This window comes from Nostocoides sp. (assembly GCF_037045025.1).
Classification (GTDB): Bacteria; Actinomycetota; Actinomycetes; order Actinomycetales; family Dermatophilaceae; genus Nostocoides_A.
In genome coordinates, this window is sequence record NZ_JBAOHM010000007.1 from 743463 (window position 1) to 800396 (window position 56934).

Genomic DNA, 56934 nt, shown 5'->3' on the forward strand with positions numbered 1-56934 from the left:
GAGGACCGCCGTCATCGCCGCGTCGAGGCGGTCGAGGTCGCGGCCGTCCGGGACGACGACGAGGGCCCCCCTCCCGCCGGTCTGGGTCGCCGCCGCGGCCTCGGCCAGTGCGCGCGGCCAATCCCGCGCGAGGTCGCCGCCCGCGGGAAGCGCCATCCACACCGCGATCGGCGCCTGGCCGGCCGCGAGGCGGCGCAGCAGGGCCGGCCCGGCCGGGTAGGCCGCCCACGCCTCCCCGCTCGACGCCGCTGCCCTCCGACTCCAGCAGCTCGCGAGCCCCGGCCCGCTCGCCGTCGCCGCAGGGCCTTCAGCGATGGCGGCGACGGGCTCATCCGCAGCGTGCGTCGCCTGGCCGTCTGCCGTGCCGTCCTCGGCATCGCTGCCGTTGTCGGCGCTCGGTCCAGGGGCCAACGCGCGTTCGGCGCGGGCGTGGCGGGGAGGGATCGCGAGCCGGAGCACATCGGCGACGGTTCCGGCATACGCGACGGCCAACTCCTGCGCCAACCGCAGGATCGGTGGCGTCAACACCGGCTCCGGCGAGACCACGGTGCGCAGCGGCGTCAGCCGGCCCTCATGCTCGGCGGCGGCACACCGCTCCATGACATAGCCGGCGACATCGCGGCCGGCGAACCGGACCTTGACCCGCACGCCGGGCACCGCGCTCTGCGCGAGCGCGGGCGGAACGGCATACTCAAACGGCCGGTCCAGGTGGGGCAACCCCGTATCGACGAGCACCCGCGCCACCGGATCGGCAACCGCCTCCTGCTCATCATCCACGGGCAGCGAATCTAGCGCCCGCCACCGACACCGCCCACCGACGTCGCCTCCCCCAACGAAGTTCTGCTAGCAGAACTTCCTTGCCCCCCAACAGGTTGCAAGCTATGGGGAGGTCGACTACGTGCTGCTAGCAGAACTTACTCGCGCACCCGCGCAGACGAACCACTCCTCGCGCCTGCTCAGCCGGCGACGGCGCGGCGCAGCTCTTCGACGCGGTCGGTTTGCTCCCAGGTGAAGGCGCGCTCGACGCCGGCAGCCGAGGTGCGGCCGAAGTGGCCGTAGGCCGCGGTCGGGACATAGATCGGACGCAGCAGGTCGAGGTCGTGGACGATCGCGGCGGGCCGCAGGTCGAAGACCGTCGTGATCGCCTGCTGGATGGCATCGACGGGCGCGGTCTCGGTGCCGAAGGTCTCGACATAGAGGCCGACCGGCTGGGCCTTGCCGATCGCATAGGCAACCTGCACCTCGCAGCGGCGCGCCAGGCCGGCGGCGACGACGTTCTTGGCCACCCATCGGGTCGCATAGGCCGCCGACCGGTCGACCTTGGACGGGTCCTTGCCGGAGAACGCCCCACCGCCGTGGCGGGCCATGCCGCCATAGGTGTCGACGATGATCTTGCGCCCGGTCAACCCGGCATCGCCCATCGGCCCGCCGATGACGAACTTGCCGGTCGGGTTGATCAGCGAGCGATATCCGGAGGTGTCCAGCTCGGTGCCGGAGTCGGCGAGCTCGGCGAGCACCGATCCGATCACGTGTTGCTCCAGGTCGGGCGCGAGCAAGTCCTCCAGCGAGATGCCGTCGGCGTGCTGGGTCGAGACGACCACGGTGTCCAGGCGGACGGCCTTATCCCCCGCGTATTCGATCGTCACCTGGGTCTTGCCGTCGGGCCGCAGGTAGCTGACCAGCCCGGCCTTGCGCACCGCGGTCAGCCGCTCGGCGAGCCGGTGGGCGAGATAGATGGGCAGCGGCATGAGTTCTGCGGTGTCGTCGCAGGCATAGCCGAACATCAGGCCCTGGTCGCCGGCGCCCTGCTTGTCATAGGCGTCGACGGTGCCCATCCGGGCCTCGTATGCCGAGTCCACCCCTTGCGCGATGTCCGGGCTCTGCTGCCCGATCGAGACCGAGACTCCGCATGAGGCGCCGTCGAACCCCTTGGTCGAGGAGTCGTAGCCGATCTCGAGAACGCGGTCGCGGACCAGTCGCGGGATCTCGACATAGGCCTCGGTGGTCACCTCCCCGGCGACGTGCACCAGCCCGGTCGTCACCATCGTCTCGACGGCCACCCGGGCGCCGGAGTCCTGCTCGAGCATGGCGTCGAGGATGGTGTCGGAGACCTGGTCGCAGATCTTGTCGGGGTGGCCCTCGGTGACGGACTCCGAGGTGAACAGGCGAGCGGACACGCGGTTGACTCCTGGACGGTTAAGGGATGCTGCGGACGGCGCGGGCGCCGGGCCGAGGAGCTAGTCTAATCGCCGCCGTCGACGGCCCCGGACACACCCGGGGGCCGCTTCAGGTGAGGACACGGCGGGCAACATCGAGCACGGCATCGGCGATGACCTCCTTGCCGGCCGGGCCGACGTCCACCTGCGGCTGGCCGTCTCGGCGCAGGATGTGCACGGTGTTCTCGTCGCGCCCGAACGTCACATCGACCCCGACCTCGTTGACGACGAGCAGGTCGCAGCCCTTGCGGGCGAGCTTCTCCTGACCAAGCTCGAGCACGCTCTTGCCGGGCTCGCCGGTCTCGGCGGCAAAGCCGACGATCACCGGGTGGGCCGCGGCCCCCCGCTCGGCGACCAGGCCGGCCAGGATGTCGGGATTGCGCACCAGCGTGATCGTCGGCGCGGCGTGCTCCTGCCCCGGCTCGTGCGTCTTCTTCATTTTGCTTTCGGCGTATGCCGCCGGCCGGTAGTCGGCGACCGCCGCGGCCATGATGATCAGGTCGGCCCACCCGGCGTCTTCGCGAACGGCGGCCTGCAGTTGTTGGGCCGTCTCGACGTGGGCGACCTGCACGTCGGGCGGGACGGGCAGGGACACGTTGGCGCTGATCAGCCGCACCAGCGCCCCACGCGCGGCGGCGCGTGCCGCCAGGGCGTAGCCCTGCTTACCCGAGCTGCGATTGCCCAAAAAGCGCACCGGGTCGAGCGGCTCACGCGTGCCACCTGCGGTGACGACGACCCGCCAACCGCTGTAATCGTCCCGTCCGGCAGGTGCCGGCTCCGACGCAGCGGCGGGTGTCGCCGGGTCGACCGGGGCGGCAGTGCTCGCGGGGTGATCGCGGTGAGCCGTCGGCGACGGGTGGGGATGCTCGGCCAGGAGGCGGCGGCATACGGCAAAAATGTCTTCCGGCTCGGGCAGCCGGCCGGGCCCGGTGTCGGCGCCGGTGAGGCGGCCGGATGCGGGCGGGATGACGTGGGCGCCGCGCTCGATGAGCGTCTCGACATTGGCCTGGGTGGCTGGGTGCTCCCACATCTCGGTATGCATCGCCGGCGCGTAGACGACCGGGCAGCGGGCGGTCAACAGCACATTGGTGAGCAGGTCGTCGGCAAGGCCGTTCGCGGCCCGGGCGAGCAGGTCGGCGGTCGCGGGAGCGACCACGACAAGGTCGGCTTCCTTGCCGAGCCGCACGTGCGGCACCTGCTCGACGCGCGACCAGACGTCGCTGGCGACCGGCTTGCCGGACAACGCCTCCCACGTGGGGGCGCCGACGAAGTGGAGGGCGGCGGCGGTCGGGACGACCGTCACGTCGTGCCCGGACTCGGTGAACAGCCGCAACAGCAAGGCGGCCTTGTATGCGGCGATCCCGCCGCTGACTCCGAGGACGATCTTCAACGCGGGTCCTTATGCGGCGGGGACGGCCTGGGTGTTAAGCGTTGACTGGGGTGTCGGTCGGCTCGGCCACGAGCAGGTTCTCATCGATCTCGCGCAGGGCGATCGACAGCGGCTTCTCGTGCATCTGGGAGTCGACCAGGGGGCCGACGTATTCGAGCAGGCCCTCCTGCAGCTGCGAGTAGTAGGCGTTGATCTGCCGGGCCCGCTTGGCGGCGTAGATGACGAGGGCGTACTTGCTGTCGGAATGGGTCAGCAGGTCATCGATCGGCGGCGAGGTGATACCGATGGGGTTCGGTGCGGTTCCAGACACGTGGCCAAGCTCGTTTCACGAGAGAACAGGGGGTGAACCCAGCAATGATACGAGTTCTTCGGCCGCCTGGCGAATGTCGTGGTTGACGATCGTCACGTCGAACTCGTCGGCGGCGGCCAACTCGGCCCGGGCCGTGGCCAGGCGGGCGCGCTGCTCGTCGGCGTCCTCGGTCCCGCGCCCGACGAGCCGGCGGACGAGTTCCTCCCAGTCGGGTGGGGCAAGGAAGACGAAGAGCGCCTCGGGCATCGTGGCGCGGACCTGCCGGGCCCCTTGGATGTCGATCTCCAGCAACGGCCATTGCCCGGCGCGGACGGCCGCCTCGACCGGCGCCCGGGGCGTGCCGTATTTGGCCCGCCCGTGCACAACCGCCCACTCGAGCAGCTGGTCTGAGTGCTGCATCCGGGTGAACTCGGCGTCGTCGACGAAGTGATAGTGGACGCCATCGACCTCACCGGGGCGGGGAGCCCGAGTCGTCACCGAGACCGACAACCACACCTGCGGATAGTGCCGGCGGATGTAGGCGGCGACGCTGCCCTTGCCGACCGCGGTCGGGCCGGCGAGGACGACGAGCCGCCCCGCCCTCACCTGGTCTCGAAGCGCGCGATCAGCGCCGCAGCCTGGTTGGCCCCCAAGCCGCGGACCCGCCGCGTCGGGGAGATGCCGAGTTCCTCGATGACGGCGGCGGCGCGCACCCGGCCGACGCCCGGAAGGGACTCCAGCAGCGCCGAGACTCTCATCTTGCCGATGATGTCGTTGGTGCGGCCCTCCTCGATCACTTGGGCGATCGAGCCGCTGGCGTGCTTCAGGCGGTCCTTCACGGCGGCTCGCTCGCGGCGGGCGGCGGCGGCCTTCTCCAAGGCGGCGGCACGCTGTTCAGGGGTGAGCGGGGGGAGCGCCACGCTCGGCTCCTCTCAGATGTGTCGATGGGCACCATCGCGGCGCCGGAATCCCGGTTCCGGACACGCGCCCAAACCATAGTGAACCGAGCCTAGGACACTCCGCTGCGGTTCGGCCAGATAGGTGGCCGATGCGCCCGGCTTCCTACGGCCCGGAGGGGGTGCCGGTCACCGGCCAGCTGTGCCACGCCGCGGCCCGGATCGCCGTGATCTCGGGGCCGGCGGCAAGCACCTCGCGGCTGGAACTGGGCAAAACCGCCGGCATCGCCGGGCCGAAGACCTCCTGGATGGCCGCGGCGTCGGCGCCTTGGGCACCCAGTCCCGGGGCGAGCAGCGGAGCCTTCGCGCCAGCGAGGTCGAGGCCGAGGTCGGCGACGGCGGCGCCGACGGTCGCGCCGACGACCATGCCGATGCTCCCGAGATGCCCGGCCGAGCGTGCGGCCGCATTGGCGGCGGTGACCCCGGCGACGATCGAGCCGGCGACGCTGATTCCGTCGCGGTTCGCGTGCTGGACGCTCGGGCCCTCCGGGTTGGAGGTCAGCGTGAGCACGAAGACGCCGCGCCCGGTGTCGTGGGCCAGATCGATGGCCGGTTGCAGCGAGCCGAACCCGACATAGGGGCTGACCGTGATCGCGTCGGCCGCCAGCGGGGAGCCATCGGCGAGGTAGGCGCGTGCGTAGCCGGCCATCGTCGAGCCGATATCACCGCGCTTGACGTCGAGCAGCGTCAGGGTTCCTGACCCCCGGAAGGCCGCCAGGGTCTCCTCTAAGACGGCGATGCCGACGCTGCCATACTCCTCGAAGAAGGCCGACTGCGGTTTGACGATCGCCACGTGACCGGCGAACGCGTCGACGCAGGTGCGGGCGAAGGCACCCAACCCGTCCGGGTCGAGCGGCAGCCCCCACGCCTGCAGCAACTCCGGGTGCGGGTCGATGCCGACACACAACGGCCCGAACTGCGCCATCGCCTCCTGCAGCCGTATGCCGAATGCTCCCGTCGTCATGCTCGCTCGCCTTCTCGTGCGGTTGCCTCGCGCGACGCGCGCGCGGCTGCTCGTTGATCTCCGGCGCCGGGTCCGTGGGCGGCGCCGACCAGATCGCTGATGCGCTCGCACCCGCGCGCCGCGAGCAGGCTGGTCAGCTCCTCCAGGACCCGGACCGGAGCGCACGGGTCGGCGAAGGTCGCCGTCCCCACTTGCACCGCCGCGGCGCCCGCGGCGATGAGCTCGAGCGCGTCCCGGCCGGTGCGGACCCCGCCGACCCCGATGATCGGCGCCTCGGGGATGGTCCCGGCGCGCATCGCCGCGTGGACCTGCCAGATCGCGCGGACCGCGACCGGGCGGATGGCCGGACCGGACAGGCCCCCGGTCACGCCGAACAGGTGGGGACGCATCCGGTCGGTGTCGATCGCCATACCGAGCAGGGTGTTGATCATGGTCAGCCCGTCGGCGCCGCCGGCCAGCGCGGCCTCGGCGATCGGCACCAGGTCGGTCACATCCGGCGTGAGCTTGGCAACGAGCGGGAACGACGCCGGCACGACCGCGCGCACCTGCCGGAGCACCTCGGCCGAGCTGTCAGGGCCGCAGGCAAAGACCAGCCCGCGGTTGGCGACATTGGGACAGGAGATGTTCACCTCGATGCCGGCGACGGCCTCCCGTGCGGGAGAGTCAAGGAGCACGTGGGCGACCTCGGCGAATTCCTCCGCCCGTGCGCCGGCGATCGAGACCAGGACCCGGGCACCGACCTCGGCCAGCCAGGGCAGGTCCTCGGCGACGAAGGCGTGAATTCCCGGGCCCTGCAAGCCGATCGAGTTGAGCATCCCGCCGCTGGTCTCGGCCATCCGCGGCGTCCCCCGACCGGATTGGGGGTCACGTTTGACCGATTTGGTGACGAACGCACCGAGCCGGGAGATGTCGAAAAAGCGGTGCAGCTCACGACCATTGGCGGCGCACCCGGAGGCGGTCATCACCGGGTTGGGGAGCGGCATACCGGCCAGGGTGACGCGCAGGTCGGGAGGAGTTGGAGCGGTCATCGGGCCGGGCCGATCGGGGCGAGCGGCGCGGCGCCGACGGCGTCGTCAGGAACGGCCACCCGCCCGTCGGCGATGGCATCCCAACGCACCCGGGCGCCGGCGAAGACCGGCCCGTCGACGCACGAGCGGGTCATCCGGGTGCGCCCGTCGTCACCGACGACCGGGAGCACGCAGGTCATGCAGACCCCGACGCCGCAGGCCATGGCCTCCTCGACGGCCACCTGCGCGGTCGCCCCATGCGCCGTCGCGACCTCGGTGACCGCGCGCAACATCCCCATCGGCCCGCAGGCAACGACCGTGCGGGCCCCGGTCGCGAGCAGCAGGTCGGGGAGCACCGCGGTGACCTGCCCCCTGGTGCCGAGCGAGCCGTCGTCTGTTGTCACGTGCACCGAATCGGTGCTCGCCGCAGCGAGATCGGCGCCGAAGAGCCGCCCGGCGCTCGCCGCGCCCAAGACCAGGTGAGCCGCGCAGCCGGCGGCGCGCACGGTCTTCGCGAACCAGAACAGCGGAGCGCTCCCATAGCCGCCGCCGACGAGGACACACGCCCCGGGCTGCGCCGGCGGTGCGAAACCCTGCCCCAGCGGAGCGACGATGTTGACGACGTCGCCGGGTCGGCAGCGGGTCAGCCAGTGCGTGCCGGGGCCGGCGTCGGCAATGACCAGGTCGACGTGGTCGGCTCCGACGCGGTGGATCGAGAACGAGCGCCGCAGCAGCAGGCCCGAGGTGGGCCCACCCACGGTCAGTGCGGCAAATTGCCCGGGGCGCGCCAACGCGGCGATCCCGGGGACCGCGAGGCGCAGCAGCCGGTAGTCACCGGCCGGCTCGTTGCTCAGCACCGGGCCGTCGACCTGCACGACGCCGTCACCAGTCGCGAGAACCGTTGCCGCAGAGGCCGTCACGCGCCGGCCCGCCCATACAGGTCGAGGTCGGCAGCGTGGTCCTGCAGCGACTTGACGCGGGGCTCTTCCCCGATCGCCGCCTCGATCGCCTGCACGGCCGCGCCGAGTTGCTGCACGGTGGTGATGATCGGTTTGTCCATGGCCGTGGTGGCCTGCCGGATGCGATAGCCGTCGGCGCGTGCGTTCGGCCCGGATGGCGTGTTGACGACCATGTCGATCTCGCCGGCGAGGATCTGGTCGACGATGCTGCCCGCGGCGGTGTCGCGCTCGCTGACCTTCTTGACCACCTCCGACTGTATGCCGTTGCGCCGCAACACATCCGCCGTCCCCGTGGTCGCCACGATCGTGAACCCGAGGTCGCGCAACCGCATCACCGGGAAGACCATGGCCCGCTTGTCGCGGTTGGCCATCGACACGAACACCCGCCCGGATGCGGGGAGCCCCCCGACAGCGCCGAGCTGACTCTTGGCAAAGGCCGAGCCGAAGTCGCGGTCGATGCCCATCACCTCGCCGGTCGAGCGCATCTCGGGCCCGAGGAGGGAGTCGACCGTGTAGCCGTCGTTGGTCCGGAAGCGCCGGAAGGGCAGCACGACCTCCTTGACCGACATGTGTGACTCCGGCGGCAGTTTGCCGCCGTCGCCGTGGGCCGGCAGCAGCCCCTCGGCCCGCAGTTGCGCGATGGAGTCGCCGAGCATCACTCGCGCGGCGGCCTTGGCCAGCGGGATGCCGGTGGCCTTGGCGACGAAGGGGACGGTGCGCGAGGCACGCGGATTGGCTTCCAGCACATAGAGAACGTCGTGGGCGAGCGCGAATTGGACGTTCATCAGGCCGCGCACGCCGATGCCTTCGGCGAGGGCGAGCGAGGAGCGGCGCACCCGGTCGAGTTCTTCGACGCCGAGCGTGACGGGCGGCAGGGTGCAGGCCGAGTCGCCGGAGTGGATGCCGGCCTCCTCGATGTGCTCCATGATCCCGCCGACAAACATCTCCTGCCCGTCATATAGGACATCGACGTCGATCTCGATGGCGTCATCGAGGAAGCGGTCGACGAGGATGGGGTGCTCGGGTGAGGCCAATGCGGCGCGGGTGACATATTCGGTCAGCGTCTCGTCGTCATAGACGATCTCCATGCCCCGCCCACCGAGGACATAGGACGGGCGGACCAGCACGGGATAGCCAATCTCCGCGGCAATCGCGATCGCCTCCGGCGCGCTGAACGCGGTGCCGTGCTTGGGCGCCGGCAGGCCCGCTGCGGCGAGCACCCGGCCGAAGGCGCCGCGGTCCTCGGCCAGATGGATCGCCTCCGGGGAGGTGCCGACGATCGGGACGCCCTCGTCCTTGAGGGCCTGGGCCAGGCCGAGCGGGGTCTGCCCGCCGAGTTGGACGATCACGCCGGCGACCGGACCGGCCTGTTGCTCGGCGTGGACGACCTCCAGGACGTCCTCGAGCGTGAGCGGCTCGAAATAAAGGCGGGAGCTGGTGTCGTAGTCGGTGGAGACGGTCTCGGGGTTGCAGTTGACCATCACGGTGTCGTAGCGCTCGCGCAGCGCGAAGCTGGCGTGCACGCAGGAGTAGTCGAACTCCACGCCCTGGCCGATCCGGTTGGGGCCCGAGCCGAGGATGATCACCGCCTCCCGCTCGCGCGGTTCGACCTCGCTCTCTTCGTCGTATGCCGAGTAGTAGTAGGGCGTGGTCGCCGCGAACTCGGCCGCGCAGGTGTCGACCGTCTTGAACACCGGCCGGATGCCGAGCGCCTGCCGCACGCCGCGGACCACCTGCTCCGGGGTCTTGCGCAGTTGGGCGAGTTGGGCGTCGGAGAAACCGTGGCGTTTGGCCAGCCGCAGCAGCTCGGGGGCGAGCCGATCAGCCCGCGCGATCTCCTCGGCGAGGTCGTTGATCAAGGCGATCTGGTCGAGGAACCACGGGTCGATGCCGGTGATCGCGTGTACCCGCTCGACGTCGACTCCGGTGCGCAATGCCTGCTGCACCAGCACGATCCGGCCGTCGGTCGGTATGGCGATCTGGTCAAGCAGCGCGTCGAGCTCGGCCCCGGTGGCGGGCGCGCCGTGCCAGTGGAAGGAGGAGTCCTTCTTTTCCAACGAGCGCAACGCTTTTTGCAGTGCTTCGGTGAAGCAGCGCCCGAGCGACATCGCCTCGCCGACCGACTTCATCGTCGTCGTCAGCGTCGGGTCGGCCGAGGGGAACTTTTCGAACGCGAACCGCGGAACCTTGAGGACGATGTAGTCCAGCGCCGGCTCGAAGCTGGCCGGTGTCTCGCGGGTTATGTCGTTGGGGACCTCGTCTAGGGTGTAGCCGATCGCCATCTTGGCTGCGATCTTGGCGATCGGGAAGCCGGTGGCTTTGGATGCCAGTGCGCTGGAACGGGATACGCGGGGGTTCATCTCGATCACGATGACCCGGCCGTCGCGGGGGTTGACGGCGAACTGGATGTTGCAGCCGCCGGTGTCGACGCCGACCTCCCGGATGACGGCGATCCCGATGTCGCGCAGGCGTTGATATTCGCGGTCGGTCAGCGTCAACGCGGGTGCGACCGTGATGGAGTCGCCGGTGTGGACACCCATCGGGTCGAGGTTCTCGATCGAGCAGACGACCACGACATTGTCGGCGCGGTCGCGCATGACCTCCAGCTCGTATTCCTTCCAGCCCAGGATCGATTCCTCGAGGAGCACCTCGGTGGTCGGGCTGTAGTGCAGCCCCGCTCCGGCGATGCGGCGCAGGTCCTCCTCGTCGTGGGCGAAACCGGAGCCGAGGCCGCCCATGGTGAACGACGGGCGCACAACGAGCGGGTAGCCGAGTTGCTCGGCCGCGGCCAGGCAGTCCTCGATCGAGTGCGCGATGATGCTGCGCGCCACCTCGGCGCCGCACCGCTCGACCACCCCCTTGAACTCTTGCCGGTCCTCCCCCAACCGGATCGCCTCGACGTTGGCGCCGATCAGCGGGCAGTTGAACTTCTCCAGGATGCCGTTCTCGTGCAACGCCATCGCCGTGTTGAGCGCGGTTTGCCCGCCGAGGGTGGCCAGGACGGCGTCGGGCCGCTCCTTCTCGATGATCTTGGCGACGATCTCGGGGGTGATCGGCTCGACATAGGTCGCGTCGGCGAACTCCGGGTCGGTCATGATCGTCGCCGGGTTGGAGTTGACCAGGACGACCCGGATGCCTTCCTCGCGCAGCACCCGGCAGGCCTGGGTGCCCGAGTAGTCGAACTCGCACGCCTGCCCGATGACAATCGGCCCGGAGCCGATGACCAGGACCGAGGTGATGTCCTCGCGGCGGGGCATCAGTTCTCGCCCCCGAGGGATGGCCCATTGACCGGACCGGTGGCGTGATCCGACGGGCGCGGCCGAGCAGCCATGACCATCCCTTCCCTGCCTCACCGGACAGGCCTTAAAGGAGACGAACGATGCACCCCCCACGATACCCATCGCTCCGTATGCCGCTGTCCGCGGCCCACGGCTCGGACCGCTCGCGCGCAGGCGTAGCTCAACACGGGCAACCGGCCGAACCCGCCCGCGGGAGTCGGCCTTGGCCGTTCCGGTTGCGGGATCGCTCGACCGGGGGCAACCTATAGAGCGGAGGGTGCGTTGCAGCCAGCACGTGAGGATCTGCGCATGGGGCACATCATGGGGACATCATGGGAAGTCGCCACGCTGGGGAGTCGCCACGGCACAGTGACGCACAACAACCACCAAGTGGAGCGCGTGTCTGCTCATTTAAGGGACTCGCTTGGATCTTCTCAGTCACCTGCCCATTTCTGCTTGTAGGCAGCCCTGCGGCGCGCGGAGATGGCGCACAATTCCCCACGAGTGACTTCGCACGGCGCGCGGTTTGGGAGATCTTAACCGCAAGAGCGAACAATTTGACGTCCGGTGACGGCGAACAACGAATCAGCACCCTGCGTATTTCGACTGGCTACGCCATCGAATTGCGCGGGCGCATTTCCAGCGTGGACGGGCTCCGGCACAGAGTCAAGACGAATCACCCATATGCGGGCAGTTCTGTCCCGGATCCGCGAGTAGTGGTGGGGTGATCGGCGTGTGATGTGACGAAGGTGCTTGTCCTACTGGGAGAATCGGGGTTACGAAGCCTTCGATCGTCCAGCGAGGAGAAGCACCTTGTCGATGAAGAGAGTACGTGGTCGTGGCCGGGTGCGGAAGCGGGTGCGGATCGGCGCGCCGGATCCGTCGTTGACCGGGACCTCGGGGGTGGCAGCGCTCGCGGAGTTCATCGAGAAACTGGACCTGGTCGGGCGCCTGGACCGGGGGATCGGTGCGATCAAGGAGCGGGAGCGGGGCGCGACGGGCGGGCAGGTGCTGGTGTCGCTGGCGCAGTGCCAGTTGCTCGGCGGGGATGTGCTGGCCGCGTTGGACCGGCAGCGCCAGGATGTGGCCGGGTCCGCGTTGTCGGCGGTGCCGGTGTTGGCCTCGACCACGGCGGCGGGGTTGGCCCGCCGGTTCGGGCCGGCGCAGCTGGCCGGCCTGGAGAGTGCGGTCGCGGACCTGACCGGTCATGCGGTCGGGTTGTTGCCGGCGTCCCGCCGGGCGGTGTTGGCGGCGGCGGTGACGGTGGACTTGGATTCCACCGATGTGGAGGTGTACGGGCCGACGAAGCAGGGCGTGGCCTACAACTATCACGGTCAGCGCGCGGGCCGTCCGCATCTGGGGACCTGGGCCGAGGCCGGGCTGACCCTGGCCGCGGAGTTGCTCGCGGGGAATGAGGATGTGAGGCCCCGGGCCGCTGACCTGCTGCGCCGCACCCTGGCCGGGATCCCCGAGGACATCCGCTCGGCCGCGGCCGACTGGGATCGGTTGCGGGTGCGCGCGGATGCCGGCTACTTCACCGCCGACCTGGCCCACGCCGCGGTGGAGGCCGGGTGTGACTTCGCCATCGCCGCGAAACGGAACACCGCGATGTGGCGCGCCTACGCCGCGATCACCGAGGACGCCTGGGGTGCGGCGAGCGGGATGCCCGGCGCGCAGGTCGCCGCGGTCGACTACGCCCCGCAGGGGTGGCCGCCGCACACGTACACCATCGTGCGCCGGGTCCGCATCGAGGCCGAGGACATCTCGGGCGACCCCTGCTCCCGGCGTCGGCGCACCATCGAGACGAACCAGCTCGCCCTGGCGTTGGAGGGCGCGGCCAGTCACGCCCACGCGGTCTCCTTCATCGTCACCAATATCCCCGCCAACGACCACCCGGCCAACCCCACCGAGCCGGCCGAGCCGGCCGAGCCGGCGGAGCCGGCGGAGCCGGGTGAGGCGGCCGCACCGGTTGCCTCGATCACGCAGGTCGAGTCCTGGTTCCGCCGCCGCACCGACATTGAGGACCGGATCCGGGAAGCCAAACTCGGGGCCGCGCTGCGGCATCTGCCGTCGGGCGACCACGCCATCAACACGGTGTGGATGTGGGCTGCCCTGCTCGCCGGGAACATCTCCGTTCTGCTGCAAGCCCTGACCGGGATCGACCAGCGTCACCGCGCCCACGGCGCCCGCCTACGCCACGAACTGCTCTGCGTCCCAGCCCGCATAGTCCGCCACGGCCGCCAGCTGATCCTGCGGCTGCCGCCCGACCGCCAGCTCCTGCCCACCGTCCTGGCCCGGATCCGGGCCTTACCCACCGCGGCCTAACCCGCGAATCCCCCGTCCCGACGACCCAGGACCCCGAAGACCCGCCCACCCGAGCGCCACCGGGCCATCCACCCTGCCCGCACCCAAAAACACACTGCCACAACACAAAATCTATCCGCCGTTCACTGGCCGCCCAACCCACACGCAAGCTACTCGCGGATCCGGGTCTGTCTCCGTGGCGGTTTCCAAAATGGTCGACCGCGGCAATCAAGTCGACGTCTACGTCAAGGATCACACCACGATGGAGTATCGCGGCGTTGCGACGCAGGAGGAGTATGTCCTCGGACGAATTTTCACCATGATTCCAACGCGAACGGGATGGGTCATCTCGGCTGAGCGCTACGCTAATCCGCGTGAAAACTCGCTTCCGCCGGCGGACGGCACCACGGCTGTCCAATGGAACGCGAGGGATATGTCGCCGAGCGCCATTCTGAAGAAAATGGGGCACAGTGAGGCTTATTCACGGTGGGGGAATGTAATACAATCGCGACATTCTGATCGGAGCGCCTGACAAAGCCACAGCCCGCTCCAAGAGAAGATTGGGTTACCACACTCAAACCTCCAGATCGGGCCGTCGCGAATGTATTTTACCACCGGTTTCACCACGACCCAGATCGACCGTCTCGTCCTCCTGATCCGCGACCTGCAGAACGCGGGATATTCGCTGGCCTACCCGCCGTCGCTGGGGCTGCGGAAGTCGATCATCATCACCCTGACCTATCTGCGGCGAAACCACACCCAAGACGACCTGGCCGACCGGTACGCCACCTCCCAGCCCACGATCTCGCGGACGATCGCCGCGATGACCCCGGTGCTGGCCGACGCCACCGCCGACTGGATCCCGGTCGCGGACGACCTCGACCCCGAGGTCGTGCTGATCATCGACGGAACTCTGCTCCCGTGCTGGTCCTGGGCCGATGTCCCCGACCTCTACTCCGGCAAACACCACACCACCGGTGTCAACGTCCAGGTCGCCGCCACCCTCTCCGGCCGCCTGCTGTGGGTCTCCGATCCCCTTCCCGGGTCCACCCACGACCTGACCGCCCTGCGCGCCAGCGGCCTCCTGGACGGCGACCGTGCCGCCACGATCATCGCTGACAAAGGCTACATCGGCGCCGGCCTGATTACCCCCATCAAAAAGCCACCCAAGGGAGAACTCACCGACGACCGGAAACAATTCAACAAAGAACTCAACGCGATCCGCGCCACCATCGAACGAACCATCGCCCACCTGAAAACCTGGCGGATCCTCCACACCGACTACCGGCGGCCCTACCACACATTCGCTCAAACCATCACCGCCGTCCTCGGGCTACAATTCCTGAAACTAGCCTCGTGAATAAGCCTCAGTGCGTCGTCGAGCGACCCGTCCGTTCCACGAGACGCGCGGGAAGTCGAAGCCTCTAAAGAGAAGATGGCTCTCTACGAGAGCCAAAGGAGCGGTGCCAAGTCTAATGCGAAGACAACGAATGCGGCTAAGGGTTACGATTATGCTGCAATGGTTGACTATGCCGAGAGATACACCTACACCTACACCTACACCTACACCTACACCTACACCTACACCTACACCTACACCTACACCTACACCTACACCTAGCTGGTCATGGGCAGGTACGCAGAATTGGAAGGTGTTTGCGTACAACGAACTTTCCCGGGTCAGCTTGTTGAGCAACGTGTGGGACGCCATCCCGTCAGATATTGAGGCTTATTCAGGGGGAGGAACGTAATACAAACGCGACATTCTGACCGGAGCGCCTAACAAAGCGACAGCCCGCCCTTAGAGAGAATTGGGTTAGCACACTCAAACACTCCAGAACGGGCCGTCGCGAATGTATTCTACCACCGGTTTCACCAGGGGCCAGATCGACCGTCTCGTCCTCCTGATCCGCGACCTGCAGAACGCAGGATATTCGCTGGCCTACCCGCCGTCGCTGGGGCTGCGAAAGTCGATCATCATCACCCTGACCTATCTGCGCCGAAACCACACCCAAGAAGACCTGGCCGACCGGTACGCCACCTCCCAGCCCACGATCTCGCGGACCATCGCCGCGATGACCCCCGCCCTCGCCGACGCCACCGCCGACTGGATCCCGGTCGCGGACGACCTCGACCCCGACGTCCCCCTGATCATCGACGAAACCCTGCTCCCGTGCTGGTCCTGGGCCGACATCCCCGACCTGTACTCCGGCAAACACCACACCACCGGTGTCAACGTCCAAATCGCCGCCACCCTCTCCGGCCGGCTGCTGTGGGTCTCCGATCCCCTTCCCGGGTCCACCCACGACCTGACCGCCCTGCGCACCCACGGAGTCCTCGACACCGAGGACCTCCTCACCATCGTCGCCGACAAAGGCTATATCGGCGCCGGCCTGATCACCCCGATCAAGAAACCACCCGGTGGAGAACTCACCGACGACCAGAAGCAATTCAACAAAGAACTCAACGCGATCCGCGCCACCATCGAACGAACCATCGCGCATTTGAAAACCTGGCGGATCCTCCACACCGACTACCGGCGGCCCTACCACACATTCGCTCAAACCATCACCGCCGTCCTCGGGCTACAATTCCTGAAACTAGCCTCGTGAATAAGCCTCATTATTCAGTTGGATGCCGAGCGAGATGGCGTTATGAACCATTCCCTAATCGTCACCGACAGGCATGATGGCGATCTATGGCTCACGGGGCACACTTCGGATTACCGCAACCGCTCTTTCGCGTATATACGAGCCTATTATCCCCATGCGCATTGGTACGGATGGCGAACCTAAAGATGCCGCCGCCCAAGTGGGCCGCCATCGTCGCTGTCGCCCTAGTTGCGGTTACCGCCATCACAGCAGGCATCCTAATTCTTCGTCGCTCGAGCATCCAAGACCCAACCGAGTTCATTAGCCACTACTATTCGGCGCTTAACAATGACGATCGTGAGGCGGCCGAAGGTTTCATTTTGAGCGGAGAGGCGGGAACCCGGCAGTACCTCTCGCAACAACTAGGTGCAGCGCCATTCACGGGCCTTAAGATCTCGGTTTCCTACCCGGTTAGCACCGACCTACCGATCGTGGATGTTTCCGGACTGTCCGATGGAAGTCCCTTCACGTCAGGGTTCGAACTCGTGAACAAGGACGGCCACTGGAAGATCATACTCGGGACTCTCCCGTCAAAGCCGATGAGGTAACCGTGTCTTTCTAGTGGCGTGTCGATGAAATAACTTTACTATGAGGCTTATTCACGGTGGGGGAATGTAATACAATCGCGACATTCTGATCGGAGCGCCTGACAAAGCCACAGCCCGCTCCAAGAGAAGATTGGGTTACCACACTCAAACCTCCAGATCGGGCCGTCGCGAATGTATTCTACCACCGGTTTCACCACGACCCAGATCGACCGTCTCGTCCTCCTGATCCGCGACCTGCAGAACGCGGGATATTCGCTGGCCTACCCGCCGTCGCTGGGGCTGCGGAAGTCGATCATCATCACCCTGACCTATCTGCGGCGAAACCACACCCAAGACGACCTGGCCGACCGGTACGCCACCTCCCAGCCCACGATCTCGCGGACGATCGCCGCGATGACCCCGGTGCTGGCCGACGCCACCGCCGACTGGATCCCGGTCGCGGACGACCTCGACCCCGAGGTCGTGCTGATCATCGACGGAACTCTGCTCCCGTGCTGGTCCTGGGCCGATGCCCCCGACCTCTACTCCGGCAAACACCACACCACCGGTGTCAACGTCCAGGTCGCCGCCACCCTCTCCGGCCGCCTGCTGTGGGTCTCCGATCCCCTTCCCGGGTCCACCCACGACCTGACCGCCCTGCGCGCCAGCGGCCTCCTGGACGGCGACCGTGCCGCCACGATCATCGCTGACAAAGGCTACATCGGCGCCGGCCTGATTACCCCCATCAAAAAGCCACCCAAGGGAGAACTCACCGACGACCGGAAACAATTCAACAAAGAACTCAACGCGATCCGCGCCACCATCGAACGAACCATCGCCCACCTGAAAACCTGGCGGATCCTCCACACCGACTACCGGCGGCCTTACCACACATTCGCTCAAACCATCACCGCTGTCCTCGGGCTACAATTCCTGAAACTAGCCTCGTGAATAAGCCTCCAGCGTTGACGTTGCGGGATGGGGATCGGCAGACGTCCGCCACGGCACCGCCACGCTCTTCGCCGCCCTGGAGATCGCGACCGGCAAAGTGACCGGGCTGACCAAGAACCGGCATCGTCACCAGGAGTTCCTGGTCTTCCTCAAACATCTCGCCCGCGCCTACCCCGACGTCGAGATGCACCTGGTCATGGACAACTACGCCACCCACAAGCACGCGAAAGTCCGCGAGAGTGGCTGGCGAAGAACCCGCGGATCCACGTCCACTTCACCCCGACGTCCGGGTCCTGGCTCAACCTCGTCGAGGTCTGGTTCAGCATCATCGAACGCCAAGCCATCCACCGCGCAACCTTCACCTCCGTGCGTGACCTGATGACGAAGATCCGCGCCTTCATCACCGGCTGGAACGAGCGCCGTCATCCCTTCGTCTGGGTCAAACCCGCCGACGACGTCATCGCCAAAATCAACCGCAAACGTAAACATGTTTCAGCGACGCCCCACTAGCGAGACGCCGCCAACATGGTGACAAACCGGTCGAAGAGATAGCCGGCATCGTGCGGCCCGGCCGCGGCCTCGGGGTGATATTGCACCGAGAACGCCGGCAGGTCGAGGCATTCCAAGCCCTCGACCACGTCGTCGTTCAGGTTGACGTGGGAGACCCGCACGCGCCCGTATGCCGCGTCCGCCGGCGCGATGACCGGCTCGCCGAGCGGGGCGTCCACGGCGAAGCCGTGGTTGTGGGCGGTGACCTCGACCTTGCCGGTCGTTAAGTCCTTGACCGGCTGGTTGATCCCCCGGTGGCCGTAGCGCAGCTTGTAGGTGCCGAAGCCGAGGGCCCGCCCGAGGATCTGGTTGCCGAAGCAGATGCCGAAGAACGGGATTCGGGCCGAGAGGACCCGCCGAAGCACCTCGACCTCGTGATCGGCAGTCGCCGGGTCGCCGGGACCGTTGGAGAAGAACACCCCGTCCGGCTCGACGGCGAGGATGTCGGCGAAGGTCGACGTGGCCGGCAGGACGTGGACCTCGATTCCTCGCCGCGCCATCAGCTCCGGGGTCATCGCCTTGATCCCGAGATCCAGGGCGGCGACGACGAAACGTTTCTCGCCTTGGGCGGCAACGACATACGGCTCCTGCGTGGCAACCTCGGGCGCGAGCTGGGCGCCGCTCATCGGGGCCGACTCCAAGACGATGGTGATCAGGTCGGGCAGGCTCTTGGCCGCCGCGTCACCGCTGAAGATTCCGACCCGCATGACGCCGCGCTCGCGCAGGTGCCGAGTCAGCGCCCGGGTGTCGATGCCGCTGATGCCGACGACGCCTTGCGCAGCCAGCTCCTCCTCCAGCGGGCGCCGGGAGCGCCAATTGGACGGCCGCGGAGCAGGATCGCGCACGACATAGCCGCTAACCCAGATCTGCGCGGACTCATCGTCCTCGTCGTTCCACCCGGTGTTGCCGATGTGCGGGGCGGTCATGATCACGACCTGGCGGTGATAGGACGGATCGGTGAGCGTCTCCTGATAGCCGGTCATGCCGGTGTTGAAGACCGCTTCCCCCACGGCGATCCCGCGAGCGCCGTATGCATGGCCGGTGAAGGACCGGCCGTCCTCCAAGACGAGGACCGCCGGCTCGCCGGCAAGCAGGTCGGTGGACACCACAGCGGCGCTCACCCGGCCACCACCTTTCCGTCCCGCGCGGTGACCACACCGCGCACGATCGTCGCGTGCACGGCGCCGGTGAACGACATACCGTGCCAGGGATTGTTGCGGGACAACGAGTTCGACGCGTCCTTGGCAACGGTGCGGCGTGCGGACGGGTCGACCAGCACGAGGTTGGCGGGCTCACCGACCGCGATCGGCCGTCCGTGACCGGCGAGCCGGGCAATCTGCGCGGGCCGCGCCGACATCCGAAACGCCAACTCGGCCAACGACATCCGCCCAGTCTCCACCATGAGGTCGTGCACCACGGCGAAGGCGCTCTCCAACCCGAGCATGCCAACGGCGGCGGCCTCGAAGGCGTGCTCCTTGTCGTGCCGCGCGTGCGGCGCGTGATCGGTGGCGACCGCGTCGAGGGTGCCGTCGGCCAGCGCCGCCCGCAGCGCCTCCTGGTCCTCGCTGGGCCGCAGCGGCGGATTGACCTTGAATACCGGGTCATAACCGCGCACGAGTTCGGTCCCCAGGGCCAGGTGGTGCGGCGTCACCTCGGCCGTGATGGCGATGCCCTGGCCTTTCGCCCAGCGGATGATCTCGACCGACTCCGCGGTCGAGACGTGGGCGACGTGAACCCGGGAGCCGGTATGCCGTGCCAGCTGCACATCGCGCGCGACGATGACCGATTCGGCGACGCCGGGCCAGCCCGGCAGGCCGAGGCGGCCGGAGATCTCGCCTTCGTGGCAGCACGCCGACTCCCCGGCAAGCGAGGGATCCTGCGCGTGCTGGGAGATGACACTGTCGAAGGGCTTGAGGTATTCCAGTGCGCGGCGCATGACCCGAGCGTTCTGCACGCACCTGCCGTCGTCGGAGAAGACCCGAACGCGCGCGCGGGAGCGCGCCATCAGCCCCAGCTCCGCGAGTTCTTCCCCCGCAAGACCCTTCGTCACCGCCCCGACGGGAACGACGTCGACCAGGCCAGCCGCACGCCCTCGGTCGAGGACGAACTCGGCGGCTTCCGCCGTGTCGGTGACCGGGGAGGTGTTGGCCATCGCGAGCACGGCCGTGAACCCGCCCGCGGCCGCGGCAGCCGATCCGGAGGCGATCGTCTCGGCATCCTCGCGGCCCGGCTCGCGCAGGTGGGTGTGCAGGTCGACGAAGCCGGGCAGCAGCACGAGCCCGTCCGCGTCGATGCGCTCGAGATCCGCGGGCGCGTCGACCGCGCCGATCTCGGCGACGACACCGTCACGCACGAGGATGTCGCCGCGCTCGCCATCCAGGATCCGTGCTCCGGTGATCAGCAGGCTGCCTGCGCGGGGATCACGCGAGGTGGTCATGCGACTTCCTCTCCAGCCAGCAGGTGATAGAGCACGGCCATCCGCACCGCGAGCCCTCCGGAGACTTGGTCGAGGATGATCGAGGCGTCCGATTCGGCCGCGTCGGCGCTGATCTCCAACCCCCGGTTCATCGGGCCCGGGTGCATGACCAGGGCCTCGGGGTTGCGCCGCAGCAGATCCGCCAGCCGAGTGCGGGTCAAGCCGTAGCCCACCGTGTATTCCCGGGCGGTCGGGAAGAAGCCGCCGCTCATCCGCTCGCGCTGGACTCGCAGCATCATCACCGCATCGGGGACGTCATCCCCAGCGAGCACATCGTCAAGGTCCCAGGACACGCCGAACTCCTCCTCGGCGGACCACGACTCGATCCCGGCCGGCATCAAGGTCGGCGGGGCGACCACCGTGACCCGCGCCCCCAGCGTCTTGAGCGTGATGACATTGCTGCGGAAGACCCGACTGTGCGTCAGGTCGCCCACAAGGACGACGTGTTTGCCGTCGAGGTCGCCGATTCGCGAGCGCAGCGTGTAGGCATCGAGCAGCGCCTGCGTCGGGTGCTCGTGGGTGCCGTCGCCGGCGTTGATCACCGACGCATCGACCCAGCCGGCGATCTGGTGGCACGCGCCGCTCTGGTTGTGCCGCACCACGAGGGCGTCGACGGCCATCGCGTTGATGGTCTGCACGCTGTCACGCAGGGACTCCCCCTTGGACGTCGAGGAGCCCTTGGCGGAGAGGTTGATCGTGTCGGCCGACATCCACTTCCCGGCGATCTCAAAGCTGGAGCGGGTGCGGGTGGAGTCCTCGAAGAAGAAGTTGATGATCGTGCGTCCGCGCAGCGTGGGCAGCTTCTTGACCTCGCGCCGCTGCACATCGTGCATCGACGCGGCCGTCGCCAAGATCGCCTCGATCTCCTCCCGCTCCAGGTCGGCGGCCGAGATCAGGTGCTTGGTCATCGCTCCTCCCCGCCGGCGATCCGCACGGTGTCCTCGAGGTGATCGACCTCGGCCAGGCGCACCTGGACCTTCTCGCTCGATGCTGTCGGGAGATTCTTGCCGACGTGATCAGCGCGGATCGGCAACTCGCGGTGGCCGCGGTCGACGAGCACGGCCAGCCGCACGGCGCGGGGTCGGCCGAGGTCGTTGAGGGCATCGAGCGCCGCCCGGATGGTCCGCCCGGAATAGAGCACATCGTCGACGAGCACGACGACGGCGCCGTCGATTCCCCCATCCGGGATGAGCGTGCGCATCGGCGCTCGGGTGGGCTGGCGGCGCAGGTCGTCGCGGTGCATCGTGATGTCGAGTTCCCCGACGGGGACCGTGATCCCCTCCACCTCGCCGATCAGGTCGGCCAGGCGCCGGGCCAGGGCGACACCCCGGGTGGGTATGCCGAGCAGGAGCAGGTCGGCGCCACCCTTGTTGTGCTCGATGATCTCGTGGGCGATCCGGCGCAGGCAACGGCCGATGTCGACCGCGGTCAAGACCGTCCGACCGGACGGATCGAGGGGTTGCTGTGCGGGCACGGGCGACCCGATGGGTGCCATGCGGCGGCTCCTTCCCTGCCTCGCCGGACAGGTCGTTAAAGGATGCGATCGAGCGCGAGTCTAGTCCGCGTGGGCCGGCTCGATTTCGCCAGTTCGCCATCGGGCGGGTTCGTCGGGTGTCCGCTCTTGCCTCTACTCTGGTGGCCAGGAACGGGCGAGTGCCTTAACGATGCGGCGAATGGGGCTGAGGGAAATGCGCAGAGTTGCTGCGGGCTGCCTGGTGACAGTGGGATTGCTCACAGCATCCGCGACATCGGTGTCGTCCGCCGATCCTGGCGGGCAACGGCCCAACTCGACCGCGACCGGCGCGAGCCAGCCGTCCTCGTCAGGCCAAGGAGGGAACGCACCCGGCTCGGCCGCGGCCTCCGAGACCTTGACCCCGTCACAAACCGAGCCGCTGTCCGCCGATGGTGTGGCGCCGATCGATTCGGCTCGCCCGGTCGAGCAGGCCAACCCCTATCTCGGGCTGCTGCCGAGCCTGCGTGGCGTGGACTTCGCCGCCTGGGCCGCCAAGGCCCGGCAGGAGGCGCGCACCCGCGCGGCCGACCCGGCCGTGCAGCAGGTGCGGGCCGCGGCTCGCACCCGCGGGCTGCGGGAGGCGCTCTCCTACACCGAGCGCGAGACGGGGTCGATCGCCGGGGGCAACGACAACCTGGCCACCGCCGAGCGGATCGACGGCTTTGGCCTGGGCTCGGGGCGCAATAACCAGGTCCGCATCGGCGGGACACTCGCGGACTCCGGTCCGGCAGTGCGCCCCCGACTGCACGCGCCGGAGGACAACGGCTCCATCCCGCTGGCCGCCGACACCGGAATCCGAGGCAATGCCGCCGTCAGGATCCCCGGACAGATCGGCGACGGACCACACGGGTCACGCGGCGACCGCAAGGGCGACTTCGACTGGTACAAGGTCGTCGCCAAGCCGGGCGAGACGATCGTGGCCGACCTCCAAGGCTCGATGGTCCCGGCAATCATCATGATCACCGACGACCGCGGCAACGAGCTGGGCACCGGCTTGAGCTTCGGCAGCCCAGGTTTCCCCAACGCCGCGGCCCGCTATCTCAGCACGACCGGTGGAACGTACTACATCTTCGTTGAGGGCATGTCCTCCTGGCAGAACGACCCGTTCAATTCCGGCTCCGGAGGTGGGGTCGGAGAGGAGGGGCTCTATACCCTGACCGTCGGCTCGTGGGTGGCCGACCGGGATGCCTTCCTCGTGCGCCTGAGCAAGGGCGACGTCCTCGGCGCCACGGTCGACGGCCAAGCACACTCCCTTTCGGTCCAGCGCCTCGACGGCAGTTATGCGACCGGGACGACCAACAACGACCTGAGCGGCAACTACCCGCCCGGCTCGCCCCTGCCGGGCGGCGGTCTGGCCACGGTGGCCTTCGTGGCCGAGACCGACGGGTGGTATGCCCTGGTCACCGAGCGCGGCGCCGGTCCCTACACGCTGAGCGCCGATGTCTACCGTCCCGCTCCGGAGAGCGACCCGTCATCGGCCGTCCAGAAGGTGGTGCTCGACTTCAACGGGGCGACGGTCAACCCCGCCACCTATGGCGGCAGCGCCGGGTCGGCGACGCTCGGCCCGTTGAAGTCCTTCGTTGCCAAGTGGGGCCTACCCGCCACGGCCCTACCTGCGCTGGCCGACAAGATCACCGCAACGGTCGCCGAGAACCTCCGGGCCGATCTGATCGCCAAAGGCAACAACCCCAATGTGGCCGTCGAGATCGTCAACGGCCTGAAGGCCCCGGACGACTTCGGCAAGCCCAATGTCGCCAAGGTCGTCGTCGGTGGGACGATCAAGCAGGCCGGCATCGAGACGATCGGGATCGCCCAGTTCATCGATCCGGGCAATTTCAGCCAGGAGGACTCCGCGCTGGTGTTGCTTGATGTCATGAGCGCCCCCAAGGGCTCCTCCGACGGCTCGCTGAACACCTACCTCACCCCCGGCAGCAACCGGCTCGACTTCGTCGGGCAGGCCATCGGCAATGTGGTCTCGCACGAGATCGGCCACCTGATCGGCAACTACCACACCGACAACGGCAACAACGTCACCTCGCTGATGGATGCCGGGGGGACGGGCTTTTGGCGGCTTTTCGGCACCGGCCCGGACAAGGTCGGCGGCACCGCCGACGACGGCGACACCGACCTGGCCACCGACACCTTCTTCCCCGCCGAGCCGTTCGTCGGCACCGAGAACACCCTCAACGTCGCCGCCTGGGCCTTCTCCGCCAAACGCTGACCGACGAGTTCGGGAGTGACCGGTTAGTCTCAGGGCCTCAGGAGCCGCGGCGCACGGACTCGCCCGGGGCGAAGACGTCGAGCACGACCCCGGCGGCGCCCATCGTGCCGTTCGCGCCGGTCCACGACCGCGCGCCCCGGCCGTCGGCAACGACGACCGAGCCGTCGATCACCCTGGCGCCACGCACACCCACCTCCAGGCCCGCGCCGGACGCGATGCCGACGGCGAGTTCGCCGCGGGCGGCGCGCACCCCGGCATACAGCCGGCCCCACTGGTAGTCACTGGTCAGCCAGGGAACGATCGTCACCGGAAGCAGCCGCAACCCGGGCAGCCAGCGCGCGTCGCTCGCCTTGAACGTGGCCACAGCCATGTCTTCGTAGTTGTCGTCGTCGGGTCGAGCCACTGGGGACCAGCGGGCCCCGAGTGCCGCGGCCATCGGGCCGTCAGCCAGGACAACCTTGTCCGAGCGCACGGCCGCCGCGACCAGGTCCCGGAAACGAGAGTCGGCCAGCGCGGGCCGCATGCGCGGCGGCGCGGAGGCGACCAGGGCGATCGCGGCGGCACCGGTGAGGTCGACGTCCTGCCAGCCGGCCGCGCCATAGCTGACCGTCTCGATCCGCCCGGTCCAGCCCGCCGCCTCGATGGCGGCCCGGTAGTCGGTGGCCGAGGCGTAGCCATCGGCGGAGATCACCACGAGCCGCGGGTTTGGCCCAGGCCCCGCGCCCAACCCCGCCCGCACGAAGCTTGGGATGACCCCGTCGGTGCCGAGGGCGCCGCCACCGAGGAACAGCCGGCCTGTCCCCGGGCCCGCCGGGAAGCGATAGTCAGCCGGCCGGCCGACGGTCACCGAGCGGCCGTCGCGGGACAGGACGCGCGTGCGCAGGTCGTATGCCGTGCGGTCAGTGAGCAGGTTGGTCACCACCGTGCGTGCCGACAGCAGCCGCTCCGGCCCGACCCACCGGTGGGTTGCGGTGAAGGTCTCGTAGTCGATGGTCGCGACGCCGCTGTGCCCAAACACGCCGGACAGCCGCGCGTCGCCGGTGTTGGTGATCCCGGTCTGGTAGTCGGCGCCCACTCCGACCGGGCTGGCGCCGGCGGAGCGTTCGTCGGCCAGGGCGATCGTCGACAGGCTGCGCCCGAACCGGCCGCGCTGGTAGAAGTGCTGGTCATAGATCGCCCGGCGTGACCCGACGGCCAACCCGCGCTCCCGGTCGCCGTCCGCGCCCCACCAGATCAGGGTCGCCTCGCGGCGCAGGCCGTCGGCCGGCCCGTAGTCGCCGACATAGCCGTTGATCATCGTTCGTGATTCGACGGCCGCGCCGGCGCTCGTGCCGGCGAGGACGACACCTCGCCGAATGGCCGCGGTCAGGGCGCTCTCGGCGGGTGATTCGGCGAGGACGTCCATCGCGATGCCCTGGTCGCCGCCGAGGATGTAGACGCCGTCCAGGCTGGGCAGCCGCAGCGCCGCGGACCGATCGGGGTTGAGGGCGTCGGCGCGGTTGAGCAGCACGGCGAGCCGGCCGACGCACCGCTTCGGGGCCGAGACGACCCGCCGGCAGGCGGCCACCACCTCACCGGTGCGTTCGCGCGCCAGCGCGATGTTCTCCGGGCGATCCGCCATGGCGTCGCCATACGCCGAGGGCACGACGGCGATGGTGACCGTCTCGTCGGCGCTGCGCGCGGCTGCTGCGGCCGCGAAGGCGTCCAGGGTCACCGGGTCGTAGTCGCCGCCGGTCGGCATCATCACGCTGGGGCGCGCCTGCTCGGCCGCCGCCCCCAGGCCGCCCACCCCCGCGGCCAGGCCAACCACCCCCGTGCCGGCGCCAATGACCTGGATGAGACGTCGTGCTCGGAGTGACTCCATGACGTGGAACCCTAACGGGGTCGCGGGTGACCTGCACCGGGTGAGCTATACCGCACCGTCTGCAGGACGGCCCGGCCGGCGCGGCCGACGGCCGATGATGTCGTGGTGGACGGCGCTCACCCGGGGGCGCAGCGAGGCCGCCGTGGCGGCGTCACCGAGGCGAATCAGTTCGTCGATGATCGTGCGCGTGGGGGGGAGCAGCAACACCTCGCCGGCCTCGGCCGCAGCGGCGACGCCGGCCAATGGCTCCCAGCGGGAATCGCTGGCCTCGGTGGTCGTATGCCGCCACTCCCCCCACCGATCCGGGGTCACCGCGGCGAGGAAGAAGTAGACATCGAAGCGTTTGGGGCAGTCGATCGGGGTGATCCAGTTGTCCCAGGGAATCAGGCCGGCGGGGTCGATCACCGCTGCCGCCTCCTCGCGCACCTCGCGCACCCCAGTGGCCAGCAGGAGACGGGCGGCACCGTGTGCCGACCCGGACAACGCCGCCGCACCCGTCCCCGCCCATGCCGCGGCGTGCTCCTCCAGCAGATCCGCCGAAACGTCGAGCTGCGCGGTGCGGTCGATCCGATCGATCCGCCCGCCCGGGAAAACCACGGCCCCTGCGGCGAAATCCATTGTGGCGACTCGATGTTGAACGAAGGCCTCGATCCCGCTCGGGCCGTCCCGGATCGGTATGACGCTCACCGCCGGCACGGGCGCCGGCTCATCGCGCACCTCGCAGGCCATCGTGATCCGCCGGCCCCAGCGCTCGAGCCCGGCCGCGCGCTCGGCGGCCACGAGCCCCTCGACCCACGGCGGGTCGGGCACCTCGACGAAGCCGTGCCGGGCATAGAACGGGCCGTTCCAGGCCACCTCGGCAAAGGTGCGCAACGTGATCGTCGAGACCCCCCGGTCCAAGGCGGCCCCGAGCGCGGCCCGCAGCAGCGAGGTCCCGATCCCCCGCTCGCGGACGTCGGCGTGCACCGACACCTGCTCCAGGTGGAGGTGCCCGCCGAGATCGAGGACGTGGGCGAAGCCGCATACCGGCTGCCCGGCAACGAGCAGGAACCCGGGCTGCGCCGCCCGCTGCTCCCCCGGAACGGACTCACCGAGCACACGGTGGTCCAGCCCGCGCGCACGGGACAGCTTCTCGAAGAGCACGTCCCCGGATGCCTCAATGGCGGCGAGCGCACCGAGGTCGTCCGGCTCGGCATACCGGATCGCGGTGGTCGTCAACATCGGCGAAGCAGTCAGGCGAGCGTTGGCTTGACCTGGGCGAGGCGGCCGAGCAGGCCACCCACGAACTTCGGCGAGTCGTCGGTCGACAATTGCGACGCCAGCGCGACGGCCTCGCTGATCGCTACCGGCGCGGGGACGTCATCGCCATACAGGATCTCGAAGGCGCCCAACCGCAAGATCGCCCGGTCGACAGCCGGCATCCGCTCCAGCGCCCAGCCCTGGCTATAGGTGGACAGCAACTCGTTGATGTCCCGCCAGTGCGCGACGACCCCGTCGACGAGCGCCGCGGTGTAGGGGCTCAGCGGCGCCGGTGTCACCGGCTCGGCGAGCCGCTGCTGCAGCAACTCGCCGAGGTTGAGCCCGCGCGCTTCGGCCTCGAAGAGCAGGTCGAGAGCGCGTTTGCGAGCCTTGGTGCGTGCCGCCATCCGAGATCGAGAATCAGTTGACGCGGCCGAGGTAAGACCCGTCGCGGGTGTCCACCTTGACCTTCTCGCCGGTCTCGATGAACAGCGGCACCTGGATCTGGGCCCCCGTCTGCACCGTCGCCGGCTTGGTGCCGCCGGTGGAGCGGTCACCCTGCAGGCCGGGCTCGGTGTAGGTGATCTCCAAGACCACGGAGGCGGGCAGCTCGATGTAGAGCACGGACCCGTCGTGCCGGGCGACGATCGCGTCCTGGTTCTCCAGCATGTACTTCGCCGCATCACCGACGACCTCCGGGCCGACCGGTAGCTGGTCGTAGGTGTCCGGGTCCATGAAGACGTAGTCGCTGCCGTCGTTGTAGAGGTATTGCATCGTCCGCTTGTCGACATTGGCGGTTTCGACCTTGACCCCGGCATTGAAGGTCTTGTCGACGACCTTGCCGGACATGACGTTTTTGAGCTTGGTGCGCACGAACGCCGGCCCCTTGCCGGGCTTGACGTGCTGGAACTCCACGACGGTCCACAGCTGCCCGTCGATATTGAGGACAAGACCGTTCTTGAGGTCATTGGTGGTCGCCACGGAAAGTCTCTCTCGCGCATCGGATCGTATGCCGCGTGCCCTACCGGGACACGCGTCACCACCCGAGGGGGTGGTGGGGATGCTCCATTCTACCGGCGCCTGAGAACGTCCCGACATGCGCTACACATCGATGGCGCGAATCGTCTAGAGTGTAGAACGATCAGTCCCCCGCTGTGAGGAAGGTGACCATGGCAGCCGCGGTTGCGCTCGTGCTGGGAGGTGGGGGCGGGATCGGCGCCGCGGTGGTGCGCCGACTGGCCAGCGACCACACCGTCCTGATCCACTACCACACCCATGCCGACCGCGCCGAGGCCCTCGAGGCCGAGGTGCGCGCGGGCGGGTCGCACGCCGAGACACTCGGCTCCGACGCGACGACGGAGGAGGGGGTGCTCGCCGCGTTCGATGCGGCCGAAGCACTCGGCGAACTCGCCGTCGTCGTCGACTGCGTCGGGCGCTGGGACTTCCCGCGGCTGACCGAGCTGAGCGCCGCGGAAATCGACTCCTCGCTCGCCCTTAACCTGCGCTCGGCGCTGCTCATCCTGCGCGAGAGCGCCCGCCGGGTTTGTGACGGCGGCCGGATCGTCATGATCTCGAGCGTTGCCGCGGCGCTGGCCCCACCCCGGCACGCGACGTATGCCGCAGCCAAGGCCGGCCTCGAGGCCGCCTCGCGGGTCGCCGCCAAGGAACTCGGCTCCCGGGGCGTCACCGTCAACGTCGTCCGCCCCGGATCCACGGACACCGAGACGCTGCATGAGACCACCTCGCCCAAGGCCATCGAGGCGATGTCTCGCCAAAACGCGATGCGTCGGCTCGGCACCCCGGAGGATATCGCCGGGGCCGTCGCGATGCTCGTCTCCCCCGCTGCCGGCTGGGTGACCGGGGCCACGGTCGACGCGACCGGCGGCTGAGATGGCCGGATTCACCGCAACCCGGTCGGCCGCAGGCGGCCGCATCCTGCACACCTGGACAAAGGAGACCCCGTGAACGACACCGCGATCCTGCCCAGCTATCTCGTCGGCTCGTGGCAGTCCGGCACCGGCGACGGCGCCGAGGTCAAGGATGCCGTGACCGGCGAGACCGTATGCCGCGTCAGCAGCGCGGGGCTCGACATCGCCGCTGCGGTCGAGCATGCCCGCACCGTCGGCGCCCCCGCCTTGGCGGCCCTGACCTTCCACGAGCGCGCCGGCATCGTCAAGCAGCTCGCCCTCGCCCTCTCCGAGCGCAAGGCCGAGCTCTACGAACTCTCCGCCCGCGCCGGCGCCACCGCCCGGGACGCCGGGGTCGACGTGGACGGCGGCTTCGGCACCGCGCTCGTCTTCTCCTCACTTGCCCGCAAGGGCCTGCCGGATGCCACCGTCGTGGCCGAGGACGAGTTCATCGGCCTCGGCAAGGAGGGCAGCTTCGGCGGCCGCCACCTGCTCACCACCCCGCGTGGCGGCGTGGCCGTCCAGATCAACGCGTTCAACTTCCCGGTCTGGGGGATGCTCGAAAAGCTCGCCCCGGCGCTCATCGCCGGCGTGCCGAACATCGTCAAGCCGGCCACGCCGACGGCATACATCGCTCAGCGGGCAGTCGAGATCATGCTCGAGTCGGGCGCCTTGCCGGAGGGCGCGCTCCAGCTCGTCTGCGGCAGCATTCCCGGCCTGTTCGATCAGCTCGGCGGGCAAGACCACGTCGGGTTCACCGGGTCGGCTGCCACCGCGGCCCGGCTGCGCGGCGATGCGGCGGTCACCCAGCGCTCGCTGCACCTCAACGTCGAGGCCGACTCGCTCAACGCCTCGGTGCTCGGCCCGGACGCCACCCCCGACTCTCCCGAGTTCGGGCTATTCGTCAAGGGCCTGGTCACCGAGATGACCGTCAAGGCCGGGCAGAAGTGCACCGCGATCCGGCGCGCCCTCGTTCCCGCCGCCCAGCTTGAGGCGGTCACCGAGGCGGCCAGCGCGGCGCTCGGCAAGGTGGTCGTCGGTGCCCCCGGCGCCGAAGGGGTGCGCATGGGCGCGCTGGTCGGCACCGAACAACGCGATGACGTGCGCGCCGCGGCCGACCGGCTCGCGGCCGCAGGTCGACTCGTCTTCGGCGATCCCCAGCAGGTCGCGGTCGTCGGCGCCGACGCCGACCGCGGCGCCTTCCTCTCCCCGCTGCTCATCAGCGCTGACCCGCAGCAGGTCGCCCCGCATGAGGTCGAGGCGTTCGGCCCGGTGAGCACCCTGCTGCCGTATGCCGATCCGGCCGACGTCGTGCCGATCCTCGCCCGCGGTCAGGGCTCGCTGGCGGGGTCGGTCGTCTCGCACGACCCGGACTTCGTGCGCGAGGTCGTGCTCGGTGCGGCGTCCCACCACGGCCGGATCCTCGTCCTCGACCGCGATTGCGCTGCCGAGTCCACCGGGCACGGCATCCCGATGCCGCAGCTGGTGCACGGCGGCCCGGGCCGCGCCGGCGGCGGCGAGGAGGAGGGCGGGTTGCGCGCCGTCCACGCCCATCTGCACCGCACCGCCGTGCAGGGCAGCCCGACGGCCTTGGCGATGCTCGCCGGCGAGGACGTGCCCGCATGAAATACTCCACAAGGCATTGATCGATCGACCGCCTTCATGTAGAACTTATTAGACACCAGAATCGAGGAGAACCCATGACGACCGTTGACAACCGCATCGGCACGGCGCCGGAGCCCGAGGGCCCCACCAGCCCGATCGACTACTCCCAGAAAATCCCCAACAACGTCGACCTCGCCAGCGACCGCCGCCTGCAGCGGGCCCTGGAAGGCTGGCAGCCGAAGTTCATCGACTGGTGGAAGAGCCTCGGGCCAGCCCTGCCCACCGAGGAGGTCTATCTGCGCACCGCGGTCGCGGTCGGGCGCGACGGCTGGGCCCACTTCGAGCACGTGCCCATGGAGGAATACCGATGGGGCATCTTCTTGGCCAACCAGGACCCGGAGCGCAAGGTCAACTTCGGCAAGCACAAGGGCGAGCCGGCCTGGCAGGAGGTCCCGGGCGAGCACCGCGCCGACCTCATGCGGCTGATCGTCGTCCAGGGCGACACCGAGCCCGCCTCGGTGGAACAGCAACGGCGCCTCGCGATGACCGCACCGAGCATCTACGACATGCGCAACCTCTTCCAGGTCAACGTCGAAGAGGGCCGCCACCTGTGGGCCATGGTCTACCTGCTGCACGCCTACTTCGGCCGCGAGGGACGCGAAGAGGCCGAGCAGCTGCTCAAGCGCAACTCCGGTGACTACGACAACCCGCGCATCCTTGGCGCCTTCAACGAGAAGACGACCGACTGGCTGCAGTTCTTCATGTTCACCTACTTCACCGACCGCGACGGCAAATACCAGCTCGGCGCGCTCAAGGAGTCGGCGTTCGACCCGCTGGCCCGTTCCTGCGAGTTCATGCTCAAGGAAGAGGCGCACCATATGTTCGTCGGCACGACCGGCGTCCAGCGGACCCTGGAGCGCTCCGCGCAGCTGGTCAAGGAGCACGGGACCGACCACATCTGGCAATACGGCGGCATCCCGGTCAACGTCGTCCAGAAGTACCTCAACTTCCAGTACTCGGTCTCGATGGACCTGTTCGGGTCCGAGCAGTCGACCAACGCGGGCAACTACTACACCGCCGGCCTCAAGGGCCGCTGGATGGAGACCCGCCGCAAGGACGACCACGTGCTGGTCGACGACACCCGGGAGATGCGTTACGTCGAGGACGGTCAGATCAAGACCCGGACCGTGCCGGCGCTCTCGGTGCTCAACCTCGACCTGCGTGACGAGTACTCGGCCGACTGCGCCAACGGGGTCAACCGCTGGAACCAGGCCCTGGAGGACGCCGGTCTCGATGTCCGGCTGCACCTGCCGCACGAAGGCTTCAACCGTGCGGTCGGCGTTTACGCCGGCCACCACGTCAGCCCGGACGGCGAGGTCCTTGATGACGCCACCTGGGCGGCACGCAAGGACGAGTGGCTGCCCAGCGATGAGGACCGCGAGCGCGTCGCGGCCTTGATGCGGCCGGAGTACGAGTACGGCAAGTTCGCCGGTTGGATTGCGCCGCCGTCGACGGGCATCAACGACAAGCCCGTTGAATTCGACTACGTCCACCTCTACGGTGACTACGACTACACCAAGGCCCTGGAGGAAGAGGGACTCTCATGACCTTGAGCTGGACCCGCGAGGACAATCCGACCTGGGACGCCGACAAGCAGCGCATCGTCGGCGGGGCCCCGGCCGGGGTCTTCGACCTCGCGTTCACGGACGGTCAGGCGCTCCCCGGGGACTGGTTCGCGGCCCGCGAGGGTGACAGTGTGGTCGGCTACGGCTGGCTGGACGTCACCTGGGGCGGCGACGCCGAGGTGCTCTTCGCCGTCGACCCGTCCGCACGTGGCAAGGGCGTCGGGTCCTGGGTGATGGAACAGGTCGAGGGTGAGGCCGCGGCCCGGGGCGTGAACTACGTCTACAACACGGTCCGCGACTCTCACCCGGACCGCGACACGGTTCACGACTGGCTGCTGGTGCGCGGCTACCGCGGCAACGAGAGCGACGCCACCTTGCGCAAGCGGGTCGGCCTCCCGACGTCCTCGGCACCGGCGGCGTCGTCGGCGCCCGCGGCAGCCGCCACGCTCCCGGACGACGCTCGCGGGCCGGGCCACGAGGAGAGCGGCGGCTACGTGTCCGTCGAGGAGCACCAGTACTAGTCACCCCACAAAGTTCTGCGCTCGCAAGCTCGCTCCGATACTTTGCGGGGACCCCGACAATTGCCAGACGCCCCCTAGGCCGACCCGCTCGGAACCCGTTTGATAGGCCCTGGCGCCGCCCGGCGCCAGGGCCTATCAAATGCGGGCGTCCCAAACGGCTTCCATTCGCCGCCACTCCCGCTGAGCGGAGCGGTGCCACTGGTCTCGGCGCCGGTGAAAGAGGGCCGCCGCCGTGATACCGGGCCAGTCCCGACGCAGCAACTCGGCCGGCAGCGCGGCGTCGAGGAACGGGAAGGCCCGCCACTCGTGGATGAGGCGCACCTGGGCGACGAAGGCCTCCGCGTCGCTGTGGACCTCGAGATCACCGAAGGTGTCCAGGAAGCCCAGATAGAGCGTGGCGACCGAGTCCAGGTCCCACGCGCTCGCGATCAGCTCGGACTCCGGCGTCGCACCGGCATACGGGCCGGTCCAGGTGAACGCACGCTCGGTCAACCCCAGTTCGTCGACCGTGGCGAGCACTTCCGCTTCGCGGGAGGCGTCCGGAATGACCCACAGGCCGGGGGACGGGGAGCCCATGCCCATCCAGCTGAGGCGGGTGCGCAGCCGGTGACGCAGCCGGCGTTGGGTTTCGGGGACTCCCACCGAGAGGACAACCCATTTTCGATCCCAGCGGCGATGGGTGCGCAGGAAGGTGTAGATCCGCTCCTGCCCCTCGGTGAGCAGCGCCGCGCCGGCGTCGGTGAGTTCCCACCGCACCCGGCGGCCGTGTCGCGTCGAGCGCAGCAGCCCGTCGGCCGCGATGCGAGCCAGGGCCTGCCGGGCGGCCTTTTCCTCCACGCCGAGGGCGGCGAGGGCCTCGACGAGCGAGCCGGTCCAGGCTTGGCCGGTGCCCGCGTGGACGAATTCGCCGAGAATCGTGGTCAACAAAGCGCGCGCGCTCGCTGGACTCGGCGACAGCTCATCCGCCGCGAGAGCATCCATCACCTCGACTCCCTTCGTTCGGCACGGCCTCGGCCCCGATTCGCGCGGCGCAGCGCTCACGTGGGTAGAACCAGCAAATCATTCCTCAGAACCGTGACGCAAGCACGCTTGGTTGTCGAGCGAACCGCGGAGACAGCTAGCCCCGAAACCCCGGGCCGGGTTCGGCGACAACGGCGCGGGTGAGACCCTGGCGCTCCTCGGTCGCAATGGGGTCGGCATGACAACGCTCCTGGAAACGATCATCGGCCTCGTGCGTCAGACCCGGGGCTCGATCACCCTCGACGGCCTCGACCTCGCCGGACGACCCACCCACCCAGATCGCCCGGGCCCAAATCGCGATCGTCCCCCAGGGCCGCCGTGTCTTCGCGTCGCTCACCGTGCACAACAACCTGCGCATCGCCGAGTCAGCCCGGAGAGTGGGCCATCGAGCGCGTCTATGACCTGATGCCACGGCTGCGGGAGCGCCGCCACAACCGTGGTGACCAGCTCGCCGGCGGTGATCAGCAGATGCTCGCGATCGGCCGGGCGCTGCTGCTCGGTCCCAAGCTAGTGCTCCTCGACGAGCCCAGTGACGGGCTCGCGCCGACGGTTGTCGACCAGGTGATGGCGGTGGTGAAGTCATTGACCGCGACCGGGATCTCGGTCCTCATCGTCGAACAGGACCTCCGCGCCGCCTTCAGCGTCGCCGGCCGCGTCGTCGTTATGAGCAAGGGCCAGATCGTCCACGAGGCGAGCATCGCGGCCTTCCGATCCGACCCAGGCCGCGCCCGCGAACTCCTCGGCGTGTGAAAAGTGGCGTCCCAATCCGAGGCACCGACCGGGAGCGCACGCGACCGTCCAAATGCTCTACAGGAACTTGACGAGACGGAGGCATATCGTAGAAAATCAGAGCCTGCCTTTCGTGACCCGTCGTGCCTACGGAGGAACAATGTCCGATCCCACCGCCACCATCGAGCGGGACAACCCCGCCACGAGCCAACCCCAGCAGCCATCGGGCGCGCCGGTCGTCTCCTTCGCCACTTCGCCCGAACAGTACAAGCACTGGCGCCTCGATGTCGACGGCCCCGTCGCGACGGCCACCCTCGCCGTCGACGAGCACGGCGGCCTCGTCGAGGGGTATGAGCTGAAGATGAACAGCTACGACCTCGGCGTCGACATCGAACTCTACGACCTCGTCCAGCGCCTGCGCTTCGAGCACCCCGAGGTCAAGGCGGTCGTCATGACCGGTGGTCTGGAGCGGATGTTCTGCGCCGGCGCCAACATCCGCATGCTCGCCGCCTCCCCGCACTCGTGGAAGGTGAACTTCTGCAAGTTCACCAACGAGACTCGCAACGGCATCGAGGACGCCACCGAGAACTCCGGACAGCGCTGGATCGCCGCTCTCAACGGGACCGCCGCGGGCGGCGGCTACGAGCTCGCCCTCGCCTGCGACGACATCGTCCTGATCGACGACGGCGCCTCGGTCGTCTCCCTGCCCGAGGTGCCGCTGCTCGGCGTGCTTCCCGGCACCGGCGGCCTGACCCGGGTCGTCGACAAGCGACACGTCCGCAAGGACCGCGCCGACCTCTTTGCCACCAAGTCGGAAGGGTATCGCGGCAAGACCGCCTTGGAGTGGGGGCTGATCGACGCCACCGTGCCACGCAACGCCTGGGCGACCGAGATCCGCAAGCGGGCGCTCGAGGCCGCGCAGGCGTCCACCCGCGACGGCGAGCAGGGCATCAAACTCACCCCGCTCGAGCGGTCCACGGACGGCGACACGATCACCTATCCGCACGTCAGCGCGACCATCGACCGGGCCGGCCGGCGGGTCGACATCGTGCTCACCGGACCGAGCGAGGCACCCCCAGCCGACGCTACCGCTATCCACGGCCAGGGCGCTGCCTACTGGCCGCTCGCGCTGACCCGCGAACTCGACGACCTGATCCTGCACCTGCGCACGAACGAACTCGAGATGGGCACCTGGGTCCTGCGCACCACCGGCGACCAGGACCTCGTGCTCCAGTACGACGCTCAGCTGGAAGAACTCGCCGACAACTGGCTCGTCAACGAGATCAACCACTACCTCAAGCGCACCCTCAAGCGCCTCGACGTCACCAGCCGCAGCCTCATCTCGGTCATCGAGCCGGGCAGCGCTTTCGTCGGAGTCCTCGCCGAGGTCGCGCTGGCCAGCGATCGGCAATACATGCTCGACGGTGTCTACGAGGACATCGACCCCGACGCTGAACCGGCCACGATCCGCCTCACCAGCGCCAACACCGGCCGATACCCGATGGGCAACGGTCTCAGCCGGCTGCAGTCCCGGTTCTGGGGACGCCCGGACGAGTTCGAGCGCGCGACCGCCACGGTGGGGACCGATCTCGACGCCAAGGCCGCCGACGCGGCTGGCCTGGTCACGATGGCCTTGGACGACATCGACTTCGAGGACGAACTGCGAATCGTCCTCGAAGAGCGCGCCTCGCTATCCCCGGACGCACTCACCGGCATGGAAGCCAACCATCGCTTCGTCGGTCCCGAGACCGTCGAGACCAAGGTCTTCGGCCGGCTGACGGCCTGGCAGAACTGGATCTTCATCCGACCCAACGCCTCCGGACCCGAGGGCGCGCTGCGCCGGTTCGGCAGCGGGCAAAAGGGCTCCTACGACAAGAAGCGGGTGTGACTTGACATTCAACGCCGCCGAGTGGCTGATCGACCGACACCTTGCCGAGGGCGGTGGCGACCGGATCGCCGTCGACACGCCCAGCGGAACGACGACCTATGCCGAGCTGAGCGAGCTGACCGGCAAGGTCGCCGCCGGCCTGCGCTCTCTCGGGTTGCGGCGGGACGACCGGATCGTCTTTGTCGCCAACGACGACCTGCCGAGCTTCTCCGGCATCCTTGGGGCCTTCCGCGGCGGCTTCGTCGCCATCCCGGTCTCCACGATGTTCGGCCCCCAAGAGTTGACGACGGTGATCGCCGACTCGGGGGCACAGGTCGTGTGCGCGAGCGCCGCCTTCGCACCGCAGGTGGCCGCGGCGGCCCAGAACTGCCCGGAGCTGCGCACGATCATCTGGGATGGCGACCCCGGCGACGTCACCCTCCCCGAGCGGGTGAGCTCCATGCCATTCGACGATGTCGTCTCGGCTGGTGCTGCGGCGGACGAGGCCGAGCGCGCGGTGGTGCCGACCGACGAGGACGCCTGGGCGCTGTGGCTCTACACGTCCGGCACCACCGGCAAGCCCAAGGGCGCGATGCACCGGCACGCGAACATCAGGCACGTCGTCGAGACCTACGGCAAACAGGTCCTGCAGATCCAACCCAACGACCGCTGCTTGTCTGTGGCCAAGTTGTTCTTCGCCTACGGCATCGGCAACAGCATGTTCTTCCCGCTCGCAGTCGGCGCGACGACGGTTCTCGAACCCGCCCGCTCGACGCCCGCCGGGATGGTCGAGCGAATCCGGGCCGGCGCACCGACGCTTTTCTTCGGGGTCCCGACCTTCTTTGCCGGGCTCGTCGCGAGCAGTGACATTCCGGATGACATTTTCGCCGGGATCCGCTACTCCGCATCGGCCGGGGAGGCCCTGCCCAAGCCGTTGCAGCAGAAGGTCAAACAACGCTTCGGTCTGGACATCCTCGACGGAATCGGGTCGACCGAATGCCTGCACATCTTCTTGTCGAACTCCCCTGGCGACATTCGCGAAGGCACGACCGGTAAACCGGTTCCCGGCTACGACATCGTGCTCCGCGACTCCGACGGCAATCTCCTCGGAGACGGCGAACCGGGCACCCTTTACGTGCGCGGTGAGTCGATCGCCCTCGGCTACTGGCGACGCACCGACGCCTCCCGGCAGGTCTTCCAGGGCGAATGGGTCAACACCGGCGACACCTACGTGCGCGACGAGGACGGCTACTACACCTGCCTCGGCCGCAGCGGCGACATGCTCAAGGCGGGCGGCATGTGGGTCTCCCCTGCCGAGGTCGAGTCGCGTCTGCTGGCTCATGACGCCGTCCTGGAGTGCGTCGTCGTCGCCCTGCCCGACCACGAGGGCATCGACAAACCGGTGGCCTGCGTCATCACCCAGGGCGAGGTGACCGAGGACGAGCTCGATGCCTGGTGCCGGGCCGGTCTGGCTGCCTTCAAACGACCCCGGCGGGTCTACTTTGTGGACGAAATCCCCAAGACCGCCACCGGCAAGCTGCAGCGCTACAAGGTGCGCGAAATCGTCCACGCCATCGAGTACGGGTCGCCATGAGCAACAACGGCTCCTCGCCGAGCGCCTTGACCGACGACGTCGACGTTCTCATCGTCGGCGCCGGTCCGGTCGGTCTGTTCGGGGCCTACTATGCCGGGGTCCGGGGCCTGCGCACGGCCGTTGTCGACTCGCTCAGTCAGGTCGGTGGCCAAGTGAGCGCCATGTACCCGGAGAAGCAGATCTACGACATCGCCGGCTTCCCGGCCGTCAGCGGCCGCGACCTGATCGCCGGGCTCGTCGAGCAGGCCGCGCAATACCAGCCGACGTATCTGCTGGGACAAGAAGCACAGACCCTGCATCGCGAACCCGATCCCGGCGGTGGCATCGACCGGCTCGTCGTCACCACCAGCGCCGGCACCAAGATTGTGACCCGCACGATCGTCGTAACCGGCGGGATCGGCACCTTCACCCCCCGCCCGTTGCCGGCCGGCGAGGACTTCCTCGGCCGCGGCCTGGAATACTTCGTGCCCGACCCGGCGAGCTACGTCGGCCGTGCCGTCGTCATCGTCGGCGGCGGCGACAGTGCCGTCGACTGGGCGCTCATGCTGCATCCGATCGCGTCGTCGGTCACCCTGGTGCACCGCCGCGACCAGTTCCGCGCTCACCACGGCTCGGTCGAGGCGCTGCACGCGTCGCCGGTCACGGTCATCACCAACGCTCAGGTGACCGCGACCCGCGGTGACCGCACCCTAGAAGAGGTGACGATCACCCCGAACCCGGTTAAGGGTCCAGATGGGGTGGTCAAGGGCGAGCCGCAGACGCTCCCGTGCGAGCGCCTCGTCGCCGCCCTCGGCTTCACGGCGAATCTCGGGCCGCTGCGGGAGTGGGGCGTCGACTTGCATGACAACCGGCACCTGATCGTCGACAGCGCGATGCGGACCAATGTGCCGGGCATCTTCTCGGCCGGTGACATCACCGAATACGACGGCAAGGTGCGCCTGATTGCCGTCGGCTTCGGCGAAGTTGCGACCGCGGTCAACAACGCGGCGGTGCATATCGACCCCGAGGCCCAGCTCTTCCCCGGACACTCCACCGACAACCCCCATCCGGTGGCGCTGACCACGTGACCGGCACCGCTGCGGCGGCGGCCCGCTACCTTACGATGAGCACGGTCCACCCAACGAAGGAGATCGCCTGATGCCCTATGTCATCGGAGGGAACTGCCTCGACGTCATGGACAAGTCATGCACCGAGGAGTGTCCGGTCGACTGCATCTATGAGGGCGAGCGCAAGCTCTACATCAATCCCAAGGAGTGCATCGACTGCGGCGCCTGCGAGCCCGTTTGCCCCGTCGAGGCGATCAGCCAGGACCGGCGGGTTCCCGAAGAGCACAAGCCGCACATCGCCGACAACCGGGCCTTCTTCACCGAAGTGCTCGAGGGTCGGGACGCGCCGCTCGGGGCCCCCGGCGGTTCGCACAAGGTGGGCCCGGTCGGGGTCGACACCCCGATGGTGCGCGATCTCTAGGGCGCACCGGTGATCGACGGTCACGATGTCGTTGACGCCCACGTCCACGTGCCGGTGCTGGGCACCCTCGCACCGGCGTGGATGGACTGGGCCCGCCAGTTCGGCCCGGATGGGCTGCTCGAACGAGTCTGGGACGGTGAGGGCCGGCCCCGCCCGCAGGCTCTCGATGAGCACTTTGCCGAGCAGGGAGTCGACACCGCGATCCTTTTTTGCGAGTACAGCCCCCGCGCCACCGGGATGCAGACGTTCGACGACCTCCTCCCCCTGGTCGAGTTCAACCCGCAGCGCTTCCGGCCGATGGCCAATGTCAACCCGCACCTGCACTTCCCGGTGGTCAAGGAGTTGCGCCGGCAACTCGACCTCGGCGCCGCCGGGCTCAAGCTGCATCCGGTGCACGCGGGCTTCTCCTTGGCCGCTGCCGAGCTCTACCCGGCCTATGCGCTGCTGGAGGAGTTGGGCGCGCCGCTGGTCGTGCACTCGGGAACGAGCACCTTCCCCGGGTCCCGCAACGAACTCGCCGACCCCGAGCTGATGCTCCCGGTGGTGAGCGACTTCCCCGGCCTGCAGATCATCCTCGCCCACGGCGGGCGGGGCTGGTGGTATGACGCCGTCGCCTTCCTCGCCCAGGCCCACGACAACGTCTGGGTCGAGTTGTCCGGTCTGCCGCCGCGGCGGCTGTCGCACTACTACGCCAAGCACGACCTGAGGCGGCTGGCCTGCCGCTTCGTCTTCGCCACGGACTGGCCGGGCGTGCCCTCGGTCGCCGGCAACGCCAAGGCGGTGGCCGAGGTCGTCCCCGAAGACCTCCGGGCGGCCGTGCTGGCCGGCAACGCACGCTCGCTCTACCTCGGGCTCGGGGGCGGCTGAGTCCCGGCGGGTCGCCGACGCGGGTGAGCCGACGCACGATGCCACTCGGCATACGACATCACGAAGGAAGGTAGCGAGATGGAGCAGCAGGACCAGCGCGGTGTGCCCGCGAGCGAACTCAGCGACGAGGAGCTGGAGGCGCAGGGCAAGCAGGCCCACGACACGCGCAACTGGGTGTTCCTGCACGGCAGCGCCGAGCAGTTCGCGCACCATACCGACCGAATGCTCGAGCTGGAGCAGGAGTATCTGCGCCGCCACCCCAAACGCACCTGGCAGGGCACGGCCGGGGACTCGGCGCCGCCGCCGGCGGCCGATCCGGTGGGTGCCTTCCTCGCTCGGATCGTGGCCGCGGGCGGGCGGATGAACAAGCTCGAGGCCCATCACGCCGCCCGTGAGGTCGGCCTGGACCGGGCTGGTGTCGCCGCGCTCTACCGTGCCGACCCGCCGCTAGTGGTCACCTCGGCACAGGATCGGATCGTCACCGACGAGGGCCGCGAGCGCGCCGCGCAAAGCTAGCCGCGTCGGCAAGCCGTTCGGGTCACGCGCCGCCGCGGGCGGCCCAGCCCGGCCACTGCGGGGGTCGTTTCTCGGCGAATGCCCGCACCCCTTCGGCGCGGTCGGCGCTGAACGCCGTGTCCGCCCAGCACTCGTTCTCGATGTTCAGGCCGTCGTCGAGCGGCACGTCCTGGCCCAACCGCATCGCCTTCTTGGCGTTGCGCACGCCGACCGGTGAGTTTGCGGCGATGGCTGCGGCCAGGGCGAGCGCCTCCTCCCGGGGCGCGGCGACCACGCGGTCGGCGAGCCCGAGCCGGTAGGCCTCCTCGGCGTCGATCCGGCGGGCGGTGAAGATCAGATCGGCGGCCCGGGACCACCCGATCCGCCGGACCAGCAACTGCGTGGCGCCGCCACCCGGGATGACACCCACCGCGACCTCGGGCAGCGCGAACACCGCCCGTGGTGAGGCGACGATGACGTCGCACGCGAGCGCCAGCTCGCAGCCGCCGCCGAGGGCGTAACCGTCGACCGCGGCGATCGTGGGCACGGCGAGGTCGTGCAGGCACCGGTAGGCCGCCCGATTGCCCGGCCGCTGCGCCCGCAAATCGTCGTCGGTGAAGGAGTTGCGCTCCTTTAGGTCGGCGCCCACGCAGAATGCCTTCTCCCCCGAGGACGTTAACACGACTGCGCGGACCGACTCGTCGGCGGCGACCTCCTCGGCCGCCGCGCGCAGGGCGCTCGCCAGCGCTGTGGACACCGCGTTCATCGCGTCCGGGCGGTCGAGCACCACCTCGACGACGTGACTCTCGTGACGGACCACCTTGACCAACGAAGCTGCATCGGCGTTCATCTGGCCAGTATCGCCCGGACTGGCCGGCGCGCACAGCCCGCCCAACCTGACCCCCCTGGAGGAGCGGCCTACGCGGGCGGGAACTCCCGACCCATTTCGGGCGTCGAGTAGGTGCGAGGTAGCGTTTGGGCACGGCTGCCCCAAGTACAAGGTGAGGAATGCGCATGTCCGTGGACGAAGGCGCTCGCGTGAGCGGCGATCTCGTCGACGGCGCCGACGACTCGCTGGAGGACACCAACCCGAGGATCCGCACGATCCTCTTCAGCGAGATGCTGATCTTTGCGATCTTGAGCCTGCTCGCCTCCTGGGTGCTCTCGTATGACGCAATCGTGCTCGCCCGCGACCCCGAGGCCCAGCTGAGTTGCTCGATCAACGCGGTGCTCGACTGCGCCAAGGTCGGCTTGACCTGGCAGGCCAATATCTTCGGCTTCCCGAACGCCTACCTGGGCATGGTCTCCGAGCCGGTCGTGATGACGATCGCCGTCGCCTCGCTCGCGGGTGTGCGCTTCCCGCGCTGGTTTATGTTCGTCGGCAACGTCTGCTACCTGCTCGGCGTCATCTTCGCCTACTGGCTGCTCTACCAGTCGACGTTCGTCATCGGCGCCCTGTGCCCCTGGTGCCTGCTGGTGACGGTGTCGACGACCTTCGTCTTCATGTCGATGACCCAGTGGAACATCCGCGAGAACAACCTCTTCCTGCCCGAGGGCGCCCAGCGCAAGGCACTTGGCCTCGTCCGTGGGGGCTGGCTGACCATCGCCCTGATCGCCTGGGTCACGGCGGTCGCCGTCCTCGAAGTCGTCAAGTGGGGACACCGCTTCGTCTGATTCCCGTTGCGTCCGCCGAGAAGGCCGAGGCGCAGCGTCGAGCCGAGGACCTGGTAACGCGCCGGTGTTCGCGAATTGCTGATTAGCCCGGCACGAGGGCATCGAAGGCGGCATGCAACAGGGCAGGGTCGGGACCGACCAGGCGCGTGGGCGAGGCGAGGCCGTCGAGGACGACGAAGCGCAGCGTCGAGCCGCGGGTCTTCTTATCCCGGCCCATGGCGGCGAGCAGCTGATCGAGGGATGCGTCGGCATACGTCGTCGGGAGGCCGGCGAGGGTGAGCGCCGAGCGATGCCGGGCCACGAGCGCCTCGTCGATCAGGCCGCTTCGGTGAGCGAGTTCGGCGGCAAACACCATCCCGATGGCGACCGCCTCGCCGTGGCGCATGGTGTATGCCGCGTGCTGCTCGATGGCGTGCCCGAGAGTGTGCCCATAGTTGAGGATCTCGCGCAGCCCGGCCTCCCGCAGATCCTGGCTGACGACCTCGGCCTTCATCCCGATGGCGCGGGCGATCAGCTCGACCGTCGCCGGCCCCACGTGGCGCAACGACCCCGGATCCCCTTCCGCCAGTTCGAGAATCCGCGGATCGGCGATAAACCCCGCCTTGAGCACCTCGGCCATGCCGGACGCGAAATCCGCCGCCGGCAGCGTCGCCAGGACCTCGACGTCGCAGACCACGCCCAGCGGCTCATAGAACGCACCGACGAGGTTCTTGCCCTCGGCGGTGTTGATCCCGGTCTTCCCGCCGACCGCCGCATCGACCATCGCCAACACGGTGGTCGGCACATTGACGAAGGGCACCCCTCGCAACCAGGCCGCGGCGACGAACCCAGCGAGATCGGTGATGGTCCCGCCGCCCACCCCGACGACGACATCGGTGCGAGTGAACGATTCCCGGCCAAGCAGCCCCCACAACGACGCGGCGACCTCGATCGTCTTGGCCGCCTCTGCATCCGGAACGACGCCGTCGACGACGTGCAATCCGTTGGTGCGCAACGCTTCCCGCACTGGCTCCACGACCCGCGGCAGGGTGCCGCCATGGACGATCAGCACCCGTCGCGCAGCGTCAGGCACGAGCGCGGCAACCTCACCGAGAATCCCGCGACCGAGCACGACATCGTATGCCGCGCCCACGCGCACCCGGCCCACCTCCCCGGAAGCCTTGGGCGCGTTCACGATTCGCCTCGAATCAACGCGGCCACCTCGGCGGCGACCTCGTCCGGGGTCTTGCTGGCGGTGTCGACCCGCTTCCACGCCAGACCCTCATACGTCGGCCGGCGGGCGGTCATCATGGCCACCCAGCTCGCCCGGGGGTTGACCGCAAGGGGTGTTCGGCTCTGGTCGAGGCCGATTCGTTTGGCGGCGTCCGCGATTCCGACATCAAGGAAGACCACCCGCCGATCGGCCAGCCCGGTCTGCACCTCGGGGTCCATCGGGGCGCCCCCACCGAGCGCCAGCACCCCACCGTCCGCGTGGATGGCGTGCAGGACGACGGCGCGCTCGACATCGCGGAAATACTCCTCCCCCGAGTCGATGAAGATCTCGGCGATCGGGCGTCGCTCGTGACCCTCGATCCGTTCGTCCGTATCGGCGTAGGCGACGCCCAATAGCTCCGCGAGCCGGGCTCCGACGGCTGACTTTCCCGACCCTGGCGGCCCGATCAGGACCACGACGGGCTTCACCATGTGCGCATCTCCTGCGGAATCGCCGCGAGATAGTTCTCGAAGTTGCGCCGGGTCTCCCCCACCGAGTCGCCGCCGAACTTCTCCAGGCAGGCCTCGGCGAGAACGAGCGCGACCATTGCTTCGGCCACCACGCCCGCCGCCGGGACCGCACACACGTCGGAGCGTTGATGGATGGCCTTGGCCTCGGCGAGGGGATCGGCGACATCGACGGTGTCCAGGGAGCGCGGCACCGTCGAGATCGGCTTCATTGCCGCGCGCACCCGAAGCACGCCCCCGGCGGACATGCCGCCCTCGGTTCCCCCGGCACGGCCGGTGCGGCGGCGAATCACCCCCGCCGCATCGCGCTCCATCTCGTCGTGCGCCTGCGAGCCGCGCCGCCGGGCGGTGGCGAACCCGTCACCGACCTCGACGCCCTTGATCGCCTGGATGCTCATCAGCGCCGCGGCGAGCCGCGCATCGAGTTTGCGGTCCCACTGGACGTGCGAGCCGAGGCCGGGCGGAACGGCATACGCGATCACCTCGACGACCCCGCCGAGCGTGTCGCCGTCCTTCTTGGCGGCTTCGACCTCGGCGACCATCGCCGCGGAGCCGGCGGCGTCGAGGGTCCGCACCGGGTCGGCGTCGAGCCGCTGCACATCGCCGGGTTCCGGCACGGAAGCGGAGTCAGCGACGCGTGCCATACCGATCGAAATGGTGTGGGAGACAATCTGGATTCCGTATGCCTGCGCCAGCAGCCGCGCGGCCACCTCGCCGAGGGCGACCCGGGCCGCCGTCTCGCGCGCCGAGGCCCGCTCGAGGATCGGGCGGGCGTCCGTGAACCCGTACTTCTGCATCCCGACGAGGTCGGCGTGGCCGGGCCGGGGCCGGGTCAGCGGGCGATTGCGAGCGATCTCCTGGGGGGCGTTGACGTCGTTGCTGGCCGCGAAGTCGGCCGAAGCCACCGGGTCGGCCGACATGACGGTCTGCCATTTTGGCCATTCGCTGTTGCCGATCATGATGGCGATCGGCGACCCCAGCGTGCGCCCGTGCCGCACGCCCCCGAGAAACGTCACCGCATCCTGCTCGAATGCCATCCGGGCGCCGCGGCCGACCCCGAGCCGCCGCCTGGCCAAGGCCCCCTGGACATCGGCGGTGGTCAGCGAGATCCCGGCCGGGAACCCGTCCAGGGTCGCCACCAACGCCTGCCCGTGGGACTCCCCCGCGGTCAGCCAACGCACCATGCCCAGATCCTCGCACGCTCGGCGTGCGCCGCTCGCTCCGCGTCCGGCCTCCAAGAGCGCCCATTGGCAACGGAGGCGGTGATGGCAGGATGCCGAGCATGCTGCGTTGGTTGCGCCGATGATCGTCGTCATCGGCTTTATGGGTGCGGGCAAGACCACCGTCGGGCGGTTCCTGGCCGAACGGCTCGGCGTGCCGTTCGTCGATTCGGACCTGGTCATCGAGCATGAGCAGCAGCGCTCGATCAGGGAGATCTTCGCCGAGCACGGCGAACCCGGGTTCCGTGACGTGGAGGAAGCGACGATCGCCGCACTCCTGGAGGGCCCTGCCTGCGTGCTCTCCCTAGGCGGGGGAGCGTGCGGGCGCGCCGCCACGCGGGAGCGACTCGCCACCCACACCGTGATCTACCTGCACGTCGAATACGACGAGGCGATCGTGCGCGTCGGCCGGGACGAGTACCGGCCGATGCTGCACAACCCGGGCCTTCCCGGCCTGTATGCCGGACGGCTGCAGCTCTACGCGGACACCGCGACGCTGACGTCATACACCACGGGCCGCAGGGTCGAGGACATCGCCCTGGAGATCATCGATCGGATCGTCGGCCGGCCAGAACTCGATGGCACCCGCGGCATTCTCGTGGCTCCCCCGGGCGGGTCCTACCGGGTGCACGTCGGGCTCGGTATCGCCGCCCAGGCCTCGCGGCTCGCCCCCGCTCTGGCGGACGCCGAGCGGGTCGTCGTCCTGGCTGGCGCCAACGATCCCACCGCGGCGATCGTCGCCGACTGCTTCGGTGAACGTGGCCTGCCGGTTCACCAGCTCTCCGTCCCGGCAGGTGCCGACGCCAAGACCTTCGCGACCGTGGGCGAGCTGGCGGGCGAACTCACCAAGCTGAACTGTCACCGGGGCGACCTGCTGGTGGGCGTCGGCGGGGAGGCCGTCTGCGATATCACCGGCTTCCTCGCCGCCACCTTCCATCGCGGTATGCCGCACGCCCTCGTGCCGACAACCCTGGAGGCGCAGGCGGATTCGTCGGTCGGCGGGAAGTGCGGGGTCGACCTGGGCGAGCAGCAGAACGCCCTCGGCGTCATCCACCAACCGGTCGTCGTCGTCTGCGATGTGGCAATCGCTGCGGCCAATGCGGCCGACTTCGACGCGGGCATGGCGGAAATCGTCAAGCACGGTCTGGTCGCCGACCCAGCGCTGCTTGAGACGCTCCGAACCGATCGGGCCGCGGTCCTCGGGCGCGACCCAGCGCGGCTCGTGGAGCTGGTGCGGCGCAGCGTGGAGATCAAGGCGGACATCGTCACCGCCGACGAGCGCGAGGAGGGAGGGCGCCGCAATCTCAACTACGGGCACACCTTCTCCCGCGCCTTCGACCACGTGCCGGCCGCCGCGGCGTCCGGGAACACCCTTGCCCTGGGGCTGATGGCGGCCGCACATCTCAGCCGCCGCCTCGGCCGCCTCGATGACGCCGGCGTTGCCGCGCACCGGGACACCCTGGCCGCCCTGGACTTGCCGACGAGTGTGCGTGTGCGCCTGGACGACCTGGACGCGGCCTTCGCCCGCGACAAGAAGTACCGGCGCGGGTGGCGCTTCGTGGTGCTCGACCGGCTCGGCCGTGCCGAGGCAGGCGTGTCCCCGACACCGGAGGACGTCGCTGCCGCCCTGGCCGACCTCGCGCTGGACGCCCCGGACTGACCCTGAACGAAGAGTTCTCTCCTCCCGCCTCCACGTGGCCGCCCCGCAGGGGCGGCCCGGGTCACTGAGTCGGAGGTGACCGGAAATACCCCGGAATTACTAACTATCTAGTGCGTTAGCGGCAGATGTACGGCACGATGGTGGGTATCGCGACGACGCCCACAGAAAGAGCCCAGCATGACCAGCCAGCTGCCCTTCGCGACACACGCTCTCTTCCTCATCGGCCAGGGCATCGGGGGGAGCCGCACCCCCGCCATGCACATGAAGGAGGGTCGCGAACTCGGGATGTCCACCACCTACCGGCTGCTCGACGCCAGCGTCCACGGCCTGACCGTCGATGACCTCGCCGACGTCTTGCAGTGGGCCCGGCGCCTGGGCTACACCGGGTTTAACGTCACCCACCCCTTCAAGGCGGCGATCATCCCGCACCTGGACGAGCTGTCCGAGCGTGCTCAGGCCCTGGAGGCGGTGAATACGGTCGTGATCCGTGACGGCGTGGCGGTCGGCCACAACACCGACTGGTGTGGCTTCACCCGCGGCATGGAGGGGCAGCTTCCCGGCGTGATGGCCGGTGCCACGGTCGTGCAGGTCGGCGCCGGCGGAGCCGGTTCTGCGGTCGCCTACGGCCTGCTGGACAGCGGAGCCGCCAAGGTCACCCTGATCGACCTCGACCACGAGCGGGCGGCTGCGGTCGCGGACCGGATGGCCCGCCTCTACTCGCCCGACCGGGTCGAGGTCGGGGCGGACCTCGCCGGGGCGTTGGCCGAGGCTGACGGCGTCGTCAACTGCACGCCGATGGGCATGGCGGCCCACCCGGGCTGCGCCATCCCCGACGAGCTGTTGCGGGCCGACCTGTGGGTCAGCGAGATCGTCTACTTCCCGTTGGAGACCGAGCTGGTGCGGCGGGCACGGGCCACGGGCTGCCGGGTCTCAGACGGCGGCGGAATGGCCTGCGAGCAGGCGGTCGAGGCCTTCTTCCAGTTCACCGGGGTCCAACCCGATCGCGGGCGCATGCTCGCTCACCTGCGCGAGATGGTCGGCCACGCATGAGCGTGGGCTCGGCGAGCACAGCGATGAGCAAACGAGCGGCGAGAGGGGATGCCGAGGGCGCGCCGGCCGCCCCCAAGCGCTCCCGCGACCCGGAGCGCACCCAGGCGGATCTGCTCGCCGTGGCCACCCAGGAGTTCGCCCGGCTCGGCTATTTCGGCGCCCGGGTCGATGAGATCGCCGACAAGTCGGCGACCACCAAGCGGATGATCTACTACTACTTCCGTGACAAGCGCGGGCTCTATACCGCGGTCCTGGAGCAGGCGTATGCCGGTATCCGGGCCGCCGAACAGGCCCTCCATCTCGCCGACCTCCCGCCGAGCGCGGCGATGGCGCTGCTCATCCGGCACACCTTCGACTACCACGCCGCGCACCCCGAACTCGGCCGCCTGGTGTCGGCAGAGAACGCGCTGGGCGCCGAGGCGCTGCGCTCCTCGACGCGCCGCGCCTCGGTGAACCTGCCGATTGTCGGGATCCTCGATGACATCCTGGCTCGCGGTCGGGCCAGCGGCGAGTTCCAGAGGCGGGCAGATGCCTTGGAGTTGCACCTGTTCATGTCCGCGCTTGCCCTCTATCCCGTCACGAACGTCGCCACCATCGAGGCGACCTTCGGCGTCGATATCGGGAGCGCAGCTCGCCGGGAGCAGTCGATCGAGACGGTGACCGACATGGTCCTCGCCTGGCTACGCACCCCTCGCAGCGATCGCTCCACTGAACCGCTCGTTGATCCGGCGCAGCGCCCAATCGAAGGAGAACGACGATCATGACCACCAGTGGCAGCCGGCTGCTCGACGGCGTCACCGTCATCGACAACTCCCACTATCTCGCCGGCCCCTACCTGTCGCGCTGCCTGGCCGCGATGGGGGCCGATGTGATCAAGGTCGAGCGCCCCACGATCGGTGATGCCGCGCGGCTGAGCCCGCTCGTCGTCGATCACGGCTACTCGGGCTACTTCATGCAGCAGAACATGGGCAAGCGCGGACTCTGCCTCAACGTCAAGGACCCCGACGGGCTCGACCTCTTCCACCGGCTGGTCAAGAAGGCCGACGTCCTCGTCGAAAACCTGCGGCCCGGTGCGATGAAGCGCATGGGTCTGGACTACGACAGCCTCGCAGGGCTCAACCCGGCGCTCGTCTACTGCTCGATCAGCGCCAACGGCCACACCGGACCCGACTGGGACAGAGCCGGATTCGGCCTCATCGCGGAGGCGAAGTGCGGGGGGATGTCCATGCTCGGCACCCCGGGCGAGGCGCCACCGGTCTATGGGATGTCGTTGGCCGACATGTACACCGGGGCCCATGGCGTCGCGGCCGTTTGCGCCGCCCTGCTCGGTCGCGTCAAGACCGGCAAGGGACAGTTCATCGACCTCTCGCTCTATGACTGCATGGTCTCGATGCACGAGTATGCCGTGCAGGAATACCTGCTCAGCGATGGCGCGATCACGCCCCCGCAGATGGGCAAGGAACTCGCCTCCTCGATCGTCTACGGGGTGTATGCCGCCCGCGACGGCGCCTTCGTCGTGGCCGCCCAGATGGAAGACAGCTGGAAGCGTCTGGCCCGGGTGATCGGCGGCGAGGACCTCGCCGCGGACCAGACCTATTGGAGTGTCACCGGCCGCAACGATAATGCCGACCGCATCCGAGAACTCATCGAGGCCTGGTCGATGAGCCAGGAGTCCGTCGCCGACGTCGTCGCCGAACTCGGTGCCGCCGGGCTGGTCTGCTCCAAGATCCAGACCATCAAGGACGTCGTCGAGGATCCCCAGATCGCCGCGCGCGGCATGATCCTCGACATCGACCATCCCGTCCTCGGCCCGATCCGGCTGCCGAACCATCCGCTCCGGTTCTCCGACGCGGACACCTCCCCGACGCGGGTGGCGCCGACACTGGGCCAGCACAACGCCGAGATCGCCGCCGAACTCGGCTTCTCCACCGAGGAGATCGAGTCCTTGGAGTCTCGCGGGATCCTCTACGCGCCGGCCCCGGCCCGTTGACCCAAACCTGCAGAACGCCGACATCGAAGGAGCAGAGATGCCAGCAACCCGGATCGCCGTCGCGGGAGCCGGCTATATCGGCCGTGACCATATCGCCGCCGCTCGAGCCAGCGACACCGTCGAGCTGTCGGCCATCGTCGATCCCGCCCCGAACGCGGCCAGCGTCGCTGCCGACGCCGGCGTGCCGCTCTATCCGGATCTCGCGGCCCTGTTCGAGCGGGACCGGCCCGACGGAATCGTCCTCGCGACCCCGAACCAGCTCCACCTGGCCCACGCCAGCACGTGCATGGACGCCGGCGTGCCGGTCCTGATCGAGAAGCCGCTGGCGGACTCGGTGGCCGCGAGTGCGGCAATCCACCAGGCAGCGCTGGAGCGGCGGGCGACCGTCCTCGTCGGCCACCACCGGACCCACTCGCCGATCATGCGCCTGGCCCGCGAGATCATCGACTCCGGCCGCCTCGGCCAGCTCGTCGCGGTCAACGGCACGACATTGCTGTGCAAGCCGGACGAGTACTTCGAGCAAGCGCCGTGGCGCAAGGAGCCCGGGGCCGGCCCGATCCTGCTCAACCTCATCCACGAAGTCCACAACCTGCGCATCCTGTGCGGGGAGATCGTGCAGGTGCAGGCGTTCACGTCCAACGCCACCCGCGGCTTTGCCGTCGAGGAGACGGCCGCGGTGGCCCTCCGCTTCGCGAACGGTGTTCTCGGGACTTTCCTCCTCTCGGACGCCGTCGGTTCGGCCCGCAGCTGGGAGCAGACGGCTGCGGAGAACCCCGCCTACCCGACGTACGCCGACGAGGATTGCTACCACGTGGCCGGCACCCTCGGTTCGGTGTCGATCCCGACGTTCCGGCTCAAGACGTATGCCACCGCGGCCGACCGCTCGTGGTGGAAGCCCTTCGAGATCGCGGTGGCCGAATTGCACCGGGCCGACCCGATCCGCCTCCAAATGGAGCACTTCGGGGCGGTCGTCCGCGGCGAGGCAGCGCCGCTGTGCACCGTCGCGGACGGGCTGACCAATGTCCGCGTCGTCGAGGCCGTCCGCGAATCGGCGGCCACCGGGGCGCCGGTCGACATCCCGACACCGTGACTCGCGGCAGCCGAGCCCAACCCGTCCACCCAACTTGCCCGTCCACCCAACTTGCGCGAAAGGCACTCACCAATGGACGTCCTGCTCATCAACGGCCCCAACCTCAACCTGCTCGGCACCCGGAAGCCGGAGTTCTACGGCAGCACCACGCTGGCCGACGTCGAGGCGAGCTTCCGCCGCCAGGGCGCCGAGCGCGGCCTGCAGGTGGACTGTTTCCAGAGCAACCACGAGGGGGCGATCATCGACCGGATCCACCAGTGCCGCACCGACGGAACCCGCTTCATCGTCATCAACCCGGGGGCATTCACCCACACCAGCGTCGCGATCCGTGATGCCTTCGAGGGGGCCGAGGTGCCTTTCGTCGAGGTGCACATCTCGAATGTCCATGCCCGCGACAGCTTCCGGCACCACTCCTTCCTCTCCCCGATCGCCGCCGGGATCGTCGTCGGCTGCGGCGTCTACGGCTACTCGATGGCGCTCGACCTCTGCGCGCACCGGCTGGCGTCCGCGTAGCCGGAGCGGCCGGTGGGACGCTAACGTGAGCTAGATCACATTTACGGTCAATATACTGACCACTATGGTCATTATTAAGTAACAAGTTCGTACATAACTTCCCAGGACCCGGGGAAGCCGCCGCCGAACTGAACGAGCACACCCGATCCGACCTCTCGTGCACCGACGCAGAATGAAGGGATCAGCCACATGGCCGATGTCAAGCGCAGCGAACTCTCCCCCGAGCAGGAGCAGGAGCTCCAGGAAGCCTTCGAGCGGGCGCGTGCGGCGCTGAAGGTCATCGAGACCTACGACCAGGCACGGGTCGATCGGCTGTGCCAGGCGGTGGCGTGGGCGGTCGCCAACACCACGACGTTCCACCGTCTCGTCGAGATGGGCATCGCGGAATCGGGGCTGGGCGACTACGGCAGCCGGATGAACAAGCGGATGAAGATCCGCGGCGTCCTGCGCGATGCCCTGCGCCAGCCCAGCGTCGGCATCATCGAGGAGATCCCCGAGAAGGGTCTGGTCAAGTACGGCAAGCCGGCCGGAATCATCGGCTGCATCGTACCGACGACAAACCCCGACCTCACCCCCGCCGGCAACGCGATCTATGCGATCAAGGCCCGGGATGTCGTCATCTTCTCGCCCCACCCGCGCAGCAAGGACACGACCTTCGAGACCGTGCGGTTGATGCGCGAGGCCCTCGAGGCCGAGGGCGCCCCCGCCGACATCCTGCAGTGCCTGACCAAGCCGAGCCTGCTGGTCAGCCAGGAGCTGATGAAGCGCGCCGACCTGATCATCGCCACCGGCGGCCAGGCGCTGGTGCGCCAGGCCTACAGCTCGGGCAAGCCGGCCTACGGTGTCGGCGCCGGCAATGCCACCGAGTTCCTCGACGAAACGGCCGATGTCAAGGCCACGGCAATGAACTGCATGCTGTCGAAGACCTCGGACTTCGGCTCGGGATGTTCCGCCGACGGCAACGTCCTGGTCCCGCGCTCGCTCTATGGCGAGATGCTCGACGCCCTCGAAGAGGTCGGCGGCTACCGCGCCGACGAAAAGGAGCGGGCCGCGCTCGGCGCGGTCATGTGGGACGCCGAGGGGCACCGCCTGCCCGACACCGTGGCCATCTCGCCCCAGCAGCTCGCCGCCGCCGCCGGCCTGAGCATCCCCGAGGACAAGAAGTTCATCTTCGTCGAGGGCACCGGCATCGGCGAGGAGCACAACTTCTGCAAGGAGAAGCTGACCACGCTGATGGCGGTCCACCCCTACGACGGCTCGTTCGAGGACGGCGTCGACCTGGCCCTTGAGCTCTACGAGGTCGGCGGCAAGGGCCACAGCTGCGGGATAGCCTCCACCGACGACGCCCACATCGACTACTTCGGCAAGACCATGCCGGTCTCGCGCATCATGGTCAACCAGCCGAACTCGCGCGCCAACGCGGGGGCCTTCAACAACGGTATGCCGATGACTTCCTCAATGGGCTGCGGCACCTGGGGCGGCAACATCCTCAGCGAGAACGTCTGCCTCAAGCACTACCTGAACACGACCTGGGTGGCGCGCAAGATCGAGGCCGACCGGCCCTCGGATGCCGATCTCTTCGGCGACTTCTACGACCCGGCGCTCGAGCCCGAGGGCGAGGCCAAGCCCACCGACGCCGCAGTCACGATGTCCTGACCATCGCCCCCCTAGCCGAAGTGACGAGGACGTCATGACCGACAAGAGCGCACAGGAGATCGTCGACGAGGCCCACGCCTGGTGGACCACCGAGATCATCGACATTCACCCCGGCAAGATCGCGATGCGGGGCTACCCCATCGAACAGCTCATCGGGACTGTCACCTTCCCCGAGATGATCTGGCTGATGCTCAAGGGCGAGCTGCTGGCGCCGGGCCGCTCCCGGCTGCTCGAGGCCGCGCTCGTCGCCGCCGTCGACCACGGACCGCACGCCCCCTCGATCTCGATCTCGCGAATGTCCGTCACCTGTGGACTTCCGGTCAACGGCGCCATGGCGAGCGCGATTAACGTCCTCGACGACGTCCACGGCGGAGCCGGCCAGCAGTGCATGACGATGCTCTACGAGATCGCCGAGGAGCTGGCGAGCCCCGGTGAGGCCGGTCAGATCAGCGACGCCGAGATCGCCGCCGCCACCGCAACCGTCACCACCCGCTGGCGCGAGCGCGGGACGAAATACTTCCCCGGCTTCGGGCACCGCTTCCACCCCCTCGACCCCCGGGCCCCGCGCCTGCTCGCACTCGTGGACGAGGCCGCCGCCGCCGGTGCGGTCGACGGGCGCTTCGCCCGGATCGGCCGTGCCGTCGAGGCCGAGATCAGCGCGGGGCGCTCGCGGATCATCCCGATGAACATCGACGCGGCGACCGCCGTCATCTACTGCGAACTCGGCCTCGAACCCGAGCTGGGCCGGGGCGTGTTCATCCTCTCCCGCTCCGTCGGGATCCTCTCCCACGCCTGGGAGCAGAAGCAGCAAGGTGGGCGCATCAAGGGCCCGATGCCGAAGTCCATCGACTACACGTATGCCGGGCCGGCTCGCCGCGACGTGCCGGCCCGTCCCGATCGTTCCCTCGAGCCGGCTGCCGGCCGCTGATCACAAGGAGATATAGACATGGCCCAGGACCTCATCAGCAACCAGCTTGTCAGCTACCTCGAACACCGTGGCGTGCGGCACATCTTCGGCCTGTGCGGGCACACCAATATTGCCGTCCTCGCGGCGCTGTCCACGAGCGAGCAGATCGAGTTCGTCAACACCCGCCACGAGCAACTCGCCTCGCACATGGCCGACGGCTACGCTCGCGCGACCGGCAAGGCGGCGGTGGTCCTCTCGCACCTGTCCCCCGGGCTGACCAACGCGGCCACCGGGGTGGCCAACGCGGCCTTGGATTCGATCCCCATGGTCGTCATCGCCGGCGATGTCCCGTCGCACTACTTCGGCAAGGGACCCCACCAAGAGGTCAACCTGCACGCCGACGCCGACCAGTGGGAGATCTACCGCCCGTTCTGCAAGCGGGTCTGGCGGGTGGACAGCGCCCACCTCTTCCCCGAGATCATCGAGAAGGCGTTCGTTCTCGCCGAGTCCGGGCGTCCGGGCCCGGTCCTGATCGATGTCCCGATGGACATCTTCTCCAAGGAGATCGACGTCGCCCTCTGGGACCGGGTCAAGCTCAACAACCCAACCCTGGCCAAGCCGAGCCTGGACGAGGCCACCGCGGAGACGATCGTGCGCAATCTGCTCGACGCGACCGACCCGCTGCTCTATGTGGGCGGCGGCGTCGTCCTCGCCAACGCGACCAGCGAACTTGCCGAGTTCGTCGACCACCTCCAGCTCCCGGTGGCCCACACCCTGATGGGCAAGGGCGTCGTCGCCGACGACAACCCGATGGTGCTCGGCATGACCGGCTTTTGGGGAACGAAGTTCATCAACGACATGACTCTCGGTGCCGACTGGATCCTCGGCCTGGGGACCCGCTTCTCCGAAGCCGACTGCTCCTCCTGGGAGGAGGAATACACCTTCAAGATCGGCGACGGCGGCTCGAAGCTGATGCAGATCGACATCGACCCGCAGGAGATCGGCCGCAACTACCCCGTGCAGGTCGGCGCCGTCGCTGACCTGAAGCCGGCCCTTCGGCTTCTCGTCCAAGTGGCCAAGCGGCTTGCCCCGCAAGGCGTTCAGCGGCCCGAGCTGGTCGAGCGGATTCGCTCGGAGCGCGAGGCGTTCAAACAGAGCAATGCCGCCGCCGTCGCCTCGGACGACTTCCCCATGCGGCCCGAGCGGATCCTCGCCGAGGTCCGCGAGGTGCTGCCCCGCGACGGCTACATCACGACCGACGTCGGCTGGAACAAGAACGGCATGGCCCAGCAGTTCGACATCTACACCCCGGGCCACGTCTTCACGCCGGGCGGCTTCGCCACCATGGGCTTCGGCTCACCGGCAGCCGTCGGGGTCAAGATCGCCCACCCCGACAAGCTGGTCATCTCCCTGGTCGGGGACGGCGGCTTCGGGCAGAACCCCGCGGTTCTCTACACCGCGCGCGAGAAGAACGTCGCGGCCATCTGGGTGGTGATGAACAACAACGCGTTCGGCACGATCGCCGGGCTGGAGTTGGCACACTACGACACCACCTACGGCACCGTCTTCGAGAACGCCGACGGGCCGGTGGTGACTGACTTCGCCGCGATCGCCACGGCATACGGCGTCAAGGGAATCCGTGTCGATCACGCCGCGGACTTCAAGCCCGCGCTTCAGGAGGCCATTGCCGCCGGCGTGCCCACCGTCATCGACGTGCGCATGGTCAATGTCCCGACCCCGACCGCGGGGCACTGGAACATCATGGACATCTACTCGCCCGGTAAGAAGGTCCATCACGTCAGCACCGACCAGGCCGCGGCCGCCACGCCGGCGGACCCAGCCACGGGGGACGAGAGTGGTGCCCCCTGATGCCCGACGAGGCCGCCTCGGGGGCCACGGCCCTCGGCTACTCGCTGGGCCATCTGACCCTGCTCGACGAGCCACCCCCCGAACTCGTCCGGATCGCCGCGGAGGCTGGCTATGACTACGTCAGCATCCGCTCGATCTATATGGGGCTGCCCGGGGAGCACAAATACGACCTCGCCGGCTATCGCTCGATGCGCGAGGACACTCGCCAGGCGTTGGCGGACAACGGGATCCGGTTGCACGACATCGAGCTCGCGCGCGTGTGCCTGGAGCGGGAGCCGAGCACGTATGCCGAGTCCTTCGAGGTGGCCGCCGAGCTCGGCGCACGAGCAGTGCTGTCCAGCATCTGGATGCCCGACCGTGACCTCTACCTGCGCCGGTTTGAGGAGGTCTGCCGTCTGGCGGACCGGGCCGGGTTGTTTGTCGGCCTGGAGTATGTCCCGATCGCCGCGGTCAACACCCTCCCCCTCGCCGTGGATGTCTTGCGCACCGTGGCCGCGCCTAATGCCGGGCTGATGCTCGACATGTACCACGCGAA

The 56934-nt window shown here is 68.8% G+C and carries 52 protein-coding genes and 1 pseudogene (2 of these 53 running past the window's edge); 30 read left to right on the forward strand and 23 right to left on the reverse strand.

The genetic code is table 11. From position 1 onward, the window contains the following. The 10 genes from V9G19_RS08145 to carB all read right to left on the reverse strand — a co-directional run. A protein-coding gene (locus tag V9G19_RS08145; protein WP_462284954.1) for a primosomal protein N' family DNA-binding protein crosses the window boundary here: on the reverse strand, positions 1-777 show its beginning. 1335 nt of this gene lie to the left of the window's left edge; only the first 777 of its 2112 coding nucleotides appear in the window; it begins with the start codon at positions 775-777; its stop codon lies off the left edge, out of view. 179 nt (positions 778-956) lie between these two features. Further along, positions 957-2177 (reverse strand): methionine adenosyltransferase, encoded by a 1221-nt coding sequence (metK, locus tag V9G19_RS08150; protein ID WP_462284955.1) that lies wholly within the window; start codon positions 2175-2177, stop codon positions 957-959. Between the two features lie 109 nt (positions 2178-2286). Further along, a complete protein-coding gene (locus V9G19_RS08155; protein ID WP_462284956.1) occupies positions 2287-3606 on the reverse strand; it encodes a bifunctional phosphopantothenoylcysteine decarboxylase/phosphopantothenate synthase in 1320 nt (439 codons plus the stop codon). 34 nt (positions 3607-3640) lie between these two features. Beyond that, entirely contained in the window at positions 3641-3916 is a 276-nt protein-coding gene (gene rpoZ, locus V9G19_RS08160) for a DNA-directed RNA polymerase subunit omega (protein ID WP_462284957.1), read from the reverse strand. A gap of 15 nt (positions 3917-3931) precedes the next feature. After that, complete coding sequence (gene gmk, locus V9G19_RS08165) at positions 3932-4501, reverse strand: guanylate kinase (RefSeq protein WP_462284958.1); 570 nt, start codon at positions 4499-4501, stop codon at positions 3932-3934. Further along, the gene (gene mihF, locus V9G19_RS08170) at positions 4498-4815 is read right to left on the reverse strand and encodes an integration host factor, actinobacterial type (protein WP_462284959.1); all 318 of its coding nucleotides are present in this window, start codon (positions 4813-4815) and stop codon (positions 4498-4500) included. The genes gmk and mihF overlap by 4 nt, the downstream gene beginning before the upstream one ends. A gap of 142 nt (positions 4816-4957) precedes the next feature. Next, positions 4958-5815 (reverse strand): orotidine-5'-phosphate decarboxylase, encoded by an 858-nt coding sequence (gene pyrF / locus V9G19_RS08175; protein WP_462284960.1) that lies wholly within the window; start codon positions 5813-5815, stop codon positions 4958-4960. After that, positions 5812-6843, reverse strand: coding sequence for a dihydroorotate dehydrogenase (locus V9G19_RS08180; RefSeq protein WP_462284961.1), 1032 nt, complete (start codon positions 6841-6843; stop codon positions 5812-5814). Before V9G19_RS08180 ends, pyrF begins: the two co-directional genes overlap by 4 nt. Next, entirely contained in the window at positions 6840-7742 is a 903-nt protein-coding gene (locus tag V9G19_RS08185) for a dihydroorotate dehydrogenase electron transfer subunit (RefSeq protein WP_462284962.1), read from the reverse strand. Before V9G19_RS08185 ends, V9G19_RS08180 begins: the two co-directional genes overlap by 4 nt. After that, entirely contained in the window at positions 7739-11038 is a 3300-nt protein-coding gene (gene carB / locus V9G19_RS08190; protein WP_462284963.1) for a carbamoyl-phosphate synthase large subunit, read from the reverse strand. The genes V9G19_RS08185 and carB overlap by 4 nt, the downstream gene beginning before the upstream one ends. An 840-nt stretch (positions 11039-11878) precedes the next feature. On the opposite strand from carB, the gene V9G19_RS08195 reads away from it, so the two are divergent. From V9G19_RS08195 to V9G19_RS08220, 6 genes and pseudogenes are all read left to right on the forward strand, one after another. Continuing rightward, positions 11879-13384 carry an IS1380 family transposase gene (locus tag V9G19_RS08195; RefSeq protein ID WP_462284964.1) on the forward strand — a complete coding sequence of 502 codons (1506 nt, stop codon included), beginning with the start codon at positions 11879-11881 and terminating at the stop codon, positions 13382-13384. Between the two features lie 580 nt (positions 13385-13964). Further along, positions 13965-14723: a transposase gene (locus tag V9G19_RS08200; RefSeq protein WP_462284965.1), complete on the forward strand. Its 759-nt coding sequence runs from the start codon at positions 13965-13967 to the stop codon at positions 14721-14723. A 493-nt stretch (positions 14724-15216) separates the two neighbouring features. Next, positions 15217-15975 carry a transposase gene (locus V9G19_RS08205; RefSeq protein WP_462284966.1) on the forward strand — a complete coding sequence of 253 codons (759 nt, stop codon included), beginning with the start codon at positions 15217-15219 and terminating at the stop codon, positions 15973-15975. A gap of 185 nt (positions 15976-16160) precedes the next feature. Continuing rightward, the gene (locus V9G19_RS08210; RefSeq protein ID WP_462284967.1) at positions 16161-16562 is read left to right on the forward strand and encodes a hypothetical protein; all 402 of its coding nucleotides are present in this window, start codon (positions 16161-16163) and stop codon (positions 16560-16562) included. 171 nt (positions 16563-16733) lie between these two features. Then, the gene (locus V9G19_RS08215; protein WP_462284968.1) at positions 16734-17492 is read left to right on the forward strand and encodes a transposase; all 759 of its coding nucleotides are present in this window, start codon (positions 16734-16736) and stop codon (positions 17490-17492) included. Between the two features lie 46 nt (positions 17493-17538). Beyond that, positions 17539-18002 (forward strand): annotated as a pseudogene (locus V9G19_RS08220) (IS630 family transposase); the annotation flags it as partial. Here the strand turns inward: V9G19_RS08220 and carA are convergent. Genes carA through pyrR form a run of 4 tightly spaced genes read right to left on the reverse strand, consistent with a single transcriptional unit; the run spans position 17999 to position 22012 of the window. Then, positions 17999-19162, reverse strand: a complete 1164-nt coding sequence (carA, locus tag V9G19_RS08225; RefSeq protein ID WP_462284969.1) for a glutamine-hydrolyzing carbamoyl-phosphate synthase small subunit — start codon at positions 19160-19162, stop codon at positions 17999-18001. The pseudogene V9G19_RS08220 and the gene carA sit on opposite strands and share 4 nt — an antisense overlap. Then, positions 19159-20478 carry a dihydroorotase gene (locus V9G19_RS08230; protein WP_462284970.1) on the reverse strand — a complete coding sequence of 440 codons (1320 nt, stop codon included), beginning with the start codon at positions 20476-20478 and terminating at the stop codon, positions 19159-19161. The genes carA and V9G19_RS08230 overlap by 4 nt, the downstream gene beginning before the upstream one ends. Continuing rightward, positions 20475-21425, reverse strand: a complete 951-nt coding sequence (locus tag V9G19_RS08235; protein ID WP_462284971.1) for an aspartate carbamoyltransferase catalytic subunit — start codon at positions 21423-21425, stop codon at positions 20475-20477. Before V9G19_RS08235 ends, V9G19_RS08230 begins: the two co-directional genes overlap by 4 nt. Further along, positions 21422-22012 (reverse strand): bifunctional pyr operon transcriptional regulator/uracil phosphoribosyltransferase PyrR, encoded by a 591-nt coding sequence (gene pyrR / locus V9G19_RS08240; RefSeq protein WP_462284972.1) that lies wholly within the window; start codon positions 22010-22012, stop codon positions 21422-21424. The genes V9G19_RS08235 and pyrR overlap by 4 nt, the downstream gene beginning before the upstream one ends. 412 nt (positions 22013-22424) lie before the next feature. On the opposite strand from pyrR, the gene V9G19_RS08245 reads away from it, so the two are divergent. Then, positions 22425-24251, forward strand: coding sequence for a hypothetical protein (locus V9G19_RS08245; protein WP_462284973.1), 1827 nt, complete (start codon positions 22425-22427; stop codon positions 24249-24251). Positions 24252-24288: 37 nt separating this feature from the next. Here V9G19_RS08245 and V9G19_RS08250 read toward each other — a convergent pair whose 3' ends face one another. Genes V9G19_RS08250 through efp form a run of 4 tightly spaced genes read right to left on the reverse strand, consistent with a single transcriptional unit; the run spans position 24289 to position 28335 of the window. Continuing rightward, positions 24289-26115 carry a Type 1 glutamine amidotransferase-like domain-containing protein gene (locus V9G19_RS08250; protein WP_462284974.1) on the reverse strand — a complete coding sequence of 609 codons (1827 nt, stop codon included), beginning with the start codon at positions 26113-26115 and terminating at the stop codon, positions 24289-24291. Positions 26116-26160: 45 nt separating this feature from the next. Next, entirely contained in the window at positions 26161-27336 is a 1176-nt protein-coding gene (locus V9G19_RS08255) for a GNAT family N-acetyltransferase (protein ID WP_462284975.1), read from the reverse strand. 11 nt (positions 27337-27347) lie between these two features. Beyond that, a complete protein-coding gene (gene nusB / locus V9G19_RS08260; RefSeq protein ID WP_462284976.1) occupies positions 27348-27761 on the reverse strand; it encodes a transcription antitermination factor NusB in 414 nt (137 codons plus the stop codon). Between the two features lie 13 nt (positions 27762-27774). Continuing rightward, entirely contained in the window at positions 27775-28335 is a 561-nt protein-coding gene (gene efp, locus V9G19_RS08265) for an elongation factor P (protein WP_462284977.1), read from the reverse strand. Between the two features lie 188 nt (positions 28336-28523). Between efp and V9G19_RS08270 the strand changes: the two genes are divergently transcribed. The 4 genes from V9G19_RS08270 (at position 28524) to V9G19_RS08285 (ending at position 33012) form a co-directional block, all read left to right on the forward strand. Then, positions 28524-29243, forward strand: a complete 720-nt coding sequence (locus tag V9G19_RS08270; protein ID WP_462284978.1) for an SDR family oxidoreductase — start codon at positions 28524-28526, stop codon at positions 29241-29243. Between the two features lie 72 nt (positions 29244-29315). Further along, a complete protein-coding gene (paaZ, locus tag V9G19_RS08275) occupies positions 29316-30887 on the forward strand; it encodes a phenylacetic acid degradation bifunctional protein PaaZ (RefSeq protein ID WP_462284979.1) in 1572 nt (523 codons plus the stop codon). A gap of 74 nt (positions 30888-30961) precedes the next feature. Next, positions 30962-32473, forward strand: a complete 1512-nt coding sequence (boxB, locus tag V9G19_RS08280; RefSeq protein WP_462284980.1) for a benzoyl-CoA 2,3-epoxidase subunit BoxB — start codon at positions 30962-30964, stop codon at positions 32471-32473. Next, a complete protein-coding gene (locus V9G19_RS08285; protein ID WP_462284981.1) occupies positions 32470-33012 on the forward strand; it encodes a GNAT family N-acetyltransferase in 543 nt (180 codons plus the stop codon). The genes boxB and V9G19_RS08285 overlap by 4 nt, the downstream gene beginning before the upstream one ends. Positions 33013-33147: 135 nt before the next feature. Here V9G19_RS08285 and V9G19_RS08290 read toward each other — a convergent pair whose 3' ends face one another. Continuing rightward, positions 33148-33993 carry a PaaX family transcriptional regulator gene (locus tag V9G19_RS08290; RefSeq protein WP_462284982.1) on the reverse strand — a complete coding sequence of 282 codons (846 nt, stop codon included), beginning with the start codon at positions 33991-33993 and terminating at the stop codon, positions 33148-33150. A 217-nt stretch (positions 33994-34210) separates the two neighbouring features. On the opposite strand from V9G19_RS08290, the gene V9G19_RS08295 reads away from it, so the two are divergent. The 8 genes from V9G19_RS08295 (at position 34211) to V9G19_RS08330 (ending at position 41072) form a co-directional block, all read left to right on the forward strand. After that, positions 34211-34438 carry a hypothetical protein gene (locus V9G19_RS08295; protein WP_462284983.1) on the forward strand — a complete coding sequence of 76 codons (228 nt, stop codon included), beginning with the start codon at positions 34211-34213 and terminating at the stop codon, positions 34436-34438. Further along, complete coding sequence (locus V9G19_RS08300) at positions 34438-34782, forward strand: ATP-binding cassette domain-containing protein (RefSeq protein ID WP_462284984.1); 345 nt, start codon at positions 34438-34440, stop codon at positions 34780-34782. Before V9G19_RS08295 ends, V9G19_RS08300 begins: the two co-directional genes overlap by 1 nt. 139 nt (positions 34783-34921) lie before the next feature. Then, a complete protein-coding gene (gene boxC / locus V9G19_RS08305) occupies positions 34922-36649 on the forward strand; it encodes a 2,3-epoxybenzoyl-CoA dihydrolase (RefSeq protein ID WP_462284985.1) in 1728 nt (575 codons plus the stop codon). A gap of 1 nt (position 36650) precedes the next feature. After that, a complete protein-coding gene (locus V9G19_RS08310) occupies positions 36651-38222 on the forward strand; it encodes a benzoate-CoA ligase family protein (protein ID WP_462284986.1) in 1572 nt (523 codons plus the stop codon). Next, positions 38219-39289 (forward strand): NAD(P)/FAD-dependent oxidoreductase, encoded by a 1071-nt coding sequence (locus V9G19_RS08315; protein ID WP_462284987.1) that lies wholly within the window; start codon positions 38219-38221, stop codon positions 39287-39289. The genes V9G19_RS08310 and V9G19_RS08315 overlap by 4 nt, the downstream gene beginning before the upstream one ends. A gap of 70 nt (positions 39290-39359) precedes the next feature. Continuing rightward, positions 39360-39689, forward strand: coding sequence for a ferredoxin (gene fdxA / locus V9G19_RS08320; RefSeq protein ID WP_462284988.1), 330 nt, complete (start codon positions 39360-39362; stop codon positions 39687-39689). 9 nt (positions 39690-39698) lie between these two features. Next, positions 39699-40556 (forward strand): amidohydrolase family protein, encoded by an 858-nt coding sequence (locus V9G19_RS08325; RefSeq protein WP_462284989.1) that lies wholly within the window; start codon positions 39699-39701, stop codon positions 40554-40556. Positions 40557-40634: 78 nt separating this feature from the next. Next, entirely contained in the window at positions 40635-41072 is a 438-nt protein-coding gene (locus tag V9G19_RS08330; RefSeq protein ID WP_462284990.1) for a DUF6158 family protein, read from the forward strand. A 22-nt stretch (positions 41073-41094) separates the two neighbouring features. Here the strand turns inward: V9G19_RS08330 and V9G19_RS08335 are convergent, their stop codons facing one another. Beyond that, positions 41095-41901: an enoyl-CoA hydratase/isomerase family protein gene (locus tag V9G19_RS08335; RefSeq protein WP_462284991.1), complete on the reverse strand. Its 807-nt coding sequence runs from the start codon at positions 41899-41901 to the stop codon at positions 41095-41097. Positions 41902-42065: 164 nt separating this feature from the next. Here V9G19_RS08335 and V9G19_RS08340 point away from each other — a divergent pair, with 164 nt between their 5' ends. Further along, on the forward strand, positions 42066-42725 hold the full coding sequence (locus V9G19_RS08340; RefSeq protein WP_462284992.1) for a vitamin K epoxide reductase family protein: 660 nt from the start codon (positions 42066-42068) through the stop codon (positions 42723-42725). A gap of 82 nt (positions 42726-42807) precedes the next feature. Here V9G19_RS08340 and aroB read toward each other — a convergent pair whose 3' ends face one another. From aroB to aroC, 3 genes are read right to left on the reverse strand one after another with little or no spacing between them, the layout of a single operon-like run. After that, positions 42808-43899: a 3-dehydroquinate synthase gene (gene aroB / locus V9G19_RS08345; protein WP_462284993.1), complete on the reverse strand. Its 1092-nt coding sequence runs from the start codon at positions 43897-43899 to the stop codon at positions 42808-42810. Further along, positions 43896-44408 carry a shikimate kinase gene (locus tag V9G19_RS08350; RefSeq protein WP_462284994.1) on the reverse strand — a complete coding sequence of 171 codons (513 nt, stop codon included), beginning with the start codon at positions 44406-44408 and terminating at the stop codon, positions 43896-43898. The genes aroB and V9G19_RS08350 overlap by 4 nt, the downstream gene beginning before the upstream one ends. After that, the gene (aroC, locus tag V9G19_RS08355; RefSeq protein WP_462284995.1) at positions 44402-45628 is read right to left on the reverse strand and encodes a chorismate synthase; all 1227 of its coding nucleotides are present in this window, start codon (positions 45626-45628) and stop codon (positions 44402-44404) included. The genes V9G19_RS08350 and aroC overlap by 7 nt, the downstream gene beginning before the upstream one ends. Positions 45629-45746: 118 nt before the next feature. On the opposite strand from aroC, the gene V9G19_RS08360 reads away from it, so the two are divergent. The 10 genes from V9G19_RS08360 to V9G19_RS08405 all read left to right on the forward strand — a co-directional run. Further along, positions 45747-47324, forward strand: a complete 1578-nt coding sequence (locus tag V9G19_RS08360; protein WP_462284996.1) for a shikimate kinase — start codon at positions 45747-45749, stop codon at positions 47322-47324. Positions 47325-47501: 177 nt separating this feature from the next. Then, positions 47502-48374: a shikimate dehydrogenase gene (locus V9G19_RS08365; RefSeq protein WP_462284997.1), complete on the forward strand. Its 873-nt coding sequence runs from the start codon at positions 47502-47504 to the stop codon at positions 48372-48374. Next, positions 48371-49138 (forward strand): TetR/AcrR family transcriptional regulator, encoded by a 768-nt coding sequence (locus V9G19_RS08370; RefSeq protein ID WP_462284998.1) that lies wholly within the window; start codon positions 48371-48373, stop codon positions 49136-49138. The genes V9G19_RS08365 and V9G19_RS08370 overlap by 4 nt, the downstream gene beginning before the upstream one ends. Next, complete coding sequence (locus V9G19_RS08375; protein ID WP_462284999.1) at positions 49135-50364, forward strand: CaiB/BaiF CoA transferase family protein; 1230 nt, start codon at positions 49135-49137, stop codon at positions 50362-50364. Before V9G19_RS08370 ends, V9G19_RS08375 begins: the two co-directional genes overlap by 4 nt. 37 nt (positions 50365-50401) lie before the next feature. Then, positions 50402-51454, forward strand: a complete 1053-nt coding sequence (locus V9G19_RS08380; RefSeq protein WP_462285000.1) for a Gfo/Idh/MocA family protein — start codon at positions 50402-50404, stop codon at positions 51452-51454. A 72-nt stretch (positions 51455-51526) separates the two neighbouring features. Then, the gene (gene aroQ, locus V9G19_RS08385; protein WP_462285001.1) at positions 51527-51967 is read left to right on the forward strand and encodes a type II 3-dehydroquinate dehydratase; all 441 of its coding nucleotides are present in this window, start codon (positions 51527-51529) and stop codon (positions 51965-51967) included. Between the two features lie 189 nt (positions 51968-52156). Then, positions 52157-53623 carry an aldehyde dehydrogenase family protein gene (locus V9G19_RS08390; protein WP_462285002.1) on the forward strand — a complete coding sequence of 489 codons (1467 nt, stop codon included), beginning with the start codon at positions 52157-52159 and terminating at the stop codon, positions 53621-53623. A 34-nt stretch (positions 53624-53657) separates the two neighbouring features. Then, positions 53658-54551, forward strand: coding sequence for a citryl-CoA lyase (locus V9G19_RS08395; RefSeq protein ID WP_462285003.1), 894 nt, complete (start codon positions 53658-53660; stop codon positions 54549-54551). A gap of 18 nt (positions 54552-54569) precedes the next feature. Beyond that, entirely contained in the window at positions 54570-56399 is a 1830-nt protein-coding gene (locus V9G19_RS08400) for a thiamine pyrophosphate-binding protein (protein WP_462285004.1), read from the forward strand. Further along, on the forward strand, positions 56399-56934 hold the 5' portion of the coding sequence (locus V9G19_RS08405; RefSeq protein ID WP_462285005.1) for a sugar phosphate isomerase/epimerase family protein. The gene runs 313 nt beyond the window's last position; 536 of the gene's 849 nt are visible here — the first part of the coding sequence; its start codon is at positions 56399-56401; its stop codon lies beyond the right edge, outside the window. The genes V9G19_RS08400 and V9G19_RS08405 overlap by 1 nt, the downstream gene beginning before the upstream one ends.

What these genes read in the sequence shown, in the direction of transcription:
- pyrF (WP_462284960.1), bottom strand. Translation starts at nt 5,815, where the DNA reads ATGACGACGGGAGCATTCGGCATACGGCTGCAGGAGGCGATGGCGCAG.
- V9G19_RS08180 (WP_462284961.1), bottom strand. Translation starts at nt 6,843, where the DNA reads ATGACCGCTCCAACTCCTCCCGACCTGCGCGTCACCCTGGCCGGTATG.
- carB (WP_462284963.1), bottom strand. Translation starts at nt 11,038, where the DNA reads ATGCCCCGCCGCGAGGACATCACCTCGGTCCTGGTCATCGGCTCCGGG.
- V9G19_RS08195 (WP_462284964.1), top strand. Translation starts at nt 11,879, where the DNA reads ATGAAGAGAGTACGTGGTCGTGGCCGGGTGCGGAAGCGGGTGCGGATC.
- V9G19_RS08200 (WP_462284965.1), top strand. Translation starts at nt 13,965, where the DNA reads ATGTATTTTACCACCGGTTTCACCACGACCCAGATCGACCGTCTCGTC.
- V9G19_RS08205 (WP_462284966.1), top strand. Translation starts at nt 15,217, where the DNA reads ATGTATTCTACCACCGGTTTCACCAGGGGCCAGATCGACCGTCTCGTC.
- V9G19_RS08210 (WP_462284967.1), top strand. Translation starts at nt 16,161, where the DNA reads ATGCCGCCGCCCAAGTGGGCCGCCATCGTCGCTGTCGCCCTAGTTGCG.
- V9G19_RS08215 (WP_462284968.1), top strand. Translation starts at nt 16,734, where the DNA reads ATGTATTCTACCACCGGTTTCACCACGACCCAGATCGACCGTCTCGTC.
- V9G19_RS08230 (WP_462284970.1), bottom strand. Translation starts at nt 20,478, where the DNA reads ATGACCACCTCGCGTGATCCCCGCGCAGGCAGCCTGCTGATCACCGGA.
- V9G19_RS08235 (WP_462284971.1), bottom strand. Translation starts at nt 21,425, where the DNA reads ATGACCAAGCACCTGATCTCGGCCGCCGACCTGGAGCGGGAGGAGATC.
- pyrR (WP_462284972.1), bottom strand. Translation starts at nt 22,012, where the DNA reads ATGGCACCCATCGGGTCGCCCGTGCCCGCACAGCAACCCCTCGATCCG.
- V9G19_RS08250 (WP_462284974.1), bottom strand. Translation starts at nt 26,115, where the DNA reads ATGGAGTCACTCCGAGCACGACGTCTCATCCAGGTCATTGGCGCCGGC.
- V9G19_RS08255 (WP_462284975.1), bottom strand. Translation starts at nt 27,336, where the DNA reads ATGTTGACGACCACCGCGATCCGGTATGCCGAGCCGGACGACCTCGGT.
- nusB (WP_462284976.1), bottom strand. Translation starts at nt 27,761, where the DNA reads ATGGCGGCACGCACCAAGGCTCGCAAACGCGCTCTCGACCTGCTCTTC.
- V9G19_RS08270 (WP_462284978.1), top strand. Translation starts at nt 28,524, where the DNA reads ATGGCAGCCGCGGTTGCGCTCGTGCTGGGAGGTGGGGGCGGGATCGGC.
- boxB (WP_462284980.1), top strand. Translation starts at nt 30,962, where the DNA reads ATGACGACCGTTGACAACCGCATCGGCACGGCGCCGGAGCCCGAGGGC.
- V9G19_RS08285 (WP_462284981.1), top strand. Translation starts at nt 32,470, where the DNA reads ATGACCTTGAGCTGGACCCGCGAGGACAATCCGACCTGGGACGCCGAC.
- V9G19_RS08290 (WP_462284982.1), bottom strand. Translation starts at nt 33,993, where the DNA reads ATGGATGCTCTCGCGGCGGATGAGCTGTCGCCGAGTCCAGCGAGCGCG.
- V9G19_RS08295 (WP_462284983.1), top strand. Translation starts at nt 34,211, where the DNA reads ATGACAACGCTCCTGGAAACGATCATCGGCCTCGTGCGTCAGACCCGG.
- V9G19_RS08300 (WP_462284984.1), top strand. Translation starts at nt 34,438, where the DNA reads ATGCCACGGCTGCGGGAGCGCCGCCACAACCGTGGTGACCAGCTCGCC.
- boxC (WP_462284985.1), top strand. Translation starts at nt 34,922, where the DNA reads ATGTCCGATCCCACCGCCACCATCGAGCGGGACAACCCCGCCACGAGC.
- V9G19_RS08315 (WP_462284987.1), top strand. Translation starts at nt 38,219, where the DNA reads ATGAGCAACAACGGCTCCTCGCCGAGCGCCTTGACCGACGACGTCGAC.
- fdxA (WP_462284988.1), top strand. Translation starts at nt 39,360, where the DNA reads ATGCCCTATGTCATCGGAGGGAACTGCCTCGACGTCATGGACAAGTCA.
- V9G19_RS08330 (WP_462284990.1), top strand. Translation starts at nt 40,635, where the DNA reads ATGGAGCAGCAGGACCAGCGCGGTGTGCCCGCGAGCGAACTCAGCGAC.
- V9G19_RS08335 (WP_462284991.1), bottom strand. Translation starts at nt 41,901, where the DNA reads ATGAACGCCGATGCAGCTTCGTTGGTCAAGGTGGTCCGTCACGAGAGT.
- V9G19_RS08340 (WP_462284992.1), top strand. Translation starts at nt 42,066, where the DNA reads ATGTCCGTGGACGAAGGCGCTCGCGTGAGCGGCGATCTCGTCGACGGC.
- V9G19_RS08350 (WP_462284994.1), bottom strand. Translation starts at nt 44,408, where the DNA reads ATGGTGAAGCCCGTCGTGGTCCTGATCGGGCCGCCAGGGTCGGGAAAG.
- aroC (WP_462284995.1), bottom strand. Translation starts at nt 45,628, where the DNA reads ATGGTGCGTTGGCTGACCGCGGGGGAGTCCCACGGGCAGGCGTTGGTG.
- V9G19_RS08360 (WP_462284996.1), top strand. Translation starts at nt 45,747, where the DNA reads ATGATCGTCGTCATCGGCTTTATGGGTGCGGGCAAGACCACCGTCGGG.
- V9G19_RS08365 (WP_462284997.1), top strand. Translation starts at nt 47,502, where the DNA reads ATGACCAGCCAGCTGCCCTTCGCGACACACGCTCTCTTCCTCATCGGC.
- V9G19_RS08370 (WP_462284998.1), top strand. Translation starts at nt 48,371, where the DNA reads ATGAGCGTGGGCTCGGCGAGCACAGCGATGAGCAAACGAGCGGCGAGA.
- V9G19_RS08375 (WP_462284999.1), top strand. Translation starts at nt 49,135, where the DNA reads ATGACCACCAGTGGCAGCCGGCTGCTCGACGGCGTCACCGTCATCGAC.
- V9G19_RS08380 (WP_462285000.1), top strand. Translation starts at nt 50,402, where the DNA reads ATGCCAGCAACCCGGATCGCCGTCGCGGGAGCCGGCTATATCGGCCGT.
- aroQ (WP_462285001.1), top strand. Translation starts at nt 51,527, where the DNA reads ATGGACGTCCTGCTCATCAACGGCCCCAACCTCAACCTGCTCGGCACC.
- V9G19_RS08390 (WP_462285002.1), top strand. Translation starts at nt 52,157, where the DNA reads ATGGCCGATGTCAAGCGCAGCGAACTCTCCCCCGAGCAGGAGCAGGAG.
- V9G19_RS08395 (WP_462285003.1), top strand. Translation starts at nt 53,658, where the DNA reads ATGACCGACAAGAGCGCACAGGAGATCGTCGACGAGGCCCACGCCTGG.
- V9G19_RS08400 (WP_462285004.1), top strand. Translation starts at nt 54,570, where the DNA reads ATGGCCCAGGACCTCATCAGCAACCAGCTTGTCAGCTACCTCGAACAC.